This is a genomic window from Pseudomaricurvus alkylphenolicus (genome assembly GCF_011683955.1).
Taxonomy (GTDB): domain Bacteria; phylum Pseudomonadota; class Gammaproteobacteria; order Pseudomonadales; family Cellvibrionaceae; genus Pseudomaricurvus; species Pseudomaricurvus alkylphenolicus.
Window position 1 is genome coordinate 230687 of the sequence record NZ_JAAQPI010000009.1, and the last position, 57671, is coordinate 288357.

At 52.8% G+C, this 57671-nt stretch carries 50 protein-coding genes (2 of these 50 running past the window's edge); 12 read left to right on the top strand and 38 right to left on the bottom strand.

The genetic code is table 11. The features are described 5' to 3' along the window. Positions 1–1185 carry the 3' portion of an MFS transporter gene (locus HBA55_RS22020; RefSeq protein ID WP_166995900.1) on the top strand. 39 nt of this gene lie to the left of the window's left edge, so only the last 1185 of its 1224 coding nucleotides appear in the window; its start codon lies off the left edge, out of view; its stop codon occupies positions 1183–1185. A gap of 83 nt (positions 1186–1268) precedes the next feature. Next, on the top strand, positions 1269–1883 hold the full coding sequence (locus tag HBA55_RS22025; protein WP_166995902.1) for a flavin reductase family protein: 615 nt from the start codon (positions 1269–1271) through the stop codon (positions 1881–1883). A 140-nt stretch (positions 1884–2023) separates the two neighbouring features. On the opposite strand, the gene HBA55_RS22030 is transcribed toward HBA55_RS22025, so the two are convergent. From HBA55_RS22030 to HBA55_RS22045, 4 genes are all read right to left on the bottom strand, one after another. After that, positions 2024–2773 carry a maleate cis-trans isomerase family protein gene (locus HBA55_RS22030; protein ID WP_166995904.1) on the bottom strand — a complete coding sequence of 250 codons (750 nt, stop codon included), beginning with the start codon at positions 2771–2773 and terminating at the stop codon, positions 2024–2026. Positions 2774–2879: 106 nt separating this feature from the next. Then, positions 2880–4229 (bottom strand): amidohydrolase family protein, encoded by a 1350-nt coding sequence (locus tag HBA55_RS22035; protein ID WP_166995916.1) that lies wholly within the window; start codon positions 4227–4229, stop codon positions 2880–2882. A 101-nt stretch (positions 4230–4330) separates the two neighbouring features. After that, complete coding sequence (locus HBA55_RS22040) at positions 4331–5461, bottom strand: FAD-dependent monooxygenase (RefSeq protein ID WP_166995918.1); 1131 nt, start codon at positions 5459–5461, stop codon at positions 4331–4333. Between the two features lie 18 nt (positions 5462–5479). After that, positions 5480–7153, bottom strand: a complete 1674-nt coding sequence (locus HBA55_RS22045; RefSeq protein ID WP_166995920.1) for an AMP-binding protein — start codon at positions 7151–7153, stop codon at positions 5480–5482. A gap of 161 nt (positions 7154–7314) precedes the next feature. On the opposite strand from HBA55_RS22045, the gene HBA55_RS22050 reads away from it, so the two are divergent. Then, the gene (locus HBA55_RS22050) at positions 7315–7962 is read left to right on the top strand and encodes a VOC family protein (protein WP_166995922.1); all 648 of its coding nucleotides are present in this window, start codon (positions 7315–7317) and stop codon (positions 7960–7962) included. 20 nt (positions 7963–7982) lie between these two features. Continuing rightward, on the top strand, positions 7983–9449 hold the full coding sequence (locus tag HBA55_RS22055; RefSeq protein WP_166995923.1) for an arylsulfatase B: 1467 nt from the start codon (positions 7983–7985) through the stop codon (positions 9447–9449). A 656-nt stretch (positions 9450–10105) separates the two neighbouring features. On the opposite strand, the gene HBA55_RS22060 is transcribed toward HBA55_RS22055, so the two are convergent. From HBA55_RS22060 to HBA55_RS22140, 17 genes are all read right to left on the bottom strand, one after another. Continuing rightward, positions 10106–12595 (bottom strand): TonB-dependent receptor, encoded by a 2490-nt coding sequence (locus HBA55_RS22060; protein WP_166995925.1) that lies wholly within the window; start codon positions 12593–12595, stop codon positions 10106–10108. Positions 12596–12882: 287 nt separating this feature from the next. Continuing rightward, the gene (locus HBA55_RS22065) at positions 12883–13353 is read right to left on the bottom strand and encodes an acyl-CoA thioesterase (protein WP_166995927.1); all 471 of its coding nucleotides are present in this window, start codon (positions 13351–13353) and stop codon (positions 12883–12885) included. After that, positions 13353–14597 (bottom strand): alpha/beta hydrolase, encoded by a 1245-nt coding sequence (locus tag HBA55_RS22070; protein ID WP_166995929.1) that lies wholly within the window; start codon positions 14595–14597, stop codon positions 13353–13355. Before HBA55_RS22070 ends, HBA55_RS22065 begins: the two co-directional genes overlap by 1 nt. Positions 14598–14713: 116 nt before the next feature. Then, positions 14714–15589, bottom strand: a complete 876-nt coding sequence (locus HBA55_RS22075) for an alpha/beta fold hydrolase (RefSeq protein ID WP_166995931.1) — start codon at positions 15587–15589, stop codon at positions 14714–14716. A 215-nt stretch (positions 15590–15804) separates the two neighbouring features. Beyond that, the gene (locus tag HBA55_RS22080) at positions 15805–16443 is read right to left on the bottom strand and encodes a TetR/AcrR family transcriptional regulator (protein ID WP_166995933.1); all 639 of its coding nucleotides are present in this window, start codon (positions 16441–16443) and stop codon (positions 15805–15807) included. A 481-nt stretch (positions 16444–16924) separates the two neighbouring features. Beyond that, positions 16925–17710: a fumarylacetoacetate hydrolase family protein gene (locus HBA55_RS22085; protein ID WP_166996092.1), complete on the bottom strand. Its 786-nt coding sequence runs from the start codon at positions 17708–17710 to the stop codon at positions 16925–16927. Positions 17711–17729: 19 nt separating this feature from the next. Then, positions 17730–18581 carry an alpha/beta fold hydrolase gene (locus tag HBA55_RS22090; protein ID WP_206019920.1) on the bottom strand — a complete coding sequence of 284 codons (852 nt, stop codon included), beginning with the start codon at positions 18579–18581 and terminating at the stop codon, positions 17730–17732. Between the two features lie 13 nt (positions 18582–18594). Then, positions 18595–19485, bottom strand: coding sequence for a VOC family protein (locus tag HBA55_RS22095; RefSeq protein ID WP_166995935.1), 891 nt, complete (start codon positions 19483–19485; stop codon positions 18595–18597). A gap of 21 nt (positions 19486–19506) precedes the next feature. Next, entirely contained in the window at positions 19507–21990 is a 2484-nt protein-coding gene (locus HBA55_RS22100; RefSeq protein WP_166995937.1) for a TonB-dependent receptor, read from the bottom strand. A gap of 34 nt (positions 21991–22024) precedes the next feature. Next, positions 22025–22558: a flavin reductase family protein gene (locus HBA55_RS22105; RefSeq protein ID WP_166995938.1), complete on the bottom strand. Its 534-nt coding sequence runs from the start codon at positions 22556–22558 to the stop codon at positions 22025–22027. Positions 22559–22594: 36 nt separating this feature from the next. Then, positions 22595–23398 (bottom strand): glutathione S-transferase family protein, encoded by an 804-nt coding sequence (locus tag HBA55_RS22110; RefSeq protein ID WP_166995940.1) that lies wholly within the window; start codon positions 23396–23398, stop codon positions 22595–22597. A gap of 25 nt (positions 23399–23423) precedes the next feature. Next, positions 23424–24635, bottom strand: a complete 1212-nt coding sequence (locus tag HBA55_RS22115; RefSeq protein ID WP_166995942.1) for an acyl-CoA dehydrogenase family protein — start codon at positions 24633–24635, stop codon at positions 23424–23426. Between the two features lie 275 nt (positions 24636–24910). Further along, positions 24911–25801, bottom strand: coding sequence for a LysR family transcriptional regulator (locus tag HBA55_RS22120; RefSeq protein ID WP_166995944.1), 891 nt, complete (start codon positions 25799–25801; stop codon positions 24911–24913). A 281-nt stretch (positions 25802–26082) separates the two neighbouring features. Further along, positions 26083–26889 carry a crotonase/enoyl-CoA hydratase family protein gene (locus tag HBA55_RS22125; RefSeq protein ID WP_166995946.1) on the bottom strand — a complete coding sequence of 269 codons (807 nt, stop codon included), beginning with the start codon at positions 26887–26889 and terminating at the stop codon, positions 26083–26085. Positions 26890–27057: 168 nt separating this feature from the next. After that, entirely contained in the window at positions 27058–27822 is a 765-nt protein-coding gene (locus HBA55_RS22130; RefSeq protein ID WP_166995948.1) for a crotonase/enoyl-CoA hydratase family protein, read from the bottom strand. Positions 27823–27862: 40 nt separating this feature from the next. Next, the gene (locus HBA55_RS22135) at positions 27863–28549 is read right to left on the bottom strand and encodes an enoyl-CoA hydratase/isomerase family protein (RefSeq protein ID WP_166995949.1); all 687 of its coding nucleotides are present in this window, start codon (positions 28547–28549) and stop codon (positions 27863–27865) included. A 91-nt stretch (positions 28550–28640) separates the two neighbouring features. Beyond that, a complete protein-coding gene (locus tag HBA55_RS22140; protein WP_166995951.1) occupies positions 28641–30455 on the bottom strand; it encodes a sigma-54-dependent Fis family transcriptional regulator in 1815 nt (604 codons plus the stop codon). Positions 30456–30788: 333 nt separating this feature from the next. On the opposite strand from HBA55_RS22140, the gene HBA55_RS22145 reads away from it, so the two are divergent. The 6 genes from HBA55_RS22145 (at position 30789) to HBA55_RS22170 (ending at position 38125) form a co-directional block, all read left to right on the top strand. Then, complete coding sequence (locus tag HBA55_RS22145) at positions 30789–31328, top strand: flavin reductase family protein (RefSeq protein WP_166995953.1); 540 nt, start codon at positions 30789–30791, stop codon at positions 31326–31328. 28 nt (positions 31329–31356) lie between these two features. Beyond that, the gene (locus HBA55_RS22150) at positions 31357–32577 is read left to right on the top strand and encodes an acyl-CoA dehydrogenase family protein (RefSeq protein ID WP_166995955.1); all 1221 of its coding nucleotides are present in this window, start codon (positions 31357–31359) and stop codon (positions 32575–32577) included. Between the two features lie 194 nt (positions 32578–32771). After that, complete coding sequence (locus HBA55_RS22155; protein WP_166995957.1) at positions 32772–35258, top strand: TonB-dependent receptor; 2487 nt, start codon at positions 32772–32774, stop codon at positions 35256–35258. 151 nt (positions 35259–35409) lie between these two features. Beyond that, a complete protein-coding gene (locus HBA55_RS38055; RefSeq protein ID WP_166995959.1) occupies positions 35410–36345 on the top strand; it encodes a VOC family protein in 936 nt (311 codons plus the stop codon). A 127-nt stretch (positions 36346–36472) separates the two neighbouring features. Beyond that, complete coding sequence (locus HBA55_RS22165) at positions 36473–37330, top strand: alpha/beta fold hydrolase (protein ID WP_206019921.1); 858 nt, start codon at positions 36473–36475, stop codon at positions 37328–37330. Between the two features lie 9 nt (positions 37331–37339). After that, on the top strand, positions 37340–38125 hold the full coding sequence (locus HBA55_RS22170; protein ID WP_166995961.1) for a fumarylacetoacetate hydrolase family protein: 786 nt from the start codon (positions 37340–37342) through the stop codon (positions 38123–38125). A 26-nt stretch (positions 38126–38151) separates the two neighbouring features. Here the strand turns inward: HBA55_RS22170 and HBA55_RS22175 are convergent, their stop codons facing one another. The 5 genes from HBA55_RS22175 to HBA55_RS22195 form a co-directional block, all read right to left on the bottom strand. Further along, positions 38152–38769, bottom strand: coding sequence for a hypothetical protein (locus HBA55_RS22175; RefSeq protein ID WP_166995963.1), 618 nt, complete (start codon positions 38767–38769; stop codon positions 38152–38154). Between the two features lie 86 nt (positions 38770–38855). Beyond that, the gene (locus tag HBA55_RS22180) at positions 38856–40547 is read right to left on the bottom strand and encodes an L-lactate permease (protein WP_166995965.1); all 1692 of its coding nucleotides are present in this window, start codon (positions 40545–40547) and stop codon (positions 38856–38858) included. Positions 40548–40773: 226 nt separating this feature from the next. Next, positions 40774–41181, bottom strand: a complete 408-nt coding sequence (locus tag HBA55_RS22185; protein ID WP_166995966.1) for a GFA family protein — start codon at positions 41179–41181, stop codon at positions 40774–40776. Between the two features lie 11 nt (positions 41182–41192). Continuing rightward, positions 41193–41927: a glutathione S-transferase family protein gene (locus HBA55_RS22190; protein WP_166995968.1), complete on the bottom strand. Its 735-nt coding sequence runs from the start codon at positions 41925–41927 to the stop codon at positions 41193–41195. 12 nt (positions 41928–41939) lie between these two features. Further along, complete coding sequence (locus HBA55_RS22195; protein WP_166995970.1) at positions 41940–42617, bottom strand: crotonase/enoyl-CoA hydratase family protein; 678 nt, start codon at positions 42615–42617, stop codon at positions 41940–41942. Positions 42618–42852: 235 nt separating this feature from the next. On the opposite strand from HBA55_RS22195, the gene HBA55_RS22200 reads away from it, so the two are divergent. After that, positions 42853–43710, top strand: coding sequence for a LysR substrate-binding domain-containing protein (locus tag HBA55_RS22200; protein WP_166995972.1), 858 nt, complete (start codon positions 42853–42855; stop codon positions 43708–43710). Positions 43711–43772: 62 nt separating this feature from the next. Here the strand turns inward: HBA55_RS22200 and HBA55_RS22205 are convergent, their stop codons facing one another. Beyond that, complete coding sequence (locus HBA55_RS22205) at positions 43773–44051, bottom strand: transposase (RefSeq protein WP_420821508.1); 279 nt, start codon at positions 44049–44051, stop codon at positions 43773–43775. Between the two features lie 70 nt (positions 44052–44121). Here HBA55_RS22205 and HBA55_RS22210 point away from each other — a divergent pair, with 70 nt between their 5' ends. Then, on the top strand, positions 44122–44988 hold the full coding sequence (locus HBA55_RS22210) for a substrate-binding periplasmic protein (RefSeq protein WP_166995974.1): 867 nt from the start codon (positions 44122–44124) through the stop codon (positions 44986–44988). 55 nt (positions 44989–45043) lie between these two features. Here the strand turns inward: HBA55_RS22210 and HBA55_RS22215 are convergent, their stop codons facing one another. The 11 genes from HBA55_RS22215 to HBA55_RS22265 form a co-directional block, all read right to left on the bottom strand. Beyond that, positions 45044–46018 carry an NADPH:quinone oxidoreductase family protein gene (locus HBA55_RS22215; protein ID WP_166995976.1) on the bottom strand — a complete coding sequence of 325 codons (975 nt, stop codon included), beginning with the start codon at positions 46016–46018 and terminating at the stop codon, positions 45044–45046. 83 nt (positions 46019–46101) lie between these two features. After that, a complete protein-coding gene (locus HBA55_RS22220; protein ID WP_166995978.1) occupies positions 46102–47313 on the bottom strand; it encodes an acyl-CoA dehydrogenase family protein in 1212 nt (403 codons plus the stop codon). Between the two features lie 54 nt (positions 47314–47367). Next, positions 47368–48549 (bottom strand): acetyl-CoA C-acyltransferase, encoded by a 1182-nt coding sequence (locus HBA55_RS22225; RefSeq protein ID WP_166995980.1) that lies wholly within the window; start codon positions 48547–48549, stop codon positions 47368–47370. A 53-nt stretch (positions 48550–48602) separates the two neighbouring features. After that, positions 48603–49520: an SDR family NAD(P)-dependent oxidoreductase gene (locus tag HBA55_RS22230; RefSeq protein ID WP_166995982.1), complete on the bottom strand. Its 918-nt coding sequence runs from the start codon at positions 49518–49520 to the stop codon at positions 48603–48605. A gap of 55 nt (positions 49521–49575) precedes the next feature. After that, positions 49576–50037 carry a MaoC family dehydratase gene (locus HBA55_RS22235; RefSeq protein WP_166995984.1) on the bottom strand — a complete coding sequence of 154 codons (462 nt, stop codon included), beginning with the start codon at positions 50035–50037 and terminating at the stop codon, positions 49576–49578. A 138-nt stretch (positions 50038–50175) separates the two neighbouring features. Beyond that, positions 50176–51315, bottom strand: a complete 1140-nt coding sequence (locus tag HBA55_RS22240; protein ID WP_166995985.1) for an acyl-CoA dehydrogenase family protein — start codon at positions 51313–51315, stop codon at positions 50176–50178. 12 nt (positions 51316–51327) lie between these two features. After that, positions 51328–52503: an acyl-CoA dehydrogenase family protein gene (locus HBA55_RS22245; protein ID WP_166995987.1), complete on the bottom strand. Its 1176-nt coding sequence runs from the start codon at positions 52501–52503 to the stop codon at positions 51328–51330. Between the two features lie 29 nt (positions 52504–52532). Beyond that, positions 52533–53303, bottom strand: coding sequence for an SDR family NAD(P)-dependent oxidoreductase (locus tag HBA55_RS22250; protein WP_166995989.1), 771 nt, complete (start codon positions 53301–53303; stop codon positions 52533–52535). A gap of 42 nt (positions 53304–53345) precedes the next feature. Further along, positions 53346–55049, bottom strand: coding sequence for an AMP-binding protein (locus HBA55_RS22255; RefSeq protein ID WP_166995991.1), 1704 nt, complete (start codon positions 55047–55049; stop codon positions 53346–53348). 65 nt (positions 55050–55114) lie between these two features. Further along, positions 55115–56674, bottom strand: coding sequence for an MFS transporter (locus tag HBA55_RS22260; RefSeq protein WP_166995993.1), 1560 nt, complete (start codon positions 56672–56674; stop codon positions 55115–55117). A gap of 201 nt (positions 56675–56875) precedes the next feature. Continuing rightward, positions 56876–57671 carry the end of a TonB-dependent receptor gene (locus tag HBA55_RS22265; RefSeq protein WP_166995995.1) on the bottom strand. 1610 nt of this gene lie beyond the right edge of the window, so only the last 796 of its 2406 coding nucleotides appear in the window; its start codon lies beyond the right edge, outside the window; its stop codon occupies positions 56876–56878.

Sequence of the window (57671 nt, forward strand, 5' to 3'; positions counted from 1 at the left end):
ACAACCCCAAATGATCAAAGCCTGCCGATGGCTATCTCCCGCATCTGCATGTGGGTTTCGGGACAAGCCTGGGTACCCCTGCTGCCCCTGCTGATCGGCGCCATCACCACTAAGTTTGCTTTGGATTTGTCTACTGCTGGTTTTGTGGCGGCCGCGCAAATCCTCTGCGGTGCCTTTGGTGCATTTGCAATGTCAAGGCTGTTGGGGAAATTTAATGCCCGTTATATGGCGGTCATCGCCATTACCGTCGCAATGTTGGGTAACATCCTTGCCGCCCTGGCACCTGCTTTGAGCCTGTTTTTCCTGTCCCGCGTCATCAGTGGCTTGGCTGAGGGCTGTCTGATGGCGCTGGCATCCGGCGCGGCGGCGGTGAGTACCAGAACCGAGCACGTTTTCAGCACTTACAAAATCAGTTTTGGTCTGTACGCGGTGATTGGGTTATTGATAGCACCCGGTTTGATCACCGAGTTTGAGTTGCTGGGTGGTTATGGATTAATCTTTGGCGTAAATGTCGTCACTTTGGTATTCGCCTGGAGCGCCTTCCCCAAGACAATTGGGGCCCCTCAAACCGAAAACACCGAGACACCCAGGAAGAACAGCCAATATTCCCGCCTGTTTGTCTTCGCCCTCTGTTCCGCCATTGTTCTGTCGGTGGTTGGTGTTATGGGGCTGCAGGCCTTTATTGAACGAATAGGCGCAGAGGTTATTCATCTCGAAGCGCAAACCATCGGCAATATTCTGGCCGGTGCAGCCGCCGCCAGTATCCTGTCTCCGCTGCTGGTCATGTATCTGGTCAAAAAGGGTTTCGGGCGCGCCCTTCCGTTTACTATTGCCGCGACAATCAATATTGTGGCTGTTGCCCTGCTGGGCGTCAACGGAACCCCCCTCTTTTTTGTCATTGCCGCGCTGGCAATAATGCCTTTCGTGCTCTTTACCCAACCCTATCAAATTGGCCTGCTCGCGGACCTCGATCCTTCAGGAAAACTCGCCGCCGCGGCCCCGGGATTTTTTGGCCTCGGCGCTGCCATTGGCGCGCCACTGGCCGGGGCTTTTTCAGAACAATTCGGGTTGATCAATATCACCTTCCTGGCGGCAGCACTGACCTTTGTCTCCTATTTGATCATTGTTAACATTGCCCGGGTTGTTGACAGAAATACCTCTGGTGGTGCGGCTGAATCCAGCTGATCTTTCAGAGTTTACCGGCAACAAATGGTTTTGATTGGGTTATAATCGACCTGACCAAAACTTTATACTGCGGGTAGCACCTGATGTATTTCAACTTCCAAGAGATGTCCCCCAATCAACGTTATGTCACCATGACCAGCAGTGTGCTGCCAAGGCCCATTGCCTGGGTGTTGACCGACAACGGTGACGAGAGTTACAACCTTGCGCCCTTCTCGTTTTTTAATGCCATCTGCTCTGATCCTCCCCTATTGATGATTTCCATTGGCAAAAAACCCACTGGAGAGAATAAGGATACCGTTACCAATCTGATTGAGCGCAAACAATGCGTGATTCATATTGCCCACACGGAACAGGCTTCTTCTGTGAACGAGACTTCCCGAACGCTTGCACATGGCGAGTCGGAGCTGGAGTACGTGGATCTCGGCTTAGCCGAGTTTGAGGGATTCGACCTGCCGCGAATCAAAGAGTGCCGAGTGGCCTACGCCTGTGACTTGTATGATATTCAGGAGGTTGGCAACGCGCCACAATCGCTGGTTTTTGCGCAGATTCGATCTGTTTTCGTGAACGACGAGATCGTTGGTAAAGATGCCAAAGGCCGCGCCAAAATCGAAGCTGATAAGCTCAATCCGCTGGCGCGACTGGGGGGTTCCGAGTTCGTTGAAAACGGGCGGATTTTTAGTGTTCCGCGACCCAAATAATTTTTATTGGTTCAATGCTGCGATCCGTCGCCCTCGGGCTGCCACACAATTCTGTCAAACACTGTAGCAGCGCGCTCTGAGCGCGACCGGTGCAAGGTGCCAAAACCCGTCGCCCTCGGAGCGGGCTGCTACAGGGAAGGTTAGAAACCGCTGAGAATTGCGCCAGCTCCGGGAGCTACCGGCTCCAGGTCCATGGCCTCCAACAGTTTTCGAGTGGTACAGGCCGCAGCTGAAGTCACCGGCAATCCGAGCTTGTCCTGAACCGCTTCAATTGCGGGCAATGACGGCATCTGCACACAGGCGGAAATCACCACCGCATCGGCACCTTCGATATTAAGCGCGTCTACATCATTGACCAACAGCATGGGGTCACGACGCCCGACTTCCAGATTGTCCGGAATCTCCAGGGCGATACTGTCGATTACCTCTATGCCCTGATCCTGGATATAGTCAACCACCAGGTTGGTGAGAGGACGCATATAGGGAGTTACAATCGAAATACGCTTGGCGGAAAGATCCCGCAGCCCATCAACCAACGCACCTGCAGAGGTAACTACTGGCGCAGGATGGCCCGTTTCAATAGCAATATTGGATAAACGCTCTTCACTGGCCTTGTGGTAACCGAGCCCCATACTCATTATCGCTACCAGGCAAGCGTAACCCATGACATCAACATCGGCATCCGCGAGTTCCGCCGCGCAACGCAGAGAATCGGCATCCATAGCTTCCAACTGCTCCTTGGTCACTTTCTGCATACGCATGCGGCTTGAGTGAAAAGTAAAACGTTCATCTCGTATGGCTTCTCGAGCACGGAACATGGCAGGAATTTCGGTTTCCATGGTGGTGTTTGAGCTGGGCACGATTTGGCCGATACGGTAGGTCTTAGACATTAGCCTGGACTCCTGGTTGATTTCCTAAGTTCAGAGACAAATGTTCCCTTGCGGGCTGGCAAGAACCAGCCCGAGCCATTGTCTCAAGTGCAACGGGTAGCGGAAATTATTCCGCTGGTAAAGAAGGCATCAGATCTTGCTGGTCAAACGCCTTACCGTGTTTGACGACGGTCTCAAGTGCCTGCAAATTTTCAATTTTATTTAACGGGTTTTTCGAAAGTATGAGAAAGTCCGCAAACTTTCCGGCTTCAACGCTGCCATAGAGATCATCCTTTCCGGCAACCTTGGCAGAGTTCAGGGTTGCTGCTACGATCAGATCCCTGGCTGGAATACCGGCTTCGTTCATTCTTTTCAGTTCAAGATGCATGGATGCACCGTGGGACAGCCCCATCAGTCCGGCGTCGGTTCCCACCGCCAGCGAAACGCCGGCTTCGTACAGAGCCAGGGTATTGGACGCGACCATTTCCCGGCGTGAACCAAGATAGTCCGCGTCATCCTTGCTGGGAGGTAAAGGTTCATGCCACGACTGGATGACTCCCGGAATACTGCAGCTTTCCTCGATAGCAAGAAGCTCGAATTCCTTGGTATAAAGTTCCTCGAAAGTGCGTTTGTGCAGCGCCATGGTCGGTACAATAATAACGTCCTTTGCACGCGCCAAAGACAGGAATTTTTCATCGACCGGCTGGTCGGACGGCAGGTGCTGTAAACTGTCAACACCCAGTTCCATCAATCTGCGTCCATACTCCAAGGTATGCACATGGCTGGTTACCTTTAATCCGTATTTGGCGGCTTCGGCGATCAGTGCCTCGTGAATTTCCTCCCAGCCGAGCCAATCGAGTATCAGCCTGAACAGCATACTGCCCCGGTCATCCACTGCTGTCTTAACCATGCTGGCATTATTGGCCGCGGCCTCCCGAGCAAAGGCAATCGCGTCCTCCGGTGAGGTCAGTGATTTGAGCGTGAGCTCACCGTTCCATCTGGGGAAAAGACGTTCAGCCAAAAAATTGGGTACAGCCACTGCTGGCCCATGACTATTAAAGACACTGGGGGCATCTGTCATTTTTTCTGCCTGGTCCCTGGCGCTGTACTCGATACTGGGACCGCCCATGGACAGTGCTCCAGTGACCCCGGCGCAGAGAAAGCTCCTCAAAGTGTCAGGTACATGGCTCTCAACCCACTTGATCTCATCTTCATAGGGCACAATATGCCGAAGGTCCATCATTGCCGGGCGGGTATAGATACGCCCCGATGTCATAAAGTGGATATGTGCATCAATCAGACCGGGTACTACCCAACGGCCGGAAACATCAACGACACTGGCTCCCTCCGGCACTTCGATGTCAGCCCCCGCGGCAAGAATCTTACTGCCTTGCAACAGAACCGTTGCGTTCTGGACGGGATCCGCTCCCGTGCCATCGATCAATGTCGCGCCCTGATAGGCAACGATGGGTTTCATAGCTCCGGAGGCGCCTGCGAGTAAATCGCCGGACGACAAGAGTGCCAGTAATGAAAGGCTGCCTATCGCGCTTCGAAACTTGCCGAATATCCCGTGTCGCATCAGCTTGCCTGCTGTTCCTGAGCGGCGACAAAGTTGGGCACAAACATTTTCAATCGATCGGCGGGCATACGGCCGGTACGGTCCATATAGTCCTGGATAAAGTCCAAAACCGGCATACCCAGTTTCTCATGAACGTTCTCGTACCAGGTATAGCTTTGAACAGTGGCCGCCATCAACTTTTCTTTCTTTGGCTTGCCTTTTTCTTCGTAGGCCGCTAATGCAGCCGGGATATCATCCGGGGAAGCCGCCAGCGCATCTGCCAGCCCAAGCGCATCCTCCATGGCCAGGCGAGTACCGGAGCCGATCGAGAAATGAGCGCGATACAATGCGTCGCCGATCAACACCCGATTACCCACGGACCAGCGCTCGTTCTTGATCGCCTCGAACTGGTTCCAGTTTGACTTGTTTTCGATCATGGGACGCCCTTCGAATACATCATCGAACGCCTCTTCGAACATCGCCTTGCGCTCGGCGTTGGTCATCTTGTCCATACCCAGATCAAACCAGCATTGCTCCTCAACTTCTCCCACCACTGTCCACATCTCGGGTGTATAGGCATAGTAGTGGATCATGATACTGCTGTTTTTGTAACTTCTGAAACGCAAGCCCGACTCGTGCTTGGGATGGGCACAACCCCACCAGACAAAGTAGTTTCCACGAGTGTTGCGCTGAGTCCCGAATTCTGACTCGTTGGCCGACCGAACCACAGAGTTGGCACCATCAGCGCCGACGATGACATCATAGTCATCAAACTCGCTCAAATCGTCAATGCGCCGTTCATGTACGACCTCAATACCCAGGTCCCTGCAGCGTTGCTCCAACACAGTAAGGATATCCAGACGAGTAATGGCTCCACCCTGGGCCGCAAAATCCAGAGTAAAGGCACCCTGGTCGTTTTCGATAACCTGACTGGGAATGAAATACATCTTTTCCTGAAGAGCTTTCATCGACGTCGGTTCAGACTCATTCAATTTGTCAATAGCTGACTCCGCCAGAGCCACTCCAAAGCCATAGGTGGCGTCTTTGGGGTTTTGTTCCAAAACCAGAATTTCGTCCGCAGTGCCTCTGGATTTCAACAGAACAGCGAGAAATAACGCACTGGGACCACCACCGATAATGCATACTTTCATTTGTCTACTCCTCTTTCATTAGGCAATTGCGTTTTCTTTGGCTTCGCGCTCAAGAGTTTCTGTGATCTGAGCTCGCAGCAACGGTTTGCTCGGCTTGCCCGATGCGGTCAACGGGTAGGCTTCGATAACTTCGATACGTTCCGGGCACTTGTATTTGGCCAGACCTTCCTCGACCAGGAATTCCATCAACTCTTTCACATCCGGCACGGGCGCATTGCCGGCGGGGATGACAAAGGCACAAGCACGCTCCTCGTAATCGGGGTCTGGCATGGCCACGATCATAATGTCGCCCACGCCCGGGTGACGGGCGGCAACCCGCTCGACTTCTTCACAATTAATTTTCTCACCGCCACGACTAACGACATCTTTCAAACGCCCTTCGAAGGAATAATAGGTATCGCCATCGATTATCCGTGCCGCCATCAAGTCACCTGAACGATAGAAACCATCGCTGGTAAAGGCCTCGCGGTTACGTTCCTCAGAGTCGTAATAGCCGAAAAAGGTATAAGGGCCACGGGATATCATTTCTCCGGTTTCTCCAGGAGGCAGTTCCCTCTCGGTGCCCGGTTCAACGATACGCACCTCATCCCATTCGGACACAGGACGACCGATGGTGTTAAACCTGGCTTCCTCAGGATCCGTAGGCTTGGCAAAACAGATAAGGCCTTCCGTCATACCGAACAGGTGTATTCCTTTGGCCCCCAGAACCGCTTCCGACTGCCGTGCCGCAGCGGTACTGATTATCCCATCAACCTGGGCAAGTGGTAACATGTCCTTTGCCCCGCTCTTCTGAATACCCGATAGAGCGGCTGGCATCATGCCAAGGTAGGTCGGTTTACGCTGTTGAATCAACTGGAATACCGTCATCGGTTCCACAACAGCCGTTACCACAGCCTCACCGCCAAAAAGCAGTACAGGGAATACAACGCATGCCATGGCTGCATTGTGGATTGTCTGCAGCGGCATGAAAGTCACCGTATTTTCGTTGTAGTCCAGCCACTCCCCCGTCGCACGCATGTTGTAGATGTACTCGTTGCTCATGCGGGGAATAATCTTGGAAATACTGGTGGTGCCGCCGGACAACTGGAATGCGGCTACCTGAAAAGGATCACGTTCAATGGAATCGATACGGGCCCTTGCCGCTTCTCTGTCCTGAGAGGCAATCAGCTTGGCCATATTGGGAATATCTTCCGGCCCTTCTCCCCGCACTATCACCAAATGCTCCATTGATGGGGTTTTGGCGGCAATCTGTTTGGCGAAATCGACGAAATCAAAACGTTCCTCGATACCAACAAAGTGTGCCTTGGCGCCAGAATGATTGGCCAGGTATGAGATCTCCGAGTCACGATGCGCGGCAAGCGTACACAGGGGGATCAAGTCGGCTTTCCAGCAAGCAATGACCGCAACCACTATCTCAATGCTGTTAACCACCTGGAACACAACTCGGTCTTGAGGCTGCAGTCCCATATCCATCAGAGCGCCTGCAAAGCAGTCGGAGTCGTGATCCAGCTGTGCGTAAGTAATCTCACCCTCAGGAGAAGAAATTGCAGTGCGGTCAGGCCATTTGGCCATCGCTGCCATCATGCCCTCGGCCAACGTTTCCTCCTGCAGAGGACCATTGACGAAATAGCGCTCCAGCGCTTCCTGTGTCGGATACACCACACCTGGCAGTGGATTCTTAACCCCTAGCATAATCTCTCTCCGCAAAAGTACATGGCAACCATTGTAGACCAACACTTACCTAATGTGAACCATAATTCTTAATTGGATTAAGGCGAGAATTTGGGTATAGTGACTACATACACTACAGGCCGAATATGGTTGAAATAGACAGACAATAGAGGAAAAAGAGTATGGCGCTAAATCATCTGGCATTTTGCACTCACAACCCCGAACTGACGTACAAGTTCTACACAGAAGCTATGAACTTCAGCATCGTGGGTATCGAAGCGGACGACAGCAAAGGCAATAAATACAAGCACGTATTTTTTGATGCTGGAGACGGTTCCTACCTCGCCTACTATGACCTCGGTGCCTTTGGGGCCCGTGCCCACAGCGACGCAAATACCAATATCACTGAAGCCATGGGCATAGGCCCCGCCTATATGCACGTAGCCTGGGAAGCCAAGGATCGCGAAGGCCTGAACGCCATTCGTCAACGCTGGCTGGACCACGGCCTGGAGGTTATGGAATCCGATCACCACAAAGACTGGATGCACTCCATTTACACCTTCGATCCTAATGGACTGATGGTGGAGTGTGCCTATGTGGAAGGTGACCTGCCTGAAAACGACGCCAAGCACGCTTACGAGATTTTTGTGCAGAAGAAAGGCATTGATGAAGTGGGCTACGAGCGTGAGGGCATGAAACCTTCCATTATTCATCTCCCCAATCCTTCTGTTGAAAAACCGGAATATTATGTTTCGATAACCGAGAAGGTTATGAACATGGATCTGGAAACGGCCAAGACAATTCCGTTTATCAAGATCGAACAGCACTAATCCCTGGCCAGGGTTACAATATGAAGCTCCGATCTCTTATTTTCTCGATTGTAGCCCTATCGTCCAGTGCGAATATCGCACTGGCCTCCCCTGGCCCCGAACAACCCAATATCCTTGTTATTGTCGCGGACGACCTTGGCTGGAAGGATGTGGGCTATAACGGCAGCGAGATTGAAACTCCCAATCTCGACCGCCTGGCGAACAATGGTATCCGCCTGGACCGCTTCTACTCCCACCCCTACTGCACGGCAACCCGCGCCAGCTTGATGACCGGGCAAACGGCCATTCGCATGGGTATTGAACGTCCGATTACGGCATTGAGCGACGCACATCTTCCCCTCGACTTGAAATTGCTGCCCGAATTTCTTCAAGAAGCAGGCTACCAAACCGCCCTCAGCGGAAAGTGGCACCTGGGCCATACCAAGGAAGCGGCGAGACCGATGGCTAGGGGCTTTGACCAGGTCTATGGAGCCCTTACCGGAGGTATCGGCTATTGGGACCATGTAGCCACCGGAGGATATGACTGGCACCGCAATGAGATTACCCTGCGTGAAGAGGGTTACGCCACCCGCCTGATCGCCGACGAAGCCGTACGCGTGATCCAGGAAAGGGATAAGGAAAAGCCGCTGTTTCTCTATGCAGCGTTTACCGCTCCGCACCTGCCCAATGAAGCCCCGCAGGCAACAATTGATAAGTACGCCAGTATCGACAACGAGCACCGCCGTGTGCACGCGGCGATGGTTGACGAAATGGACGAGGAAATAGGCAGAATTACCGAGGCCTTGGAACAGGAAGGAATAGCCGATAACACGATTATCTGGTTCCTGAGTGATAACGGAGGCAGCAACGAAAAGTACAATCGCGGCTCCGTCGACTTCGCCCGTTTTGTTGAGAAGAACTTCGGAAACCCGGCTCCGACCCGATTTCTGGAGTTGATCCGAATGGTTATGCTAGACGGAGGCAGTGATAATGGCCCTTATAGAGGAGGAAAAGGCTCGACCTACGAAGGCGGTGTATTGGTGCCTTCGGTGATCAGCTGGCCGGCCGAATTTCCCTCGCGGCCACTTTCGGCGCGAGTGACGGTAAATGATATTATGCCCACCCTGCTCTCGGTCGCCGGTGTTGAACCGAAGGCCGAACAAGCCATCGACGGTGCCGATCAGTCTCGTCTGTTGCGGGGTGAAGTCATATCAGAGCCCGTAGACTTCCTGACGGACAGTGGCGGGACACAGGCTTACTATATGGACAACTGGAAGTTGCGCAGCAATAAGAAGGGTGAGCTGGAACTTTATAATCTGGAGCGGGATCCCTACGAAAGCGCTAATGTGCTCGATCAAGAACCCGATGTGGTGGCTACCATGCTGGACAGATTGGAGTCCTTTCCCCGAGGTGAAGGCATCAATATTTCCAGGCTGTGGATGCTGTTGCAACCGGAAAGCTGGGGCGGTGAAGAAACCCGCGAGCCCTGGGCGCCAAGTTCTGAATAAGCCACTAGTTCCTTCCTGGCGTTTTCTCGTCTGTTAGTGCAATGGTCCGGAAACGGGCCATTTGTCCTTCTGAATTCCGAACTCCTATTCAGCTGCTTATTTCAAGCAAGCTGGCCAATCTTCGGTAGAATTTGAGAATACCTAAGTTCATGGTGTCTGGGTGATTTCTTCTTTTTGCCATAACCGGAAGTTCATAATCCTGGTTCAGGGCACCATGGGCGTTCGATAATGTCTGCAACGACCGCACGGATGTAGGGCGGATTAGGCGAAGCCGTAATCCGCCGATCCGCCAAAGGTTTAAATTGGCGGCGGCCGTGTACAAATCACCTGTTACAGGCACATTCAAGGGTGTTAAAAACCGGGCCGAAGCCAACGAACATCTCCGGCAGAACCGGCAGAACCGGCGGATTACGGCGCAAGCGCCTAATCCGCCCTACGCATAAACAACGCCGTCAGAGTACCAATCCTGCGAATTTCTAAGACCGGTTATGGCACTTTGCTGAACTAAATAGTTTCAATATGATTCTGTATAAACCGCAAAAAACTATCGACTGATACCAATCGTCAATACCAATCCTACAGACACAAAAAAAACCGTTTTAGCCCACAACACCTTGAAAGGGGCTAAAACGGTATGCAGAGATCTTTAGAGAAGATCAGAAGTTGTAGGTTGCCTGAAGCTCGTAACTTCTGGGTGCATCAAGAAAATGGAAATAGCTGCCCGCGAAACCAAAACCACCCAGGGGAATATCATTGGGCGCATTGGAAACCGTTTCGTCAGTCAGGTTTTTACCCAGGATCGCAAGTGTCCAGGTATCTTCACCGGCGATCTGAACTCGCGCATTCACCTTGGTAAACGACTCCTGCATAATCACAGGATCATTATCACTGGTTGCGTGATAGTCTTCCATATATTGCAGATCAATGCCGGCTTTCAACTCGATACTGCTCGTCAGCTCAGTGTGATACTCCAGGCCAAGGTTACCCGACCACTCCGGTGAGAACTTGGTCGGCTCACCCTTGAGATCCTGAGTACAGGAACCAACACCGGTCCAGGTCGCAGATTGCGCAACGGTACAGGCAGCGCCATCGTACTTATCGTAGGTCGCATCCAGATAAGAGAACGCATAACGCATCAACAGGTTTTCAGCCAGCAGGACCTGACCATCCACCTCTAGGCCCTGAGAAGTCGTCTCACCGGCATTGGTTGTGAGAAAGTTGGCTACTCCATCAAAAACACTGACCTGCACATCTTCAAACTGGTTGTGAAACAGGGCAACATTCATGTCGGCACGGCCGTCCCACAACGACAGTTTGGCACCCAGTTCAAAGCTGACAACACTTTCGTCCTCAAACTCCTGGCCATCGATATTACCCTGCAGATTGCGAGCATCAAAACCACCTGCCTTGTAGCCCGTTCCATACTTGAAGTAGGTCATGGCATCCGGGGTAAGGTCGTATTGGAAAACGATATCTCCTGTCCAGTGTTTCTCACTGCGTACGTTTGAAATTCCAGTATCGTTGTTACAGGTTTCCGTGGCGGAAATGGGGGGATTGTTAAAGCTATAGCTGCATCGCTCAAAACCATGGCTACCAAAGTGATGCGCAGTACTGAATCTCTGCAGTTCCCAGAAGGCCTGATGTGTTGGGCTCAATGGCTCACTGTAGGGGGTATAGCCATTAGCATCATAGGCGGCCGCGTAACCCAATTTATCAAGCTCTTTCTCGTCATCTGAGTAGCGCAGACCGGCAATCACGCGGAAATCATCAGCCATGTGCCAGGTCACCTGCGCAAACGCGGAAAAGGTATCGCTGTCCTGCTCAAAATTGTTAACAAGGGTTACGTCGCCGTAGCCGAATGTATTTACGCCAGCATCTGCCAGTAATGCTCTTTGGTGCTGCGGTGAACCGACTCCAAACGCGGCTGCAGCCCCGGCAGCACCCTGGGTAAATAGTGGCCCGAGTGATGAAAGTCGAATTTCGACATCGCTGCCCAGCTCCAGTTCTTCACTTTGGTAGAATACCCCTGCCATAAATTCCAGAGTATCGCTCTGAGGTGACGTGATAATAAATTCCTGCGTGAATTGCTTGTGATCCTCAAAGGATTGACCACCGATCAGTTGCAGAGGACCGAAGTCTAGGTCGTTGTAGCCGTCTGAGAAACTGTCGGTGTAGCTGGTGATGGATTTGATACTGAAGTCATTTACATCCCAGTTGACCGTCACCACAGCCAGGTCCCATTCGTAGCTGTAGTTCACACCCGGGCGACCAGGCAGAGAGTTTGAGTATTTGTCGTAATCCAGGCTGGACTCAAAAGAGGGATCACCAAAGGTCTGATAAATAAAATCGGCCTGGGGCGTTGTAATACCAATGGTGTCCTGGCGGCCAACCGTATCGGTCTCACCATGCTCATACTTGAAGCGAACACTGAGGTCACTGCTCGGCATCCACTCCAGGGTAACCCGCGCGATGGTATCTTCTTCCTGGCGCTCATTGCGATCAAGCAAATGGTTGTCCAAATAACCGTCCGTTTCCTCCACGCGAGCCGCGAAGCGAGCATTGAGCGTATCGGTCAATGCGCCGGAGACTATCACTGATGTACCCCAACCTTCAAACTCAGGTTCATAGGAAGCGGAGATAGAGGCCTCAAATTCTTCTGTAGGCGCCGCAGTCGTTACATTGAGTGCGCCGGCAACGGTGTTTTTACCAAACAACGTACTCTGCGGCCCTTTCAGTACCTCTACACGCTCCAGGTCCAGAATCGCCGAACGGGAAGAGCGGCCACGGCCGGTATAAACACCATCAATAAAGGTGCCAACAGACTGCTCAAAACCGGCATTGTCTCCAGAGCCGATGCCGCGAATGAAAATGGAGTCGGAGCCGGAGGTTTCGGAAATGTTAACGTTTGGCATATGGGCGCTGATGTCTTCCAGGTTACCGGCGCCCTGTTCCTTGATCTTCGCAGAGTTCATGACAGAGAGTGCAATGGGTACATCCTGCATGCCCACTTCGCGCTTGGTGGCCGTGACGACTATTTCCTCGAGGGCGAAACTCTCTGCAATAGCCAGGTTGGCCTGTGCCACGGCTACTGTCAAAACGGCGAGCGTTGGGGCAATAAACGGTCTCTTGGCATCAGTTTTCAACATTATCAGTCTCTCCAATATCGAAATATTATTAGTGGAAGCGTTTTTATTCAGTGAATCAATATAAACAAGAATACTGGTTCTGAATACAATTCAAGCATACCCCTTAACGTGAGTCAACATTCTTGTTTCATGTTCTGAGTGTGTCGCCGCGGCTGCCAGTTGCAACAAAGGTATATTTTTAGCGGTATTATTGGGCCACGTTGATCCTGCAGAGCAAACTTGGTATTGGTCGCGCTCGGAGCGCGCTGCTAAACGGTAAAGACAATCTTGTAGGAGCCCGCTGCCGACTATGAGCGTTGGTATGGACTCAGCTTTTCGATCAGGTACTCAGGCAATGGACTGGCGCGAAACGGGTTGTGTTCAACCGAGAGCACGGTAATCCTGCAATCAAACCTCGGCTTGCCGTCCACTGAACGGGCCTCAATTGCCGTCTCAAAACTGGTAGTACCAATACGCGAGCAATAAACTTCAAGATCTAGCAGATCGCCATGGCGGGAGGGACTATGGAATACCATGTTCACCGCCTTGGCGGGCGTATCCAGCCCTTTTATTTCTTTGTCCCGGTTACCATAGGGCCCTATAAGCTCGGCTATAAACAGGTCCGCTGCGCTCGTGGCGATGGGATCGAGAAATCGGGGCGTGTAAACGATCCCCGCCGGATCGCAATCCCTGAACGCGATCCGGCGTCGCACAATAAATGGCTGCAGCGAAATGATCTGTTCAATGGGGATTGCACGACTCTCTACAGTGGCTTCCATTACGCGAAACGCTCCCTGACCCAGCGGGTGATAAGATCGCCTGCCAAATCCTGGCCATTGGGGTCACCTTCCCGCACAGGGCGGCCGTGATGATTGCCGGGCAGCACTTCGTAGGTCAGGTCTGTTGCCGGAATTCCGTCCACGATAGCTTGTGTTTCAGAGGGGAACAGGCTGTTGTCGCCATCAAAGCGTACTACCAGCGTTGGCTGGCTGATACCTTTGGCCGTTTCGGCCATCCTGGCATTGGAGCTGATGCCTGACCAAGTGCTGAGCCAGCTGTCTGGCGTGCAAGTACGTGCGAAACCGATACTGCCATAATTGGAGACAAAGGGGTTGGCCCCCCAGAGTGAGCCGTAGGCACGGTCAGTTGGCTCCAGCGACAGATCAAAACAGCGCAGATCCGCATCCGTACGCCACAGGGTGATGATGGGTGTATGGGCGGATATCCTCATATCATTAGGGTCTAATGACTCCTTAAACCGCTTGCGCGCCGCCACCCGTTGTTTGACGCTGGCTTTAGCCCATTCATCGATGCGTGCCACCCGCTCGTACTGGGCGGCCCGGTAGCGGCTGACGAACTCCTCGGAATAGTTGCTGGATTCCGGTGGACGCTTGAAACCGTTGGCGGGGCTGAAGGGATTAAGAGACTCATCCGTCTTCATCGGATCATTCTCATCGACAACAGAGGGATCCAATGAGTTCATCAACAGTATGCCCTGCCCCGGGTGCGGAGAGATAAACACCACGCCATCGGGCAGGGGCAATTCCACCTGCTGCAACTTGGTAGGCTTGCCTGCAGGCGTGTGCGCCACACGCTGTTCCGCCGCCAGATTGGCCTGCTGCAGGTAAAAGCTGAAAAGGCTGGCGCCGCCAGACATGCCAGTTAACACCACCTTCTCAAAGCCCTTATTGCGCAGGTAACGGATGCCAGCGGCCACTTCGAGCAACGCGGATTCATGTTCCAGGCGCAGGTCATTACCGATGCTTCTCGGTGCCTGGGTATACATGGCCAGACCCGCATTCAAAAATTCCGGCACCATATAATTGCCCGGCATGTATTCACGCGGATGCATGCCCATGGCCGCGACCTTCTCGCCACCGCAGAACGCCAGGGTACCCTGGCAAGTTGCTCCATCCGCACACGGAACCAGGGTAGATTCGAACTTTGTTGACTCCGGAAGCTTGGCGGGGTCCCAAAATGAGCCGCGCACGCCGGCTGTGGTGGTGGCTGTCGCCTTAGTCATCCTTCCTATCCTCTGCAGATATCATCGACCACAATAAGAACACAAATTCTTATTTTGGTCAATGATTGCAATTACCTGAAAGAGACAGCGGCTATCAAGCGATCGATGCCCCAGGCTTAGAGCTTGCCGAATCGCCGATTGAAGTCAGTAAGGTGGCGATTGAATTCATTCGGTTTCTCCAACATCAGGAAATGCCCGGCCCCCTCCAACACCACTGTAGTGGCATCGTCGTTAAGCGTGTTGATGGCATCAATGATGTCTTTGTTCCACAGTGGACCCTCCGCGATCAAAGCCAACAACGGGGCCTCAAGGCCATCGTTGATCGCCGTCTCCGGATGAAACATTTCTTTGAAAAAGCTCCGCACCACGATCTTGGGTGCGTTTTTCATGGCGTCACTGACCTTATCCCTTCCCCATTTCGGTGTGGCTTCCGAAGTCATATCGTCAACAATTGTTGGCCACAGGTAGTCGTATAGCCAAGTATCCAACAGCCCCGATGCCAGTTTTAGCCCCCAACCGATGGGTTCATAGATCAGAATACCGTCGACAGCCACAAATCCATTCACCTTTTCGGGGCGGGCACGGTAGAATTCTCTCAAGGCCGGCACCCCGAGACTGTGGCCAACCACAACTGCGCTTTTTACGTTAGCGGCCTCCATTACCTGGTTAATGGCCTCAGCGTAGAATTTCATGGAATAGCGTACATCGGTCGGAACATCAGACTGACCGTGACCCGGCAAGTCCAGCAGCAGGACACGCCCCTGCTCCAGCAAGGGTTGAGCCTGCAGCTCCCAGAATGTCATATCGCAGCCACCACCATGCACAAGCAGAGTGACTGGACCCTCTTCCCCGAGCATTTTGTAGTGAATGGATATACTGCCGAGTTGCGTAAATTGGCTGGGTGAACTGTTGATCAGCCCGGAACCCGGCCCGGCGGAAACAAACCCGGAAAGTACCAGCAGACAGCCCAGGATAATTCGGTGTATCAACACTAATCGGTGCACTCTTGCCCCCACTTAAAAGGATTGCATCAGTACAGATTACTCTATCAGCAAATGAATACCCAGGTGAAGATTAAATCGTTTGACTCACTTTTCACAAACAGTGAGATAACCTGCCGGAGAACTTACCAGAGGCGACATAGAGAACAGAAAGAGGGGGGAATGCGGGGGCAGCCCCGGCATTCGCAGAAAACGATGGCAGACCGCTATTGCACCGTCAGGTAGGCATGAAGCATCTTCACCAGTTCTTTATCCGAAGTGGTGTGACGCAGCATTTTTTCAGTTTCCGGGTTACCTTCATACAGCAGCACCTGGGTCAGGTAGGAGTAGATAATGCGATTTGTCATCGCCGCCGCCTGCTTGATATTTGGGAGCGTAATCTCATTGGCATGCCTGAGTAATGCCTGGGTATAAACGGCACCCATCTTGCGGCGAAGATGGGTGACATAGTTGCGAATATTAGGGTTTCGCTCTACTTCCATCAGCATCGCAACCAACACCGCCCTGTGGGCCCTGCTGGACGACAAGGCGATATTGACCACGCTTTTGAGGGTATCGCTGAGGGTTTGATTGGCGGGGCCTTCAAGATCTTCCGCCAGTGGGACAATTTCTTCCTCCAGCTGGTAAAAAATCGTGTGAATCATCGCCTCTTTATTTTCAAAGCGCTGATAAAATGCACCGACGGAAACACCCGCCTCACCGACGATATCCTGTACCGAGGTCTCCTGCACCCCCTGCTTGGCAAACAGTTTTTCCGCTGCTCTTACCATAGCCTCGTATTTTTCACGGCTACGCTTTTGCTGTGGAACCTTTACGCTGGGCAATTCAAGTGAGCTTGTGGTCATATTTTCCAGTACTTTTCCATCGATTATTAAACTAGTCACAGTTTGGATTTTGCGTAAGCTCGCGCTCAATTCGGAATTGGAACACATATTCGCATTTCAATCAACCATAGCACACATTTTGCTACAGATTCGTTCTAAGCCACCTGGCCATATTCCTAGACTGCAGCAAGACCAATAATTCACAAGATTTCCGCTGCGGGATCTGCTTGAAGCCACTTAACCCTATCCGCTATATCATTTTGTTATATGTAAACAGGATTACGCTTCTGGTAAGCGCTTTGTGTAATTCTAATCTGGCTCTGTCGACACAGCCTTGGCTCCGAGAGTACAAAAACCAGCCAATGCTGAAAATTATCAAAACAACCAAATTAACTGAGAACCGGAGAGGAAATGACGATAGGACATTGGTACCGTGCAGAGGACCACAGCGTATCAGAAATACATGAGTACCTGAGCACGGAGCTGACGCAGCAAAAATGCCCTATAAAAAACTACAACTGACTGACCCAACACCGTCCAATTCAAGGCGCATTTGATCTCCAGGCTTGACCGCTTCAAGTGGTACCATCGACCCGGAAAGAATCACATCCCCAGCCTTGAAGGGAATATTATACTGCCCCAGGGTATTAGCCAGCCAGGCAACCGCCGTGAGCGGGTTGCCCTGCACAGCAGATCCCAAACCCTCACTGATCAGCTGTTCATTCTTGAATACTTTCATAGCCAGATTTGGTAAATCCAGGTCTCTGGGGTCCGCTTGCCCATCACCCAGAACAAACACCCCGCAAGACGCATTATCTGCCACCGTATCCTCGATTTTGATCTCCCAGTTTCGAATACGGGAATCCACTATTTCAAAACAAGGCATAACGCATTCCGTTGCGTCCAGTACATCCTCTTCGGTGATACCGGGCCCGACCAAGTCCTTTTTTAGCTTGAAAGCAATTTCCCCTTCAGCCTTCGGAGCAATTAAATTGGCTGATACCGGGATCTCAGTACCATTGGAGTACTCCATTTTGTCGGTCAAAAAACCAAAGTCGGGCTGATCAACTTTAAACATATTTTGAACTACTTCGCTGGTGATTCCGATTTTCTTTCCAACGATTTTTTCGCCATCGTTCACCCGACGGTTAATCATATGAAGCGATATGTAGTAAGCGTCCTCAATAGAAATTTCGGGAAACTGCTCAGTCAAAGGTGGCATTGTCGTTTGGCTTCGAAGGGCTTCGTAGAGCCTGTCGCCCAATTCGCTGATGGTGTCTCTGTTCATCATTTTACGTAAGTTCTCTTCAACAATGTATTCCCATGAATGCAGTGGCCACCGCATTGAATTCTTCCGGCCTTTCCCACTGTACCCAATGCCCGGTTTTACTGAACAAATACACATCGCAATTTTGCATGCTCTCCTGCAAAGACCTGGCTCCACTGGGTCTGTTGACACTGTCTTCTGTCCCCCATAAAACCAGGCAAGGTGTCTGGCAGGCCTTTAGTCGAGGGTCCAGGACAAAATCTGACTTGTGGATCGCTTCTATCTTCATGCCCAGTGGCGGAGCCGCGATAACTTCAGGATCGATGCTTGACTGATAGCGCTGCTCTATGACTGAATCGGGCACTTGACTGGAGTCATACACCAGATGATTCTTTATAAAATCGGCGACTTTTTCCCTGCTGGGGCCAGCACCTTTGTAATAATTGAGAAGTTTCTCAAGGCCCTTTGTCGGAGGCTCACTGGAGATATTGATTCCGCCAGGTCCCATAAGGATGAGCGAAGCGATGCTTGCCGGCTGCTCCAACGCCATTCTTAAAGCCGCAGCACCACCCAGCGAGTTACCAATGACATGGGCTTTTTCGATATCCAGGAATTCCAGCAACCCCAACATAGTGGAGGCCAGATCGCCAAAGGGGTCGCTGGCGTCTACACCTTTTGTAGACTTTCCATATCCTTGCATATCGGGCACAATTACGCGGAATTTCTGCGCCAGGATTTCGATATTCCTTGAAAAGTTTGACAGACCCGAAGCTCCTGGACCTCCGCCATGTAGCATAAGTACTGGAAATCCCGATCCCAATTCGTTGACGAAAATACGACGGCCACGAAATTCTGCGAAATAGCTTTTAAAATTTTCGATTTTAATGTCCATGTTTCCTTCCCGGTTACAACTGAAATTCATGTCCCCAAAGGGACATGACGTCATATCTTTCAGGCACCCATGTGTCATCGTCAATATGAATAGCACCAGCACCCAATTCCAAAGCAAAGCCGGAAGGTGTCACGACATAAAAGGAAATGTCACGATCGTTGGGGTGTTCACCCAGCGTCAACGCCATGGGGTAATTCGCCTCTTTAAGTCTTGCCTGCGCTCTTAAAACATCGCTAAGATGTGGAAGCTCGCACATAAAGTGGTTTATTCTCTTGGAGAAATTGGCTTTAACAACTTCTGGAGGAATACCTTCGGCACTGGCGAAAGCAAAGGTGTGATGGCGTGGATTAAAATGAATGAATGAAAGTTCAACCGTTCCCCCAGCCATGCCTGTATTAATATGATCCGAAATTCTGGCGCCAAGAACTCGAATATAAAACTCCTCACTCTCTCTATTATTGGGAACAGCGAAAGCAATGTGGCCCATACCCAGCTCTCCGGTAACAAACCCCGCGGGAAGCGAGGGCGAAGCGAATTCGCTATCCGAGTTCTGAGAACCCAAGCAGATTTCAACGGTTAATCCAGCTGGATCTATAAAGCTTACATACTTTTCTACCGCTCTCAGTTTGGTTCCCTCAGGAGCACCTTGGCTTACCTCTATGCCTTCGGATTTGAGCTCGTCGACCAGGGTCCAAAAGTGATCTTCCGAGCTGGCTTCCAGCCCGCAAAACGCATAATCTTCGCTATCACCTTTTACCAGTAGTATCCGTCTTTCCTTTTCATCCATGCGCAGAAATGCAGCATCTTCGGATGTTTCGAATTGATAACCGATAACCCTGGAAAACTCTTTCCATTGTTCGAACTTGTTTGTTTCGATTGCGATGTAGCTGAGTTTTAAATTCATGTTCTCTACCTGCTGGTAAAATCAAAATTTCAACGAACCGGTCAGGGAAATGCTCCTGGGTGCGGCAAAGCTGGCAAACCTGGAGCCGCCGAACAGAGGAACATCCGCACCGAAGATCATATCGTCATCCACATCGGTCAGATTTTTGCCAATAATCCCGAGTTCCCAGGTTCCATCGGTCGATTTCAGTCGCAGGGATGCATTGATCTTTGTGGTAGCTGCGGTCAAGAGCTTTGGATCAAGATCCTCTTCGCGATAGGATTCGTCGGTGTAGATGGCGTCTGTAACAAGCTGTAACTCATACTGACTGCCAAGCTTCCAGACCTGTGTCGCGGATATTACCGCTGACAGCTCCGGAGTGAAAGCATTGCTTTGACCTTTCAAGTCATTGATGCCAGCTGCTGAACAAACCCCGTTATCAACGAAGGCGCCCAGTACATTTTCACCGTTGGACCAAATCGCTTCACGGAATTCTTCAAACTGCTGGTTGGTACATGCCTGATTCGGAAAACTCTCAAACTCGAAGTCGGTCCAACCAATACTGCCGCTCAGCAAAAGGCTGTCGGTAGCCTGCCAGCGTCCGTCTATCTCAATGCCTTGTGTTACAGCTTCGGCCGCGTTAAGCACTCTGAAGGTGGCCTGCCCGGTAAACACCGCTGCCTGAAGATCGTCGTACTCAGTTCTGAACACCGCCATGTTTAGCTCTGCGGCGCCATTAAGCAGGCTCATTTTACTGCCGACTTCAAAAGTGATGACTTCCTCTTCCTCAAAGCCGGCCTCTTCGGGATCGGGGCCAAGCGCGAGTGTGTTAAAGCCCCCGGCTTTGAAACCTGTTGATACTGCCCCATAGACCATAATGTCGTTGGTAACATCCCACTGCAGATTAGCTGACCACGTCAAGCTTTCCTCATCGCGAGAAAGGTCACTGAAGGTATGCGGCGTAAATTCACCAATAAGCTGTGCACTGAGAGCCGTCAACGGGTTAGACGTGACATTGGTGGTATCAGCGATAAAATCGGTTGCGTAGACGAATTGATCAACGGTTTTTTCTTCTTCGGTATAGCGCAGCCCCAGGGTGGCGGTCAGGCTGTCACTGATCTGCCACTCACCCTGCGCGAACACGGCCCATGTCTGAGTATCCTGCAGTGTCTGCGCATAACGACCGGCACCACCAACTCCAGCGGCGCTGATGGGGGCCAATAAGGTGGCGTCGGCACAAGCCCTCGCAACAGCCGCACTCTGGTTTGTATTCAAAGCAGCACCTGTCGCCGCTGCTGCCAATGGGTCATCGGTGGCTGGATTATAGGGAGCCAATACGCCACCGGCGCCAAGACAGTTGCCGCCGGTCAACATCGCTATGGTATCCACGTTAAACAAGATCAGGGATTCAGCATCCAGCTCTGTTTCCTGATAGTAAGCACCTGCAATATACTGGAACGAACCTTCAAGCGTTGAAGCAAATCTGATTTCAAGGCTGTTTTGGCTAAAATCTTCATCATCGTCATAGCGAACCACATCCAGTGGGTTGATATCGGCATCCAATCCCCGTTCGAACTCGTATTCGGAGTACGCCAAAATAGCGGTAAGGTTGCCGCTTTCAAATTCACTGTCAAATTGAAGGGAGAGTTCTTCAATATCCCCTTTCAGAAACTGAGATGTACCCGAATTCAGTGCCGTCGAACTGTTTCCAATGTTGGATTTGTCATCGATTCTGTCTTCTACTCCAAAAAGAGCAAGAACCCCGGCGTCAATGATTTGATAGGGACTCACTTCCTCATTATCAAACTGTCCCCATTCGTACTTGAAGTGAGCTGTAGTTCTGTCTGAAATATCCCATTCCAGTCTGATCCTCAGCGCCTGTTCGTCTTTACCAGGCATATCCTCGTTGTAGTAGACGTTTTCCACCCACCCCTCATGCATCTGACGATCCAGAACAGCGATACGTCCGCGCAAACTCTCGCTCAACGGTCCAGACAAATAACCAAGTATTTCGGTCTCGTCGAAATCGATATTGTGAGTCAGTGTAACCGAGCCTTCGACCTCATCCGTCGGCGCCGCTGAACTGATATTGAGTGCTCCGCCTACGGTATTCTTGCCAAACAGAGTGCCCTGGGGGCCCCTGAGTACCTCCACCATGCCCACGTCGAGAAAGGCAAACCGGGACTGAATGCCTCGTCCCCGGTAAACACCATCCACAAAGGTGCCTACCGACTGTTCAAATCCCGCCTGGGTGCCGGAAGTGATACCACGAATATTGATGGTGTCTGCGATTGGCTGCTCATTAATAAAGAAGTTGGGGATATAGTCGGCTACGCCGTCCAAGCGCTGCATGCCGGCTTCGGCAATTTTGTCACCGCTCATCGCGGATACTGAAATGGGGACGTCCTGCAGACTTTCCGCCCTTTTCTGAGCCGTAACTATCACCTCCTCCAGCTGCTGAGCCTGCAATTGCGTTGCTGTGGCGGCAATAATTACTGTTAGTGCTTGTTTACTTATTGTTTTCATAGCATGCTCCAGTTTTATCATTAATCTAGATTGTTTAAGCGACTTCAATATTTGAGAATCCGGTATCAAAGTAAACAAGCGCACGTTTCTTTGATTCCTGAGTGTATTGAACATCCAGTACGTCGCAGACGATCATCGAGTGCGAGTCCGCGGGGATAATTTCTCGTGCTTTACAATGCAGGTTGAGGAGCGCCCCATCCAGTGCCGGCGCCTTATCTGCAGAGTAGCTCCAGGATCCACTCCTAAAACGATCAGAGCCCGACATTTCTTTATACATTCCTGCAAAAACTTTCGCCTGCTCGATCTGGTCCGCGTCCAGTGTGTTAATACAGATACTGCTGCCAGCTTCAATGAGTGAGTGAGCATAGACATTTTTGTTTATGCAAATCATCACCCGTGCAGGTTCAGCTGAAATTGACATAACGGCGGTAGCCGTCAATCCCGCTGAATGATCACCATTAGCGGTAGTGATAATATTGACAGCGCCTGCAAGGTTACGCATTCCCTGCCGGAACCGATCGGCACTTACTTCCTTGTCGGTATGTGTATTTTTTGATAATTCATTCATAATATTCAGTCTCACATGAGAGCGTTTCAACCTGATTTATGAGTCTAATTGCGAAAACATCAGGTTCAGCTTCTGCTTGGATTTTTCAGCAAACGTTGAAATATGGTCCCATTGTTTTTGGGGAACATAAGGCATCAATGCAGGTTCAAACGAAGGCCGGTCGATGATTCGATTCATCCAATCGTTAAGCTTCGGAAACTGACGAAAGATTTCATCGACTTTCAGATATTTCATGGCATACACATATGGTGCTACAGCGCAATCCGCCAGGGTGTGCTCGTCACCAGCAAGCCACTCACTTTTTGCAAGCCTGTTTTCAAGCCCAGCAAAGGATCTGTGCCAGATTGCAACGGCGGGCTTGACATCCTCGGCATCGAGCCCCTGATCGATCATGCGTTCTTGTCGGGCTCTACGCAGCGGATCTGGAATTCTGGAGAGCAGTTCCTTACGCTCTTGTTCTGGTTTGGCCAACCAGATGTAACGCACCACCGCACCGAACACGATTGGCATCATATTTATGTGAAGCGATTCGTCGACGAGTTTGAGCATATATCGCACTTGTGCTCTCTTTATCGGGTCCTCTGGCATCAAAGGATTGTCTGGATAAGCATCTTCGAGATATTCACAAATTACGGTTGATTCAGTGACAACTGTGCCCTTATCTATCAAAGCGGGAACCAGCCCCTTGGGATTGATTTTCAGGTACTCCGGTTCCAGATTTTCTTTGCTCATCAGGTCGATATGCCGGCCTTCAAACGGTATTTTCCGTTCTACCAGCACAAGGCGAACCTTATGGGCACAGGGAGACAGTCCCGCATGGTAAAGGGTGATATCGCTCATAATCTCTATCCTCAGTTGCTGGCGCTCAGATCAAGACATCGGTTGGGCTGCCGCCCAGAAAGACACCACCAGCACTAATGCTGCCTTTATCAGCATTCAAGGCCGCATGATTCGAAGCCGCGTGAATATCCCGAAAGAACCGTTGCATAGGGCTTTCATTGCGAATACCACCGCCACCGGAAGCTTTGAAGACAAGATTGGTCGCCTCCATGGCTTGCTTCGCAATCCAGACAACGTCCCATTTCCATTCGCTTCTCAGTTCAAGATCAAAAGTCCCGCCCGCTTCCGCAATCTTTCGCATGGCGGAGTTTCTTTGTTTAAAGAAACTGTCTATAGACCGGATCATTGCGTTGGCATTCGCGGTACGCTGGCGCACAAACGGATCGTCTGTTACTTTGGCGCCATCATAAGCCGCCAACTTGTCTCGCATGCTGTTGACAAAACATTGATTGGCACCGATCGCCATGCCCAGCGTTACACTGACCAGGGCACTGACAAATGTACACCCGAAGGGATAGTTATAGGCAGAGCCGTTAAAGGTCTTTCGGCCATGCTCCTTCATCAGCAGCGCCTCCGTGAAAGAGTGTGTGCGATACTCAGGCACAAATGCCTTTTCAACCACGATGTCTTTACTGCCTGTACCGCAAAGACCAGCAACGTGCCAGGTATCTTCGATGATGTAATCGGTCCTAGGTATCAGGAACGCCAGCTGATCGGGAGCGCTCTCGGGGTCGTACTTGTCCACGGGCTTCATGCCCCCCAGGAAGACCCAGTTGCAGGGATCACAACCGCTGGACCAGGGCCAGCGGCCGGAAATTTCATAGCCACCTTCAACTTTTTTCACTTTACCGAAGGGAGCATAGGAAGAAGAGATCAGCGCATCAGGATCCTCCCCCCAGACGTCCTCTGCGCACTTGGGATCAAGCAGGGGAACTTCCCAGGAGTGCAAAGCGGTTAAACAGACGGTCCATGCAGTTGACGGGCAGGCTGTCGCCAGTATCTTGGAAACCTGATAGAGCACTTCGGGATGATGCTCCATGCCGCCGTACACTTTAGGCTTACAAATGTCGTAAAGACCCAGTTTTCTCACTTCTTCAACTGTTTCCGGAAGCGTCATTCTGGCCTTTTCAGTGGCCGCAGCCCGCTCCTGCAGCGTCGGCAGTAAGCTCCGGGCAATTGAGTAGAGTTCAGCCTCCGAAGGGCTTCGTGATTCTGGCTTTAGCATCGATACCGTCATCTGATTATCCGTCCGTTTGGGTTATCTTTCTGATAGTCAACATGTTAGGTACACCCCAAACATCTGTCTAATCGATATATTGCATATTGAACATCGGCAAGATCGATACCTTGATGTAATGAGCAAACTGCTTAAACTATCTGATATTCCAGTGGCTGCAGGATTGGAAGAGGTGTCGTCTGCTTCAGCTTTTTGCGATAGAACGCGCTATCTGGTCTGAATGGCAAGACAGTTAAGGCGGTAGGATAATCTCAGTATCTGGTTGGTTGCCAGCGCTATGGAGTGGAATTGATTTCTTGTCCTATGTTAGTAATTTGCTCTAACAGCCAAGCGAAAACCGGATCTCGATCCTGTACTGGATTGCGAAGCACTGCCAGCTTTATGCGTGGATAGCGAACGGGGCTTTCCAATATGCGGACGTTGTATTGCTCTACCATTTTGCTGGCAAGTCGTCGCTGAATCGTAGCTAGATAATTGGTGTTTTCAATAATTTCCGGCAATAGGTTAAATTGCGGCACCCGAAAAACAATTCTGGGAACCGCATCCAGATTTATCAGCGTCTGTATCTCAAAGCTTTGATCGATCTCGACAGACGGCTGTTGCACTACATGCCCTGACTCGATAAAGGTTTTGCGAGTCAGTTTATCACCAATATTTGGGTTATTCCTGGACGCGACCACAACAAGCTCGTCCTCCAAAACAGGTGTTACGTTCAATCGGTGTTCATCCAGAATGCCAATCGGCGCCAATACCAGATTGATTCTGCCGGTTTGTAGGCGCGACTGGATATCGGCCGGAAATTCGACAATCTGTATTTTTATGCCCGGCGCCTGGGCTTCCAGAATCGGCAAGAGCCGCGGAAAAATAAGTTGAGTCACATAATCGGCAGTAGCAATAACAAATGACCGATCAACCTGCGACATATCGGTTTCACTGCTGACAAAAATCCGCTCTATATCTGCGATAGCACCTTCCAGTTCCGGTAAGAGCTGTTCCGCAAAGGGGGTTATCGACATACCCTTACCAGCCCTGATCAGAAGCGGATCATCAAATAGATCTCGCAGTCTTCCCAAGGCGTCGCTGGTGGCCGACTGGCTGAGATTGAGCTTTTCCGATGCATGAGACACGTTTCTTTCCAGCAGCAACTCATGCAGAATCGGCAGCAAATTGAGGTTAATGCTGCGTAGCTTTTTCATGACAACATTCTCTTCGCGAGATTTACTTATACCCGACCATAATTATCAACCAGGGAAATAAAGTACTGTTATTTACTGCCGGTTTTTTCGATAAGAAATAGGAGCAATATCGATTCAGCAGAATTATAGACCAACGCTGGTTTGTAGAGAAGTTAAAGGTAACGAAGGTTTACGGGAGGGTTCCATTTTTTCAGAGGCACCAAAACCACGGAGGGCGAACTTCGCACCTCCACAAAGCACAACACCAAATCTTAAATTTCCTTAAAGTCTCCATGGCGGCCAGCACCGGCGCTGAATCTGCCGGCGCCTGCGATACCGTCCTTACGCAGGGTGTCTACGCCATTGTTCCATTCCAGCTTCATGCCATCACGAATGGTCATGCCATGCCCTTCGATCACCGACTTGCGGTCGGCGAGCATGGTTGACTGGGGAAATCTGGCGATCTCGTGGGCAATGGCTTCGGCGGCTTCCCGCGCGCTTCCGGTCGGCACGACTCGCTCGCACAGGCCAAACTGGTAGCACTCCCGGGCATCCACCTTGCGTCCGGTCAACACCAGGTCCATCGCCTTACCCTGGCCGATCAGACGAGGGATGCGAATAGTCCCACCGTCGATCAGAGGTACACCCCAGCGGCGGCAGTAAACACCCATATAGGCGTCTTCCGCCATGACACGCATATCGCACATCACAGCCAGCTCCATGCCACCGGCTACGGCCGGACCTTCAATCGCAGCGATCACGGGTTTATTGAACTCCATTCTCGACATGCCCATCAACGGTGGAGGTGGTGTACCGGAACCGACGGGGTAACCCATGGTTTCCACCACGTCTGTCTGGAACTCTTCGCTGCTGAGTTGGGAGCCATGCTTTAGATCCCAGCCAGCGCAAAAGCTGCCGCCTTCTCCACAGAAAACGGCGACCAGCGCGTCGCTTTTCTCGAATGCCTCGAACGCTTCGACCAGCTGAGCCGCTGATTCCGGATTAACCGCATTGCGTGCTTCGGGTCGGTCGTTAACGATGGTCCAGACGGGACCGTTTTTTTGTATAGTTACTGGCATACTCTATTTCTCGATCTTGTTTAAGTTCAGTAGCTGCGTAGGGTGGATTAGCGTCAGCGTAATCCACCAATGTCCACGGGTAACCAGGCAAGGCCGTATTCACGTTATCCAGACAGTGGATTACGCCATTGGCAAATCCACTTTACTCAGAATTGCACTTTTGGCCACTCAGGTCTCTTGACCATGGCGCCCCGCGCCGGCAGCAAAATTCGACGCACCGGATACGGACTCACCACTGTTGATAGTCTGCAGGCCGAGGCGCATTTCATTGACATGGGCCTGGGCTTCCGACATGTCCGGTCCTTCCAGCATCGCCTTGCGATCGTTAACCAGGCACAGCCAGGGGTAAGACGCCAGTTCCTGGGCCAGCTCATGCGCCGCTTTCAAACCCTCGCCCTGGGGAACCACGCGGTTAGCCAATCCCATTCGCAGCGCTTCATCGGCCTCGACCTGGCGGCCGGTCAATATCAGGTCAGAGGCGTGGGACAAACCGATCAGGCGGGGCAGATTAACAGTCACGGCGCCGATCATCGGCACACCAAAACGACGATCGAGCATGCCGAAGATGGCGGTTTCTTCCACCACGCGCAGATCGCACCACAGTGACAGCGCCATGCCGCCGGCGACGGCGTACCCGGCAACGGCCGCGATCACCGGTTTGCTGAGTTTCATGCGCACGGGTCCGATGGGCGAGTCGCCCTGCTCTTCCAGGCGCAGGGTTTCTCCTTTCGACCAGGCCTTCAGGTCCGCTCCGGAACTGAACTGTCCCTCGGCACCGGTAAGGATCGCCACTTTGGCCTGCGGATCCGCATCAAACTCACGAAAGGCGCGGGCCAGCAGCTCCGTGGTTTCCCGGTCCAGGGCGTTGCGGACTTCGGGGCGGTTAATTATGATCGTGGTGATATCACCACTTTTTTCAACAAGGACTTTCATCTGTCTACTGCCTCAATCTGCCACTCAGGTTGATATTCCATCAGAACTTGGAAAAGTCAGGCTGCCGTTTTTCCTTGAAGGCGGAGACACCCTCCTGGCAGGCGGGATGGTTCAACAGTTCGTTAAAGTTCTTGAGTTCATCGATATTGGCCTTCTTGAGCGGCTCGCGGTGATGATCCATCATTAACTTTTTGGTCGCCACCAGTGACACGGTTGGGAACTGTGCTAGTGTTTGCGCTTTGCGCATGGCTTCGGACAGCAACTCATCATCATTGATCACTTCCATGGCAAAACCGATTTCTCTCGCTCGACTGGCATCAACCCATTCGTTGGACAGCAGCGTCCAGAGCGCGTTTTGATTACCCATCAGGCGTGGAAAGGAATAGGTGCTGGCCGCCTCCGGCACGTTGGATAGAGACGCAAACGGGCATTTCAACCTCGCACCCTCCGCCATCAGCGTGATATCGGCCAGACCACAGACGGTTACACCCCAACCGACAGCGACACCGTTGACTGCAACGATAATCGGCTTGGGAAAATCAATCAGGGTCTCAAACATCTTGGGTACCGATTCAGCAAACATTGCTGCATTGACCGGTTCCTGGTGATTAAGGAAGCACTGCACGTTCATACCGGAGGAAAAGATCTTGTCCTTGCCGGTCAGGATAATCACCCGCACGCTGGAATCCTGCCCGGCCTCCTCGAGATGGGCGATGGTTCTTGGCATTTCGGACCGGTCGCGCTCGGAGCGCGCTGCTATGGGGGAAGAGTTCGGTAGCAGTCTGATGAAGAAGGTGTTGCAGTGAGATTCGCCCGCTTCACGCCGTGGATGTCAGGCCCATCTTCTTCACCCGGTAGGAAAACTGCGACCGTGTCACACCCAGTTTATCAGCGGCCTTGGAGAGGTTGCCGTCGGCCTGTTTAAAGGCCGCCAGGAACAGCGCATTTTCCACCTCTTCCAGCGACAGGTTTTCACGCTCGATAATACCCTCCGACCACACCGACAGGGTTTCCTTTTCAATCAGGAGTTCGTCGCTGGTGTCCGTGCCGGCAATATTCTGTGCCGACTCCGCCAGATCGCCCACCTCATTGAGTGACATCAGCGAACCCTTATCAATCGCCCCATCGATGGTAAACAAGTGATGACTGGACAGCGGCCGGTCGTCGTCTGCCAGGATAATGCCCCGTTCAATCACATTTTCCAGTTCGCGGATATTGCCGGGCCAGGAATAATTCAGAATGACTTGAAGAGCCCGCGCGCCGACCCCTGACAACCGTTTATCGTGGCGACTGGAATACTTGTTGATGATGTACTCCAACAACACCGGAATATCTTCCCGCCGTTGCCGCAGTGGCGGCACCACAATTGGAAAAACATTAAGGCGATAAAACAAATCCTCTCTGAATGTGCCTTCTTTGACCCGTTTCATCAGGTCTTCATTGGTCGCGGCGATGATACGAACATCAACGGTATGGGTTTGGGAAGAGCCCAGGGGTTCAAATTCACCGGTCTGAATAACCCGTAACAGTTTTCCCTGCGCAATCATGGACAGCGTGCCGATTTCATCCAGGAACAGAGTGCCGCCATCGGCAGCCTGAAAGCGACCCTCGCGGTTGGAGGTGGCTCCGGTATAGGCCCCCTTTTCAGCACCGAACAGCTCCGACTCAATCAGAGTTTCAGGGATGGCTGCGCAATTCAGCTCAAGAAACGGTTTGTCTGCGCGGCGACTGAGCCTGCAGGCCTCCTTGGCCAGGGCACTTTTCCCCACTCCGCTCTCGCCTAGCAGCAGTACTGTCGCACTGGTGGGCGCTACACGTTTGAGTTTGTGCATCAACACATTGAAGGCGGTGGAAGCACCAATTATCTGTGACTTTTGTTCGGTACGCGCAGGCGCTTTATCTTGGTTATGGGATTGCTTTGACTTCGCTTCACCAGGTAGTGTCGACTTCGCTGCAAGCGTTGGCGAGAAGCTGACCGGATTAAAATAGCTGAGTTCTTCTTCGACATCGCCCCAATCCTCGACAGGTTTTGCAATACAGCGACAGGCATCAAAACCCTGTGCGCAGCATTCCACTTCCCGTACCAAAATCCGCTTCCCCATGCAGGTACTCAGAAACCCGGATGAATAACCTGCTTCAGTCCAACAGGCGGGGCTCTCGCCAATACCATAAGCCTGACTGTGAATGCTGGCTTCAAAACAATTGCGCCAGATAAATTCAACGCTGCAGACTCCCTTGGCGGCATCCACCTCGCCATCGATCAGATCCACAACGGCGATGCCTTGCAGGGCGTGGAATTTGGGCCCGGTCATCATCAGCTCATTGATGGAGGCCTGGTCTTTATAGAGCTTCATGGCCAGTTCGGCGTCCTTGCAGCCCGCGGCGTAACCAAATCGGGTCAGCAATCCCCTGGCCGCATCGATGCCCAGACCCTCAATCAGCTCCTGCCTGAGCGCGCCCAGCACCTCCATATTCATCATCACCATGCGCCGGTCTTCCAGCCAGATCAGCCCCTCTTCGGTATTGAAGTGCAGGCGCTCGGGTATTTCCTGCAGGTTGATGCTGGTCGATGACAGCAGGGAAAGCGCCTCAGGAATGGTGCTATCCGTCGCGGAAGATTTGGATTTCGGCATCGATTGGGAACCTCTGTTGAGCGGGAAACCAGCTCGGCGTGAGCTTATTCGCTTAATAAAATTATCACGCTGGAGCGCATTGATACATGAGAAATGTAGAAATTTATTAAATTCCTCTTATCCGTGATTTTCCTGCAGGCACCGTGCAGGTATCGATGGCGAGCCGTATCTTATTGTTTTTTATAATATTTTCAGAAAATAGCATTTTCTCAATGCTCAAATCCATTAGCTGGCACAGCGGTTGCAATTCTCCTGTCACAACCTTGCAAAGTTGGTACTTCGCTGGACGCCCGGCGAGCAAAACCACAACCACAAGATGAGAACCAATACGTTATGAACGACCTTTCGATTCAGGCTCGCATTACCGAAGCCGTCAGCGCTGAACAGTTCCGCAACGGCATGCGCAACCTGGCCGGCGCCGTCAATATCATTACCACGGCCAAGGGCGATCACTCCGCCGGCCTGACCGCGACCGCCGTCATGTCCATTTCCGCTGAACCCGCAAGGGTCATGGTTTGTATCAACAAGGACGTCTATGCCCACTCGCTGATCGAGGAAGGTGGCTGCATCTGCATCAACACGCTCAGTGCCGACCAGATTGAACAGGCACAGGTGTTCGCAGGCATGCGCAAGGATATCGCAGCTGCTGATCGCTTTAACGTCGGCGCCTGGAATCATGCCGCCGACAAGGCGCCGGTACTGGAGGGCGCGCTGCTCAACCTGGAATGTAAAGTTTCGGAGATTATTCCCGCCTCCTCCCACTCCATGATTATCTGCGACGTGCTCGACATTCACTATTGCGAGCAAGCTGACAAAAGCGCCCTGATCTATTTCGACTGCAACTTTGCCAACCTACAGCCATCCATCAATTGATTTTTGCTCTGACGATACAGGTATAACAATGACTATTGCTGAAACCGCTCTTGAGATCCCTACTGCCGAGTCACTGATCGCCAAGGCCGCCGCCATGGTGCCAGCTCTGCGAGAAGGCGCTGACCAAACCGAGGAAGCGCGCAGCGTTTCACCCCAGCGCATCGATGAATTCAGGGCCGCTGGCTTTTTCAAAATTTTGCAGCCGCGCCAGTGGGGCGGCTATGGCATGAACCCGGAAGTGTTCTATCGCGTATTGATGGAACTGGGTCGCGGCTGCCCTTCCAGTGCATGGTGCCTGATGATCCTCGGCGTACACCAGTGGGAATTCGGCAAGATGGACGCCCGCGCCGGTGACGAGATCTGGGGTGAGGACAATGACATTCTGGTGGCCTCCTCCTACGCCCCGGTCGGCAAGGCCGAGAAGGTTGACGGTGGCTGGCAATTGTCCGGTACCTGGCCCACCTCCAGCGGCTCCGACCATGCCCGTGGCGGCGCCTTCCTGGGTGCCCACGTCATGGGGGATAACGGCTTTCCCGAGGACCTTAAGGTATTTCTGGTTCGCCGCGAGGACTTTGAACTCATTGATGACTGGCACGTGGTCGGTCTGGCCGGTACCGGCAGTAAGACACTAAAGCTCAAGGACAACACCTTTATCCCGGACTACCGTACCCACAGCGCCGTCCACTACACCCAGCCCGAGGGGGATCTCAGCTACAAACTGCCGTTTAACCAGATTTTTTACGGCGCCGTATCGGCGGTTATTGTCGGCATGGCCCAGGGCGTGTCCGATCTGTTTATCGAACACATGAAACCGCGCCAGAACGTTTTTGTCGGCGGTCCCGTCGCGGCCCAGAACCCGTTTGTGCAAGAGAAGCTGGGCAACGCCATACTGCTGATTCGTTCCGCCCGTGCCCGCCTGCTGCAATGTCTGCAGGAGTCTACCCGGGCGGTGGAGGAGCACGGCAAGGTGGCGCTGGAAGACCGCGTGCACTATTCCCTGGACATCCAGGCCGTGGCCAAAGACTGCTTTAGCGCCAGCCATATGTTGTTCAAGAAAACCAGCGCCCGCGGTATTTTCCTGTCCAACCCCATCCAACGTCAGCTGCGCTCGGTGATGGTGGCCGCCAACCATATTACCCAGAACGAAGACGACACTTCCGCCCAGCTTGGTGCCTACCTGCTTGGCCAGGGCCTGCCGCCCGGTGTCTATGAGCTTCCCGATGTGGCGGCACTGAGCCAGCAACAGTAGATATTCTGCCAGCCGGTATCGAACGGGCAAAATCCGTAGGGTGGATTAGCGTAGCGTAATCCACCACGGAGTGCGGCAACTAACCAATGAAATGGTGGATTACGCGTTGCTAATCCACCCTACGGGACCCTTCGTGGAAAAGTCGAAATAGATTGAAAATGACAAAAGAGCGATAAAAAAGACGGGAGATAATGATGAAAAAAATCAGTGAGAATACACTGGCACTTGTGATTGCCGCCGCCGTGACAACGCCCCTCCAGGCCCAACAGCTCGAGGAAATTGTGGTTACCGCACAAAAACGCAGCGAGAGCCTGCAGGATGTTCCCATCTCGGTATCTGCGATGAGCGGCGACAAAATTGCCGAAGCGGGTATGCAACGCCTGGACGGCGTCGCCAACTACATACCCAACTTCTTTGTCAACGAACAGCCCATCGCGGACACCATCAATATCCGTGGGATTACCTCCGGCACCCAGGCGGGCTTTGAACAGTCGGTAGGCACCTTTGTCGATGGCGTTTACCGGGGCCGTGGCATTCAATCCCGCTTTGCTTTTCTCGACGTCGGCATGGTGGAAGTACTCCGGGGCCCCCAGGGCACCCTGTTTGGCAAGAATACCGTGGGCGGTGCGCTGAATATCAGTTCGGCCGCACCAACCGAAGAGTTGGAAGCTTCGCTGACGGCCACCTATAACGTCGACTTTGATGAGACCGATATCAGCGGCTACCTTTCGGGTCCGCTGAACGACAGCCTGCGAGGCCGCGTTGCTTTTATGGACCGCCGCATGAAAGAGGGCTGGGTAGAAAACACCTACTACGATGAAGACATGCCGGGCAAGGACGAACAGGCCATCAGGCTGCGGCTGGAGTGGGATATCTCCGACAGTACCACGGCTCAGTTCAAAGTCGAGTCCGGCGAGTTTGATAACAAAGGCGTCAGCCCCTACCAGATCATCGACGCCGGACCGCTGGCGGCCTTTGGTGTGGAAGACACCATGGACGATCGCTCCAGTATTGGTAACCGCTCAGCGGCTCTCGATCCGGGCACTTCGCAATTCCTGCAGGGCGATATCGAAGAGATCGCCCTGCAGCTTGACAGTGAATTCAGCAAGGGTGAGTTTACCGCTATTGTTGCGCATTCAAACTATGAGTTTAAGCGCGGCATGGATGCCGATTTTAATCCGCTGGACGTCGCCCGTATTGACGATGCCGAGGACTTTTCGCAAAACAGCGTTGAACTCCGATTTGTCTCCAGCCTGGAGGGACCGATCCAGTATATTACCGGCATCTACTACCAGGAATCCGAACTCGAGGCCGAAGCCCTGATGCTGTTCAGCCTGGATTCTCTGGCCATGCTGTCCAGTGGCGGCTGCCTCGCCGCCGGCGGTGTTCTGGCCGCTTACAATCCCGCCACTGATAATCCCATGGTCGCCGCCGCAACCGCCGCAGCGATGAATACCGGTGGCCCCGCCGCCGTTGCCAGGGCCTGCGCCGATGCCACGGTGCTGGCGCCCATCAATGCCGCAGGCGTTTCCGGCTCCGGCCGCTACAACCGGACCGACCAGGAAACCGAAAGCTGGGCCATCTTCGGGCAACTGGACTGGGAGATCAGCGACACACTCACCGCCACCCTGGGCCTGCGTTATACCGAAGAGGAAAAAAACGTAGACCAGGTTGTATTTGCCACCGACTTTATCGCTGACACCACCACGGCCACAAGCAATCCCTTGGCGGCGTTGAGTTCGCAGATTATCGGTGAATTCGTGCCACATACGTTTAACGACCTGTCCCGGGACGAGGAAAGCCTGACCTGGTCCGCCAATCTGCAGTGGGACGTGAATGGCGATACGATGGTTTATGGCTCTGTGTCCACCGGATTTAAGGCCGGCGGTTTCAATACTCTGGCGATGGGACCGGATCCAGACGACGCGGACTTCGAAGAGGAACAGGTTATCACCTTCGAAGTGGGCAGCAAGATGAGCCTGATGGACGGTGCGGCGGAGCTGAACGTCGCGGTGTTCCGAACGGAATACGACGACCTGCAGGCTGCTGTGTTTACTGGCCAGGCGACCTTTAACGTGCTTAATGCGGCCGAAGCCATCACCCAGGGCATCGAGATTGATGGCCGCTGGCAAGTCACCGACAATCTGTTGCTGACCGGCAGTCTCGGCTGGACCGACTTCGAATTTGAAAGTTTCCCCAACCAGGCCTGTACCCACGACCAGTTCGAAGCCTTCCGTGAAGCCGTGTGGGCGGGCGGCAACAATATCCTGGGTGCCTTTGTGAACAATGGCGATTGCTCGCAGGCGGGCATCAACGACCTTGCCGGTCGCAGCAACGCCTTTACGCCGGAATTGTCAGCGGTGGTGTCAGCGGCCTATAGCTGGCAGCTAGGTAGCCAATACCAACTGCATCTGGTGACGGACGCCATCTATACCGATGAGACCTATCGCGAGGAAGACCTGGATCCCAAGCTGCTGACGGACGCCACCACCAAGATCAATGCGTCGCTGCGTTTAAAGTCGGTGGATGGTATCTGGGAAATCGGCCTGATCGGCAAGAACCTGACCGATGTGGATGACGACATGATCTTTGGTGCCGATACTCCGTTGTTTGCCGGTTCGCGCTTTGCCAGCATCAATGCGCCTAGAAGTATAGCGTTGACGGCATCGTTGAATTTCTAGCCGCCACAAGTGGCAGTGCCGCGCTTGCGCCCGCTTTTTGCGGGCCCGCGGTACCGAGCAAGTGGATAAGGCAAGGCCGTCGCCTACTGTTGGAAGCCACAAGGCTGCGGCGGCAACTCTATTTACATCCCCAGCTTAACAGGTGCAAAACGTGAACTTAAAACTTGCCTATATTGCGATTGAAACCAACAAATTTGACGAGTGGAGAGAATTTTCCAAAGTCATCGGTTATCAATATGAATCCGCAGGTGATGCGGCCTGCCTGCGCATGGACAGCCGTGCGCGGCGGGTCATTTTAGTAAAAGGTGACAGCGAGGACTACGCCTACAGCGGACTGGAAATGGACTCGAAAGACGAGTTCGAGGCCGTCATCGCGCGGCTGAGAGCGGCGGGCGTTATTGTCATGGACGGAACTCCCGAGGGTACGGCACTCAGGGCTGTGGAACAGTATGCCAGTTTCGTTGATCCGGGCGGTTTAACCGTTGAAATCGCCTACGGCTGCCAGGATGCCGACACCGTGTTTTCATCACCTGTGTTGCCTGAGGGTTTTGTCACCGGTGAGCTGGGTATGGGGCACATCGCCTTCGCCTCGCCCAATAACCGCGAAAGCGAAGCCTTCTATATTGATGTGCTGGGAGCCCGGCTGTCGGATCACATTAACCATAAGATGGCCGGCGGCGAGCTGGAAATTTCCTTTCTGCATTTCAATCCCCGCCATCACACCTATGCCTTCGCCAGCGCCAATGACATCAACCCCATTGTCGCCAAAAAAGCGCTGGCCAAGAAGATGATTCACTTTATGTGCGAATACCCGGATATCCGCAGTGTGTTGCAGGCCCAGGAGCGGATCAAGGCGGCCAAGATCCCGTTTGCGTTGACGCTGGGCGAGCACACCAACGACAAGGATGTCTCCTTCTATGTGGTGACGCCCTCGGGCTTTCACCTGGAGGTTGGCGCCGGTGCCTTGCAGATCGACGACAGCACCTGGGTGCCGCAAAAGCACAACGCCATTTCCATCTGGGGGCACGAGTACCAGCTGGGTGGCGGCCCCATTCTGGGTGCAGTGCAAAAATGGCTGCTGCGATAAACCCCGCTCTGTAGCAGCCCGCTCTGAGGGCGATGGTTTGGGACTCCGTACCGGTCGCGCTCGGAGCGCGCTGCTACGGTGTAATGCAGATCGAATTAAAATTGTTATTTCCAAAGAGGTTTAGAACATGGCCAATACCCCAGAGGGTGTGAATACCCATTTTGTAGAATTCGGCAACCGCCGTATCTTCGTCAGCGAATTGGGCAACGGTTTTCCCGTGGTGATGTTACACGGTGGCGGCCCCGGCGCTTCGGGCATGTCCAACTATTCCAAAAACGTCGAGGCCCTGGCACAACATTTCCGCGTCATCGTTCCGGACATGCAGGGCTACGGGCAATCCAGCAAAGGCGTCAGTAAAAATGATCCCTTTGGCGATCTGGCCGACGCCATGCTCGGCATGCTCGACACGCTGGATATTGAAAAGGCCCACATCATCGGCAACTCCCTGGGCGGCGGCACCGCACTGCGCATGGCCCTGGAGCAACCTCAACGAGTGGCTTCGCTGGTTCTGATGGGCCCCGGCGGCATCAACATCACCCGCGAACTGCCCACCGCCGGTTTGAAAAAGCTGCTGAAATACTACAAGGGCTCGGGGCCCAGCAAGGATAAACTCGAAGACTTTATTCTCAATCACCTGGTCTACGACGGCAGCCAGGTACCCGGCGAAGTGATTGAACAGCGTTACCAGTCCAGTATCGACCCCGAGGTAGTGGCGTCGCCGCCACTGGGCATGAGCCCCAAAGGCATGCTCAATTCGGACTTTACTCGCGACCCGAGACTGAAGCAGTGTCAGACCCCCTGCCTGGTGCTGTGGGGCGCCGATGACAGCGTTAACCGCCCCAGCGGCGCCAAGGCGCTGCAGAAAACCATGCCCAACTGCGACGTATATCTGTTTAGCAAAACCGGGCATTGGGTACAGTGGGAACGTGCCAACGAGTTTAATGCTGTTTCCACGGCGTTTATGCTCAACAACCAGGCTGCATAGAGAGAAGTCATGAACAAAAACATAATTGAACAACTGGGCGATGAGCTCTACCAGGCACTGCGCAGCCAGACTACCCTGCCGCCGTTTACTGAGCGCTATACCGACATCAGCATCGAGGACGCTTACCGGATTTCACTGCGCATGGTTAAGCGGCGGATCGAAGACGGTGAACGCATCATTGGCAAAAAAATTGGCATCACCAGCGAGGTGGTGCAAAAGATGTTCGACGTCGACCAGCCGGACTTTGGCTTTTTAACCGACAAGATGGCCTATGCCAACGGGGCCAAAATCCCCGTGGACGGTAACCTGATCGCACCCAAGGCGGAGGGTGAGATTGCCTTCAGGCTGAAAAGCGACCTGGTGGGTCCGAGCGTTACCGAAGCAGATGTGCTGGCGGCCACCGAAACCATCATGCCTTGTTTTGAGGTGGTTGACTCCCGCATCCGAAACTGGGAGATCAAAATCGAAGACACGGTCGCAGATAACGCCTCCTGCGGGGTGTTTGTCCTGGGCGATACGGAAGTGGATCCACAGGATGTTGATTTGCCGAACCTGAGCATGAAGGTATTCAAGAACGGTGAGCAGATCAGCACGGGACTGGGGTCAGCGGTGCAGGGCAATCCCCTGACCGCCGTGGCCTGGCTGGCCAATACCCTGGGCCAGTTTGATATCCCCTTTCAGGCGGGGGATATCATCCTGTCGGGTTCACTGGTGCCACTGGAAGTCGTGGCACCGGGCGACGAAATGCGTCTCGAGCTGGAGGGCATAGGCTCCGCCAGCTGTTCTTTTGTATAAACCAAGCGACTGAGGTTTGATATCGCTTACATGCTCATCATCAAAAAACCCGACAATGCGGCATAATTGGATGATATAGAGGGATGGACATTTTTCTTTACATCATCCAACGCCTTTTTGTAACCCCGATAGAACTCCCAGGTCGGAGTGGCTGTGTATTGCAGATGATCAAGTTCAAGATACTGAATAATCTTCTTCGCAGTAGTGGGCTTCAGGAAAGCCTCCTTGTTCGGAGTCAGATAGTATGGCACCGCTGAGAGAATGGGCCATTTCGCCACTTTATGGGGTGCCAGCATGGCCTGAATCTCTTCGAACCCCGCCCGTTTTTGACGCCCATAGAGACGCTTTTCAAAAGCCTGGGCCAGAAACTCCTTGTCGTGACTGTTTAACAGTTTAACAAAGTCCCGGAACTTAACCTTTTCAAAAACCGACACCATCGAAGAACGAGTGATGACCTTTACAATGTCGTCACAGACCCGCTGGGGTTGATTAAACTGCTCTCTATTCAGATTCTCTTTTGCGTATTTGGTCAAGTTTCCCACGTTGTGTTTCTTTCTGACTGAATCCAGACCTGGGTCGGAAAATCCCTCGGGGAATTGAGCCAGGAATATGGCCTCTGCCTGTTTCAGTTTCTTGAGATTCATTTTGAGCCTACCCTGCGTGAATGCCGATACAACCACCATGTTCTACTGCATTCTAACAATCAGCCCCTTATTCTGGCGAGCCCTCTTTATACCGTTAACGCATCTGCCATCTGAATACCATAGATCGCCACTAAACCGATAATACCGGTAGCAACAAGGTAATAACAGGTGGGAATCACCGTCTTACGCAGTGTAGCCCCTTCGCGCCCGAGAAGGCCCACCGTTGCCGAAGCAGCGACCACATTGTGAATAGCGATCATATTGCCTGCGGCAGCACCCACCGCCTGAAGTGCAACCACCGTGGCACTGGAGATAGAGAGCGTCTGCGCCACTTCAAACTGGAACTGACTGAACATCATATTGGAAACCGTATTTGAGCCGGCGATAAAGGCGCCCAATGCTCCCACCATCGCGCTCACCATGGGGTAGGCTTGTCCCACGAGATCGGCGACAACGTTGGCGGCGGTAACGGGCATACTCGACAATTCAGCGCCGTTGACGCTGGAATTGATAAAAATGCGCACCATCGGAATCGTGAAAATCAACACAAAACCCGCTCCGATCAAGGTTTTACTCGACTCCCCGAAAGCGTTGACTAACGGTGTCGTAGAGCGGGATTGCAGCAGCACTGCGATCAGAGCGACAAAGACCAGGATACCGCCCGGCAGATATAGCGGCTGAATCGCGGTGCTGATGCCAGACTCCCCCAGTATGTTGACGAAAGAAAGATTCACATTGGTGAGCAGCGCTTTGAAATCGTTGCTTACGCGACTGGCAACCAGCAGCACAGCCAGCAGTAGGTACGGCAACCAGGCCAGGAACATGCCAATGGGTTTGCTTTTGGTATCCGTTGCATCGATTTTTATTGCCCCCAACCACTCCGCTGGCCAGTTCTTCTCATCGTCAAAATCCCATGTTGACTTTGGCACCAGAAAGCCTTTCTTGGCCGCGAGCACGACAATCGCCAAACCACACATACCACCGATCAATGACGGAAATTCCGCACCGAGAAAAACACCGGTCAAGGCATAGGGAACCGTGAAAGACAGACCGGCAAGCACAGCAAACGGAAGAATATCCAAGCCTTCGGTCCAGCTTTTATTGTTACCGAAAAAACGTGTCAGCATCATCGCCATAAGCACCGGCATCAGGATGCCTACCGTTGCGTGGATAATGGCAACACTGGAAGTGATCTGCTGCAGGTAGGCTTCCCAGCTGGCGCCCTTGGTGATCAACGCCTGAGTGATATTGTGAGTATCAAGCCCGTTGCTGACCCCAACGATGATGGGTGTTCCCACCGCGCCGAATGAAACCGGCGTCGACTGAATCATCATGCCCATCAAAACGGCGGCCATCGCCGGAAATCCGATGGCGACCAACAGCGGAGCGGCGATAGCCGCAGGCGTACCGAAGCCGGAGGCGCCTTCAATAAAGGAACCAAAACACCAGGCAATGATGATAGCTTGCACACGACGGTCGGGTGAGATATTCGTAAAACCGTTACGGATAGTTGTAATGGCCCCCGTATGCTTTAAGGCGTTCAGCAGAAAGATGGCACCGAAGATGATCCAGAGCACTGAGGCGGTAATACCAACTCCCTGCAGAGTCGAAGCGAGCACTCTCCGAACGGACATGTCCCAGACCAAGAGCGCGATAATAACCGTCATACCAAAGGCAACCGGCATGGCGCGTCTGGCGGGCCAGTTCAGACCAACAAGCAAAATGGCGGCGACCAGGATAGGGGAAAAAGCCACCAGGGCCAGTACAGGTTCACTCATAGGTCAGTCCTCGTTCAGAATGACCCAATCTACCCCTTTCTTTTTTCTTGATATACGGAAATAATGAAAATAATTAGTTCCAAAACTAGCATAATTGGACGCTGGTGGATGACTTGATCCTGTTTTCACAGGTTGTGGTTCTGTTCCCGGAACAGGAGGGCAAAACGTTGGGGGTGAACGCCGTTTACCCCTTAACCCGGCGATTTCTTATTATTTTGATGGGTCGTTATTTGGAACCCGGCATCTTTTCGTAGCATTTTAACGTATCCGAAACTTGCGTCCACGGCATGGCCGAAGATGTGTAGATGGCCATGGTGGGCTCCAGGCCGGAAATGTCATCTAGCAGGGGAATCGGTACGATCGCGACACGGGTCTTTGGCGCCAGGCCGTAGACCCGATTGAGACAGTTTTTACAGAAGTAATTTTCCACCGTATTGCCGGACTCGCCCACGCGAACCACTTTTAACAATTCTCCGGTCACCGTCAGCTGATCCTGCTTGACCCACAGCGCCTGTAAGTGATCGGACCCCGTCAATTTCTGGCACTCCGTACAGTAACACTTCAATGAGCGGATCGGGTCGCCCTCAAGTCGAAGAGACACGCTGCCGCAGAGACAACTACCGGATCTAGACATAGTTCGCTTTCCTAGTTGGCGGATTGAATACTGGCATTGGAAGCCATGGATGAGCCCATGCGAGCGTACTGCCGCTTGCGCTCTTCGGACCACTGGTCGATTTCAGTATCGGGCACACCGTAGGACAGGCCCCGCTCCACCGCCGGTCTTGCACGTACCCGCTCGACCCAGGCCACCACGTTGGCGTGCCCGGTAATATCAATCTTGCTCCACTTCCAGCCACGCACCCACGGGTAACAGGCGATATCTGCGAGGGTAAAGTTGGCGCCGCAGATATAGGGTTGTCCCTGCAGCTGCTTGTCCAGCACTCGCAAAAGACGCTGCGCCTCACTGCCAAATCGTTCCAGCGGGTGACTGCGTTTTTCCTCTTCAATATCGGTCAAGTACCGCGTGTAGCTCAGCTTGTTGCCGAACACCGGTCCCAGGTTGGCCGCCTGCCAGTAGACCCAGGGCAGCACCCGCCAGCGCGCTTCACCTTGCGGCAAGAGACTGGAAGGATACTTGTCCGCCAGATACTGCAGAATGGCGCAGCTCTCCATCAGTTTGAGATCGCCGTCGACAAACCCCGGAATCTTCTGGTTCGGATTGACGTCAGTGAACTCATCGGAAAATTGCTCGCCATTACTGAGACTGATGGTATGAACCTCGATCTCCGGCAGCACTATGCCCGCCTCTTTCAGTTCCTCCAGCAGGATACTGACCTTCCAGCCGTTTGGGGTTGGGGCTGTCCAGAGCTGCATCGTCATAGTCTTACTCCCCTAAAATCGAATCGGTTGATGTTCAGCAATGCGAGCCTTGATAACACCGCGCAGGCGCAGCTTCGCATCCGCAAAGGCGTCACCATCCAATGAGCCGAAATACTGCAGCAGCCCATTGAGCGTGGCATCAACCATCGACACGGGCACCACCTCGTCGAGATATCCGGCCTCCCGCGCACCCGCCGGTTGAAAGGGATAGGAACACAGCAACGCCTGGGTAATGGCCCTGGCGGCCAGACGATCACGCGCCAGCTCCACAGCGAATCCCGGCAGTGGGAACCCGGCGCTGACCTCGTTGAGCACCACCTTGTACGGCTGGTCGACGGCCAGGCGATAGTCCGCCGCCAACAGCAGCAAGGCTCCGGCACCAATTGCGTGGCCTGTGCATAGGGTCAGCACGGGGATAGGAAAATGATACAGCCGCAACAACAGCTCGCCTCCGGAAGCCACCATCGCTTCAGCGGCCACCGCATCCGACTCGATGATGCGCAGATCAAACCCGGCACTGAAGAAACCGTCGCGACCACCAATGACCAGAATAGCGGCTTCGGACTCGGCCCGATCCAACCCCTGGTGAATGGCATCGATCATCGCAGGGCTCAAGGCATTGGCCTTGCCGTCGTCAAGAGTCAGGCGGGCAACCTTGCCCTCTAGGCTGAATTGGATGAGTTCGCTCATGGATGCCCCCTTGTTCATGGATTAACTCACTGGTTACCCACAGTGTACGGCCGTCAGGGGCCATTGATAATCCATCATCCAATAACAGATTGTTCAGTATTTTAGACAATGGCAAAAATACGGTGTACGGTTTGTGGTTTCGATACGTTAAAATTAGAGCGAACAGGCACTTCACCTGCCGTCAGGCCAGTGCATAATGATAACTGTCGAACCGGATTATCCATGGAGTCAGACAGTGCTACTTTACAACCATATGGCCGTATTCTCGGCGGTGATCCAGGCCGGCAACTTTACCCGCGCCGCCGAGCAGCTCAAATTGCCCAAGTCCACCGTTAGCCTCAAGGTCGCACAGCTGGAAGAGGAACTGGGTATCAAGCTGCTGCAGCGCACCACCCGGCAACTGACCCTCACCGAGCAAGGCAAGCAGTTTTACCAGCACTGCCGGCGCATGCAGCAGCTACAGGATGAACCCCATGGGATGCTGCGCGTATCGGGCCCTTTTGGCATGACCTGCTCTCCCCTGCCCGAGATTCTGAGCACCTATTCGCAGCGCTATCCCGGCGTCAAGCTCGAACTGCTTTGCAGCAACGACTGGATCGACCTGATTGCCGGCGGCTTTGATGTCGCCCTGCGCGCCGGCCCGCTGCAAGATTCCTCCTTGATTGTGCGGGAGCTGGGTCCCGTGCGGCGTCTGTTGCGGGCCAGTCCCGAATACGTGCGCGACAACAAACCCCTGCGGGTTCCGGATGATGTGCGCCAGCATCCCTGTATCGTCTCTGCCTACACCACCAAGTGGACGTTTGTCGGCACCGAAGGTGCCCAGACCATCACGCCGGAACCCCATGTCCTCAGCAACGACCTGGACATGATACGCGAGCTGCTGGTCAAAGGCGTGGGCATTGGCACACTGCCGGCCTCCAGTCTGGGGACGGAGGTGGAAGACGGCCTGCTGGTGCCCCTGCTGGAAAACTTCCCGCTGGAGCAGCGCACGTTTAATCTGGTTTACCCCAGCCGTAAACTGCAGAGTGTCAACCTGAAGCGCTTTATTGAGATTGCGGTGGCATTGTACGAGCGGTCGGATTTCATTAGGTAATTATCCCCCGGTAAAGCCGGGGGCTTTAATTGTGAACCGCTCAAAGGGGGCTATGTTCATCTTTAAACCAGCAGTAGCTGGTCTACTCGAATATCTTCTGTTTCCTGATGGCGAATGTATTCCCTTGTCACCTTTTCATCCCTGCCTACTTTAGAAGCGAAGTAACCTATGACGTTCGATACCGAGTATTTAGGCGGTATCGAGATCATCATATGCACATGGTCCGGCATCAGATGCCCTTCCTTGATCAGGCATTCTTTCTGTCTGGCCAACCGATGAAAAACGGCCGGCAGTTCCCCTTTAGTTTGGCCGAAAAGGGCCTTTCTATGAGACTCCCGGATCTGTCAAACTACGCGTGCCTCCCCGGCAGAGCCGGGGGGGGCTCCTGTTTGGACTAGAGAGGTTAAGACTATGAGTAGTCCTAGGTCAGGTAATACGAAGGTCATTCAAGAGCTATCTGACTCAACCAAGCCGGGAATTAAGGATTCATTCTGCGTGGCTTGCACCAAATTGGGATATTTATTATTCGCTCTACTCGCGTTTTCAGGCCCGCAATACGAAGTAAACGCGGCTCCAGGAAACCGGAGTTCAATTCTCTTTGCCACCTCAAATTTTCCACCCTGGATCTACGAAGAAGATGGGGAAATTAAAGGGGCAGTGCACGAAATTGTCAGTGGCGCTGCCAACGAAATAGATCTTGGTGTAACAACGGTATTTTATCCGCTGAAAAGACTCATGGGAGTCCTTGCGAAAGGAGAGGCTGACGCCATCATCTTAATGTCGGTCTCTCAATTGCCGGAACCACAATACCCGGAGTCGGTTACACGCGGTCGAGAGATCTTGTTTGATATGGAAATTTCCGCAGCTTCGCTTTCCGAAAGGAATATCCGGATTGACTCAATATCCGATTTCAGAAAGCATAAAATCGGCTATCTCCGACTGTCGCGCAAAATGTTGGTGGGGTACGACAGCTTTCCTCAAAAGTTCACTTTCACGAACGCCAGTGCACTCCAGAAGGCGCTGTATGCAAACCGCATAGACATCTCAGTTCTGGCGCTGCCAACGCTCATGTATTCGGCCAAACAAATTGGCATAGAAAACGAAATAGATATTGTATATACCTTTGAGAATCGAACCTCATTGAGGATGGGATGGCACCGGAATTCTGACCTGGCGAAACGATTCGATAATGCACTTCGGAAAATAAAAGCGAACCGGGACGTAGAACGAATATTGTCCAGCCACATGAATATAGAGTTCTTTGGCGGATATCAATAAATCACTCGTAACGGCAAACCCGGCCTTAACCGGGTCCAAAGCCGCCTTGAAACGATTACGGCTTGAGAATGACCTTGCCGGTAACCTCTCTGTTCATAACCTTGTTCAGCGCATCAACGCTGCCATCCAGTGGATAGATCCCATCGACAACCACTTTGACCTTACCGCTCCGATACCACTGTAGAAGCTCCTGCATATTGTCAGCATAATCACTCGGTTGTTTCTGGGCAAATGTACCCCAGAACACACCGATAACGGCGTAGCCTTTAACCAGTGCCAAATTGACGGGTAATCGCGGGATGCGACCAGAGGCGAACCCGATCACCAACAGACGGCCATTCCATGCCATACAGCGCGACAAGGCATCGAAGATGTCGCCGCCCACCACGTCGTAGACAACATCAACACCCCGACCATCGGTAACTGTCTTGAGTTCGGTTTTCAGGTCTTTTTCGCTGTAGTTGATCAGGATATCGGCACCGTTGGCTTTGGCGACTGCCAGCTTTTCATCCGTGGAGCAGGCAGCGATCACTCTGGCCCCCATGGCCTTGCCGATTTGAACCGCCGCCAGCCCGGTACCACCAGCGGCGCCGGTGACCAACAGGGTTTCTCCGGGTTGTATGCTGGCCCGCTGCTTTAGCGCATGATGCGCTGTGGCGTGCGCCGTGATCAGGCCTGCGGCCTCTTCGTCGGCAATGTCATCGGGCAAGGACATCAGGCTGGAGGCCGACGTGACCACTTTCTCCGCGTAACCGCCGAGAAAACAGAAACCGAGCACTCGGTCTCCCAGCACGACACTGGTTACTCCCTCACCAACGGCGCTCACCGTACCCGCCACTTCAGTACCTGGAGTAAAAGGAAACTCCGGTTTCATCTGATACAGCCCTTTTACCAACAGCCCATCGGGATAGTTAACACCGGCGGCGCAGACATCCACCACCACCTGGCCTGGACCGGCCTCCGGGTCAGGGACCTCTTTCACCACCAGTTGATCCAGTGGTGCGAACTTTTCACACAGAACTGCTTTCATGTCTTGTCCTTTATATCGTCAGGGGCTTGCAAACAAGCGCCGGCTAGATCGGCGCCCAGCGTATCTACCAACTGCGGCATCAATTACTCTCCATAGTGCCTGGCCAGGTTACGTCCCAGCTGCATCATGTGAACCTGATCCGGCCCATCGGCCAAACGAAGGCAGCGGGCAGTGGCGTAGCCCGCAGCCAGGCAAAAATCCTGGCTCACACCGGCGGCTCCGTGAATCTGTATGGCGCGATCAATCACGGTGCAGGCCAGGCTCGGCGCAACGATCTTGATCATGGCAATCAGGTCCCTGGCGGCCTTATAGCCTCCCTGGTCCATCTTGTCGGCGGCTTTCTGAGTCAACAGGCGCGCCTGTTCGATCTCACAGGCGGACTTGGCGATGTCTTCACGCACTGACTGCAGTTTGCTCATAGGCTGGCCAAATACGATGCGGTCGCAGGCGCGGGCGGCCATCATTTCCAGTGCCCGCTGGGCCTGACCAATCGCACGCATGCAAAGGTGGATACGACCCGGTCCCAACCGCCCCTGTGCTATTTCAAAACCGCGGCCTTCGCCGAGGATCAAATTGCTGGTCGGTACGCGCACATTGTCAAACACAATCTCCGCGTGACCTTCCGGGGCGTGGTCGCTGCCAAACACCTGCATGGGACGAATCACTTTCACCCCCGGCGTGTCCATGGGTACCAGCACCTGGGATTGTTGCAAATGGCGATTGCAGTTTTCCGGATCGGTTTTACCCATCACAATCATGATCTTGCAGTGCTGGTTCATGGCACCGCTAATATAGAACTTGTGGCCATTGATCACATATTCATCGCCGTCACGGACAATGGAGGTTTCGATATTGGTGGCATCGGATGAGCCGACCTTGGGTTCAGTCATGGCGAAGGCTGAGCGAATCTCACCGGCCAGCAATGGCTCCAGCCACCGTTTTTTCTGTTCGGCGTTGCCGTACTTGGCCAGGACTTCCATATTCCCGGTGTCCGGCGCACTGCAGTTAAAACATTCAGCGCCGATCAGGGAACGGCCCATGATTTCCGCCAGCGGAGCGTACTCCAGATTGCTGAGCCCGGCGCTGTATTCGCCGTACTCCTTCGGCAGGAACAGATTCCAGAGCCCCTGGGCTTTGGCTTTGGCCTTTAGCTCTTCCATAATCGGCGGCGTATTCCAGGGGTCCCGGGTAATCTGATCATGGTAGGTGGCTTCGGCCGGATACACGTATTCGTCCATAAACCGGGTGACACGATCGACCAGTTCCTGAACTTTTGGAGAGTAATCAAACTGCATGAATCTTTGTCTCTTGGCTTTTAATAGGGGTGTAGTCGCTCTGGATATAGGCAATCAACAGACTTCAAACAGACCGGCGGCCCCCATACCGCCACCAACGCACATGGTAACGACTACGTACCTAACGCCACGACGACGCCCCTCGAGCAGAGCGTGCATTACCATTCGAGCGCCACTCATGCCATAGGGATGCCCCACGGAGATGGCTCCGCCATTGACGTTGAGGTTTTCGTTGGGAATCCCGAGCCGGTCACGACAGTAAATGACCTGCACGGCAAACGCTTCGTTTAACTCCCACAGTCCAATGTCTTCCATTTTCAAGCCAGTGCGATGTAACAACTTCGGAATTGCAAACACCGGACCGATCCCCATCTCATCGGGCTCACAGCCTGCGACTGCCATGCCTCGGTAGATTCCCAAAGGAGACATATTACGTTGCTGCGCTAACCTGCCATCCATCATGACCACCGCAGCGGCGCCATCGGACAATTGCGAAGCGTTGCCGCCGGTTATCGTGCCACCATCGCGAACCGCCGACAGCCCCGACAGCGCTTCATAGGTCGTTGCCGGACGATTACCTTCATCTGTTGCCAGCGTAACCTCCTTCTCGCTCACCTCCTTGGTATCCAGATCAACAACCAGCTTAGTGGCTTTCACCGGAACGATCTCATCATCCAGCAACCCCCGCTCCTGTGCCGCGGCCGTACGCATCTGGGACTGAAGCGCGTATTCATCCTGAGCCTCGCGGGATATATTGTAACGATTGGCGACCACCTCTGCGGTATCCAGCATTGGCATATAGATATCGGGCGCATGGCCCCTGGCCAACGGATCCACTATTTTATGGCTGTTCATGTGCTCATTCTGAACCAGACTGATGGATTCACAGCCACCCGCGATGAGCATGGGTGCACCGTCACAGACAATTTGCTTGGCGCCGGTCGCAATCGCCATCAAACCCGATGAGCACTGGCGATCCAGCGTCATGCCGGATACAGTTACCGGCAAGTCGGACGCCATGGCAGCAATACGGCCGAAATTCAAACCCTGGGTTCCCTGCTGCATGGCTGCGCCGAAAATGCAGTCGTCAATTTCCGCCGGGTCAATGCCTGCACGCTCAACGGCAGCACCAATCGCGTGAGAGGCCAGAGAGGGAGCCTCCAGGTTATTGAAGGCGCCCTTATAAGCCTTGCCAATGGGAGTGCGGGCCGCGGATACAATAACAGCTTCTTTCATATGGATTACCTGTAGATTTTCTGAACTTGGTCAATGCGATGCGTTACAACGCCCTACCCTTGGATTTCCAGGTGTTCAATGGCATTGGTTAAGAATTTTTCCGTTTGCTGGCCACCGGTCTGCAATTCTGATTGCTGCTTGATGTCATTGATCTCGTTCATCCTCTCGATGACCATCTCCGGAGTTTGTTCTTCCTCTGCCAGGAATATTCCCTCGGTTTCAAACAGTCGAGTACTCGCATAACTGCCTGCCCCGGCGCAGAGAATGTAGCGATTTGGGGCGTCCTTATGACACAGCGTCAGCGCACCCGCGGTAACCGATTCGGGGCTGAGCAGAGCCGACACCTCCGCCGGAATCAGCTCCTCCGTCATTCTCGTCGTAGCAGAAGGGGCAAGAGCGTTGACACGAATACCTTTGGACTCGCCCTCCAACACCAGGGTGTTCATCAAACCAATGACCGCCATCTTGGCAGCGCCATAATTTGATTGCCCGAAATTCCCGTACATACCGCTAGAAGAGGTGGTCATCACGATACGGCCATACTTCTGCTCACACATGGTTCCCCAAACCGCTTTGGTACAGTTAACGGTGCCCATCAAGTGAACATCCATCACCAGACGAAAATCATCCAAATCCATTTTGGCGAATGTTTTGTCGCGCAAAATACCGGCATTGTTGATGAGGATGTCGACTCGGCCCCACTTATCCAGAGTTTGGTTGACCATGTCATTGACTTCGTCAAAGTTGGCAACATTCGCTCCGTGAGCAATGGCCTCTCCCCCCTGCTCTTCAATGTCACGAACCACCTCCCTGGCTGCCTCAGAAGAGGCTCCGCTGCCATCACGTGCCCCACCCAGGTCATTCACCACAACTTTGGCACCATACTTCGCCAATGCCAATGCGTGGGATCGTCCAAGGCCGTTGCCGGCACCGGTCACTATCGCGACCTGGCCACTAAGATCAAATTTCATTTTTGTACCTCTATAATGTTAATAACAGCGCATCATACGGCCGTCAGAGCTGTCCTCAGGAAACCACCTGCAAAGTCAACCAGTCGGCGATCAAGGCTGGCTTAACTTCCCCTTCGATCTCGACGGTCACCTCCGTTCTCACTTGATACTGTCCCGGGTTTTTCAGATGTATTTCAATAATCTTTGCGCGCGCCCTGATGCGGCTGTTGACCTTGACCGGGGCGATAAAACGCACCTTGTCAAAACCGTAATTAATTCCCATAGAGAAGCCCTCAATGAGTACGCTGTATGCGTCCGCAAAATGTGAGAGCATGGACAGGGTCAGGAATCCATGAGCAATGGTGGAGCCGAAAGGGGTTGCTCGCGCCCTGTCCGGATCAACGTGGATGTACTGCAGGTCGTGAGTACAGTCCGCAAACTGGTTGATTTGCGCCTGGGTTACACTAAACCACTCGGTGGGTTCAGTTTCAAATCCAGCGTACTCCGCAGTTTTTTCCTGGCTAATAATGATCGTCATTGACTTTTATCTCAGAGAGTTAAACATATAGATGCCGTGCACTTACGATTCACGAAGAGCTTAGGTCGTCCGGCTCAGTCCATCCGGGAATCTCGTACACGACGGAAATAGAATTTCTCCAGCAGCAATGCCGGACGATCAATAACCGTTCAATCGGGCAAAACGATCCAGGTGATAGTTATAATCACCGCAAGTCTGCTGGGCGACCCGGGCTCTTTTTATGTAGAACCCAAGATCGAACTCATCGGTCATGCCTATACCACCATGTAACTGTATCGCCTCATTGGTCAGTCGCCTGACGGTTTCACACAGCTTTGCCTTGGCTGCGCTGGCCACGATCGAGACATTGTCATGACCCGCGTCGAGATCGTTCAAAGCCCTCCTGACGATGGATTTACATAGTTCAATCTGACAGAACATCTGTGCCATTCGATGCTGCAACGCCTGAAAGCTGCCGATATGCACCCCGAATTGTTTTCGTTCTTTCAGGTAAGACAGTGTCATCTCGAATACCTGTTGAGAAATACCCAACAGCTCTGCCGACAACCCGATCTGCGCGACATCCAGTACGGATTGCAGCAACTCCTGCCCCTCGTCAATCTCGCCAACAACGCTTTCAGAGGAGACCGTAACGTCATTGAACACAACCGCGCCGGCGTTTCGGGAATCCAACATATGAGCTCGCTCTACCGTTACACCCTGCGTGTCAGAATCCACCAGAAAAAGAGATAATCCGGTACAATTGGCGTTTTTTTCAGAGGTTCTGGCAAGGACAATAAAGGTGTCCGCCACATGGGCGTCGAGCACGAATACCTTGCGGCCGTTCAGACAATAACCTTTGTCGACGGGGGTTGCCCGCAGTGAGGTTTGCTCAGGATTGTGGTGCCGGGTCTCTTCCAGTGCCAATGGAATGATCAGCTCGCCCGTGGCAATCTTCGGCAGCAGCGCTGTCTTTTGCGCTGGTGATCCTCCAAGGTTCAGTGCAGTGGCGCCCATCAACACAGTCGACACCATAGGCGATACCGTCAGCGTTCTCCCCATTTCCTCAAGGATCAGCCCCAGGCCGGTGTATCCAAAGTCCACTCCACCGAACTGCTCTGGAATGGTAATGCCCGCCCATCCCTGAGCCGCCATATCCGCCCACAGTTGTCGATTGAATCCGTCTTTATCAGGATGGTCACGCAGCTCCCTAAAAGCGGATACCGGAGCTTTTGTCTGCAGAAACCCCCTTGCGGAGTCCTGCAGCATCATCTGTTCTTCGTTTAGCGATAACGACATCTCTATTACACCTTACTCACTGGGTAGACCAAGAACGCGCTTGGCAATGATGTTTAGTTGAATCTCAGAGGTGCCGCCCTCAATGGCGTTACCCTTACTCCGTAGCCAGGCACGGGGCAAATTGCCTTCGTCAAACTCCTCACCTTCCCAGCCCAAACTGTAGTTACCCGTTACCGAGAGCATCAACTCGAAACGGCTCATATTGAGCTCGGTACCGAAGTACTTGAACATTGAGGACACCGCTCCCATTTCCTGACCGGCTTTCGCCTCGTCCGCAGCCCTCTTCAGGGTGTCGGAAAAGGCCATTTCATCGATGGTGAAACGTGAGATATCAGTACGCAGTATCGGGTCGACCAGCATGTCATTGCGCAAGCCAATGTGCTCCTTGGCAAGCTCACTCAAACTGACACTCTGCGTTCCCATATCGCCGATCATTTCCCGTTCGTGGGTCAGCAGGTATTTGGCGATTTCCCAACCTCTGTTGATCTCACCGACCAGATTCTCCTTGGGGACCCGGACATCATCAAAAAAAAGCTGCGAAAAGGGGGATTTTCCACTGATCAGCGTAATGGGCTTTGTGGTGACTCCTGGGGATTTCATATCAAACAACAGAAAGCTGATTCCCTCGTGCTTGGGAGCAGCGTTATCTGTCCGCACCAGGCAAAATACCCAGTCCGCCTTGTCTCCGTAGCTGGTCCAGATCTTGGAACCGTTGACCAGGTAGTGATCACCACGGTCTTCCGCCCTGGTCTGTAGACTGGCGAGGTCAGAGCCGGAACCGGGTTCACTATAGCCCTGACACCAGCGCACCTTTCCTCGCACAATATCCGGTAGGAAACGTGCCTTTTGGGCTTCACTGCCGTACTTCAACAGAACGGGACCCAGCATCCAGATGCCGAAGCTGAGAAGCGCCGGCCGGGCTTTGATGCGAACCAATTCCTGGTGCAGAATCTCGCTTTGCTCCTTGCTCAATCCACCTCCTCCAATACTTCTCGGCCAGGCTGGTGTCGTCCAGCCTCGCTCACTCATACGATCCAGCCAGAGTTCCTGAGCCTCATTTTTGAACGTCGGGTACATTCCTCCCCAACAGTCATCGTCTTCTTCGCGTATTGGAAGTCGCATTTCAGCAGGACAATTCTGTTCCAGCCAATGGCGAGTTTCTCGTCTAAATTCGTCTAATTCCAACATTCAAATGTCTCCGACAATAAGGTGTGTCTCTATCTGGGCTGCATTCTGATGCCAGCGTCCAGGCGGACACATTCAGCGTTGATGTATTCGTTCTCGACCATAAATACGGCCAGACTGGCGATCTCTTCGGGTCGGCCGAAGCGCTTCGGGTGCAGCGTTCCTTGCAGCAACGATGCTTTAACCGGTTCCGAGGCAGCCTGCATTAACGGTGTTTCAATCATTCCCGGCACAATGGTGTTCACCCGAATCCCGACACTGGCAAGATCCCGAGCCGCCGGCAACGTCAATGCCACCACCCCACCTTTTGAAGCGCTGTACGCCGCCTGCCCCATTTGCCCTTCGTAGGCGGCAACGGAGGCCGTATTGATGATCACGCCGCGGCTACCATCCTCGTTATAGGGTTCAGTCTTTGACATCGCCAGCGCCACCAGCCGCAACATATTGAAAGATCCGCTCAGATTCACATCCAACACCTTCTGAAAATCATTGAGGTTGTGGGCCCCATCCCTGCCGACCACTTTGTGCGCATAGCCGATTCCAGCGAAATTGCAGCAGATGTGAATGGCCCCAAATTCGCGTAAGGTAGATTCCAGACCGGCTTTTACCGATGCCTCCGACGCGACGTCTATATGCTGGTATATCACGCTGCCCCCGAGTTCCTTAACCAACGCCTCTCCTGCTTCATCGTTCATATCAAAGATTGAAACCATGGCGCCCATGCTGTGAAACTTTCGCACCGTCGCCTCACCCAAGCCGGATGCGCCACCGGTTATCACTGCCACACTGTTTTCTAATTGCATTGTTTAGTTCCCGTGTTTCCTGAAAGGACGATTCGAATGTGTTCACACTAGAGATACCAGGTACTTTTCCTTCACATCGCGTTTTGAAATCTTTCCTGAGGCAATTCGGGGCAACTTTTTCTGCTGAAACCAGATGTGCGCTGGAACCTTAAAGGCGGCCAATGTCATCGCCAGGAAATCCTCAAGCGACTCGCGGGCGAGTTGCTTTTCAGGCCGCAACACAACAACCGCGCCAACCACCTCGCCCAATCGCTCATCCGGCATGCCAAAGACAACGGCCTCTTCAACACTAGGGTGTTCATAGATCGCAGCCTCGACCTCCAGGCAGCTGATGTTTTCGCCGCCGCGAATAATAATGTCCTTGATCCGGTCTACGATAAAGAGAAAGCCTTCCTTGTCGAGGTAGCCCACATCACCGGTATGAAACCAGCCGTCAATAAATGCTTCTGACGTGGCCTCCGGACTGTTCCAATACCCCCTGACATTGGCAGGTGTTTTCACGCAGATTTCTCCCGCTTCGCCGGCGTCAAGTGACCTTCCCGTTGAGTCGATCACTTTGATTTCTGTGACTGCCGGAACAACACGACCCACGCTACGGGATCTCTGCTCGTAGTCCTCACCCCAAATAACGCAACCCAGCGCATTGGTCTCAGTAAGTCCATAGCCTGTGGTGGCCAGCGAGTATCCAAAGGTCTCGATTATCTTTTTGACTTGCTCCGGCGGGCGAGCGGCGCCTCCCGATGAGATATTCGAAATACTGGATACATCGTATTGCCCACTATCGACAACAACCTGAAGTTCGGCTGACATTGTGGGCACACCATTAAAGAATGTGATTCGTTCTCGCTCAATCAACTGAGCCGCGACTTTTGCATCCCACCTGGTCATCATCACCAGTTTTTGTCCGACCAACATTGACTGCAAGAACAGGGAGTGACTTCCGGTGACATGAAAGAGTGGTACCGTTAACAAGGCTGCTGGCGGATAAGGTGTCTCGGCGCTCTTCTGATTTTCGGCCAGTTCTCGCGCGCTTCCCATCAAACACCAGCTCATAATTGCCGAAAGAACAGCACGGTGAGTTGAAACTGCGCCCTTGGGATGCCCTGTAGAACCCGAGGTATACATGATGGTTGCGTCGTCCTCTGGATCAACGAGAATCGAGGGAATAGACGCGTCAAAGTGAACTGCCAACAGGTCATCGAAACGAACCGTCTCTTCCGTCAACTCCTGGTCTGCTACCACTACCAGGGATAACTCCATTTCATCGGCATAGGGCAATATGCGCGTAGCTCGCTGCAGGTCGCAAACAACCACCTTCGCATCGCTGTCCTCTAGTCCATACTTCAACTCGTCTCCAGTCCACCAGGCGTTCATGGGAACGACGACTGCGCCGACCAGCAGGGCTCCCATGTAGGCAACTATCCACTCCGGATTATTTCGCATTGCAATAGCGACGCGATCACCCTTCGCCACAAAATAATCACTCAATAAAGAGGCCGCAAATTGTCTCGCCAGTTGCATGATCTCTGCGTAGGTGTATCGCCTGTTTTCGAAAACGATAAATGTCTTGTCAGAGTTGTCACTATTCCCTGCTGTCAGCTCAAAGTATTCCTTCAAGTTTTTTGGGGCATTTTTATAAACCAGGCTGTTTACGCCGTTAATGACACAGTATTCAGTCTCAAACTGCTGACCTTCTCCTGTTAGAAAGTCGATGGCTTTTCGGTATTCAACACGTGATTCAACCACGAACCTACATCTCCTGTGTGATTTTCTCGAATTTCTTTATTTGCCACCGCGCCGGATGGCACAGCTCAAACCTGAGTCAAACCCGGTTCAGCTTTTATATGAGGTGGAACATTCGAAGATGAGGAGGCTTCTCCCTTTGAGAGACGCTGGCGTTTCGTTTCAAGTTGTTTACCAACGGATGCATGATCAGCTCGGCTTAACCTGTATCGACCGTAGGCAAAGGTCGCAAACGCGGCTCCAACTACCGCTAGGAAGCCCGACACAACCGCCAGCCGGAACAATACATCGTCTGCAACCTCGCCGGGATTTGATCCGACGGGAAACAGGATGTAGTGCTGCAACAACATGCCTCCAACAAAATAGGTGAACGATGAACTCAGCTTGGAGAAAAACAGTCGAGAAGAATACAGAATACCCTCTTGTCTCAGGCCCGTTTCCAGCTCAAATTGATCAGCAAGGTCTGCCAACATCGACATCACACAAACATTCAGCCCAGAGACACATGAGGCACAGAGGCCTGCTTGAATCAACAGCAACGGAAGAAGCAGGCTGGAACCATTGGCCGGCAATATGTCCATAAAGCGGCCAATGACGGGCAATGGAACCAGGAAAGCAAATGTCGCCACCAGAAATACCGCAACGTCGCGCTTTTCAAAGTGCCGTATTGCTACTGGTGCAGCACTTGACCCAACCATCACTCCTACGAAGGAGGCTACAGCGAACCAGGCGATCTGTTCGCCGCTCAGACGCCAAAAAAACACTCCCATTAAAGGGTTTACGGCTTCCCCGATTCCCGTCGTGAACAACAACAAAAACAGTCCAATCAGCGTCCAGCGGTAGGAGTGGTTCTTCAGGGTGCCAATGACATCCTTCCAGGTACTCCATAGACTGAGGGAACGCCCCTTGATACCTGACTGGTGCAAATAGGGAATTCGGTCTTTGGTAAACCAGGCCGTCAGCAGCCCGCTGACCAAAATCATGATAGCGGCGAACAGCACCAGTGGTTGATAATTCGCGGGATTCAATTGACCGGGAACCCAGGCGTTATCAATTTCTCTGAGCGATTCGCCATTCAGGAATATCCTCCACGCAAGAAAACCAAAGATTGAGGCGGAGATCCCGGCGAAAATCGCATTTAAACTGAAAATACTGGCTCGCTCGCAATAGTCATTGCTAAGTTCAGCACCTAGTGACAGATGAGGAATATTCTGCATGGTGAGAAACAGTCGGCCCGCGATCATCCAGACGGTCATCCAGGCAAACATCATCAACTGACCGGACGTCCCACTATTACCCCCTTCTACTATTAAGTCGGGGGGAGAAAACAGGAAATAGATGGATATTGCCAGCGGCAACGGTGCGAAAAACAGGAACGGGTGCCGGCGACCCCAGCGGGAACGCCACCCATCCGACAAGGACCCGATGATCGGATCGGAAACCGCATCGGCTATGGTTGCAATCAGCAAGCCCAAACCGACCAGGTCACCTCGAAGCATCAAACCCTGATTATAAAATATCAGGGTGAAGCCGGCTACCATCGCCGTGTAGAGGCTATCCGGGCCGGCCCCAACGGCAAAAAACACTTTACTTCGCAATGGCAGTTTTTGGCCTTTCTTTAACCCCATAAATCCTCTCACCACAAAATTTTCGCAATCACTTAATTTTAAAAACTACTGCTAGTTGATAGATCACTCGAACCAGATTGTTCTACCGACCGACGTCGATAAGAATCAATCCTTTTGGTACAAGCGTTCTTCGAACACATTCCGACTGCAATCTCAAAAAGATGAGACGCCACATGACGCCTCCCAATCAGGACGTAACGACTACAGTGAATAATTAACCTCTAAGCTATAGGTTCTCGGGGCATTGATGCTGGCTTCCAATATATCCGGGCCATCGTGTGCGAGCTTGCCATAGCTGACTTTGTCTTCGATATTCTTGCCCCTGAAGACCATATTCCATTTCTCGTCAACACTGATCCATCGCAACGAAAGATCTATCCGATCGTATTCATCGGCACGAGTGGTGTCAGTGTCGAAGAGGGAGTACTGAATTTCATCAACCCAGGAATAGGTTGCTCCCGCGATGACCTCTCCCCAGCTTGTATCCCAGGAATAGGAAGCATTGAGCGTAAGCTTGTTTTTAGGTGAATAGGGCGTTGGATTTCCCTCCAGGCTGTTAAAGCCTGGCCCAAGATCGGCACACTTTGCATCCTCCTTGTGCGGGAACACTTCATCAAAAAGACAGCCGGACTTGGTAAATTTACTGTCAATATGACTGAAACCTCCAGTCAGCCGAAGGTTCTCATTAACATGCCACAGAACCTCCAATTCCACCCCGTAGGAATCTACTTCAGGGATGTTGATCAACGCCTCTGTGGTGACGCCAAGAACCGACTCAAAGGAGACAGTTTGCATGTCATCATACTGGTAGTAGAAAACCGCACCATTTAGCCTCAAGACATCATTGATCAGTGTTTTAACGCCAACTTCATAGCTGATCACTTGTTCCGAATCAAATGAGCTTCCCGCCAGCGAATCCCCCTGCAGAGATCCCAGCTGATATCCGCCAGCCTTGTAACCGGTAGCAAGGGAGGCATAAATCAGTGAATCTTCATTC

Bases quoted from the DNA above. Each gene is read 5' to 3' on its own strand.
- HBA55_RS22215 (WP_166995976.1), bottom strand. From the start codon at position 46,018: ATGAAAGCAGTTCTGTGTGAAAAGTTCGCACCACTGGATCAACTGGTG.
- HBA55_RS22105 (WP_166995938.1), bottom strand. From the start codon at position 22,558: ATGAATGAATTATCAAAAAATACACATACCGACAAGGAAGTAAGTGCC.
- HBA55_RS22175 (WP_166995963.1), bottom strand. From the start codon at position 38,769: ATGAATCTCAAGAAACTGAAACAGGCAGAGGCCATATTCCTGGCTCAA.
- HBA55_RS22085 (WP_166996092.1), bottom strand. From the start codon at position 17,710: ATGAACAGAGACACCATCAGCGAATTGGGCGACAGGCTCTACGAAGCC.
- HBA55_RS22185 (WP_166995966.1), bottom strand. From the start codon at position 41,181: ATGTCTAGATCCGGTAGTTGTCTCTGCGGCAGCGTGTCTCTTCGACTT.
- HBA55_RS22150 (WP_166995955.1), top strand. From the start codon at position 31,357: ATGACTATTGCTGAAACCGCTCTTGAGATCCCTACTGCCGAGTCACTG.
- HBA55_RS22125 (WP_166995946.1), bottom strand. From the start codon at position 26,889: ATGCCAGTAACTATACAAAAAAACGGTCCCGTCTGGACCATCGTTAAC.
- HBA55_RS22130 (WP_166995948.1), bottom strand. From the start codon at position 27,822: ATGAAAGTCCTTGTTGAAAAAAGTGGTGATATCACCACGATCATAATT.
- HBA55_RS22060 (WP_166995925.1), bottom strand. From the start codon at position 12,595: ATGTTGAAAACTGATGCCAAGAGACCGTTTATTGCCCCAACGCTCGCC.
- HBA55_RS22225 (WP_166995980.1), bottom strand. From the start codon at position 48,549: ATGAAAGAAGCTGTTATTGTATCCGCGGCCCGCACTCCCATTGGCAAG.
- HBA55_RS22180 (WP_166995965.1), bottom strand. From the start codon at position 40,547: ATGAGTGAACCTGTACTGGCCCTGGTGGCTTTTTCCCCTATCCTGGTC.
- HBA55_RS22190 (WP_166995968.1), bottom strand. From the start codon at position 41,927: ATGACGATGCAGCTCTGGACAGCCCCAACCCCAAACGGCTGGAAGGTC.
- HBA55_RS22165 (WP_206019921.1), top strand. From the start codon at position 36,473: ATGGCCAATACCCCAGAGGGTGTGAATACCCATTTTGTAGAATTCGGC.
- HBA55_RS22030 (WP_166995904.1), bottom strand. From the start codon at position 2,773: ATGTCTAAGACCTACCGTATCGGCCAAATCGTGCCCAGCTCAAACACC.
- HBA55_RS22065 (WP_166995927.1), bottom strand. From the start codon at position 13,353: ATGGAAGCCACTGTAGAGAGTCGTGCAATCCCCATTGAACAGATCATT.
- HBA55_RS22250 (WP_166995989.1), bottom strand. From the start codon at position 53,303: ATGCAATTAGAAAACAGTGTGGCAGTGATAACCGGTGGCGCATCCGGC.
- HBA55_RS22220 (WP_166995978.1), bottom strand. From the start codon at position 47,313: ATGCAGTTTGATTACTCTCCAAAAGTTCAGGAACTGGTCGATCGTGTC.
- HBA55_RS22045 (WP_166995920.1), bottom strand. From the start codon at position 7,153: ATGCTAGGGGTTAAGAATCCACTGCCAGGTGTGGTGTATCCGACACAG.
- HBA55_RS22040 (WP_166995918.1), bottom strand. From the start codon at position 5,461: ATGAAAGTATGCATTATCGGTGGTGGTCCCAGTGCGTTATTTCTCGCT.
- HBA55_RS22170 (WP_166995961.1), top strand. From the start codon at position 37,340: ATGAACAAAAACATAATTGAACAACTGGGCGATGAGCTCTACCAGGCA.
- HBA55_RS22080 (WP_166995933.1), bottom strand. From the start codon at position 16,443: ATGACCACAAGCTCACTTGAATTGCCCAGCGTAAAGGTTCCACAGCAA.
- HBA55_RS22210 (WP_166995974.1), top strand. From the start codon at position 44,122: ATGAGTAGTCCTAGGTCAGGTAATACGAAGGTCATTCAAGAGCTATCT.
- HBA55_RS22245 (WP_166995987.1), bottom strand. From the start codon at position 52,503: ATGTTGGAATTAGACGAATTTAGACGAGAAACTCGCCATTGGCTGGAA.
- HBA55_RS22035 (WP_166995916.1), bottom strand. From the start codon at position 4,229: ATGAAACCCATCGTTGCCTATCAGGGCGCGACATTGATCGATGGCACG.
- HBA55_RS22095 (WP_166995935.1), bottom strand. From the start codon at position 19,485: ATGAATTTAAAACTCAGCTACATCGCAATCGAAACAAACAAGTTCGAA.
- HBA55_RS22235 (WP_166995984.1), bottom strand. From the start codon at position 50,037: ATGACGATCATTATTAGCCAGGAAAAAACTGCGGAGTACGCTGGATTT.
- HBA55_RS22135 (WP_166995949.1), bottom strand. From the start codon at position 28,549: ATGCCAAGAACCATCGCCCATCTCGAGGAGGCCGGGCAGGATTCCAGC.
- HBA55_RS22145 (WP_166995953.1), top strand. From the start codon at position 30,789: ATGAACGACCTTTCGATTCAGGCTCGCATTACCGAAGCCGTCAGCGCT.
- HBA55_RS22155 (WP_166995957.1), top strand. From the start codon at position 32,772: ATGAAAAAAATCAGTGAGAATACACTGGCACTTGTGATTGCCGCCGCC.
- HBA55_RS22055 (WP_166995923.1), top strand. From the start codon at position 7,983: ATGAAGCTCCGATCTCTTATTTTCTCGATTGTAGCCCTATCGTCCAGT.
- HBA55_RS22195 (WP_166995970.1), bottom strand. From the start codon at position 42,617: ATGAGCGAACTCATCCAATTCAGCCTAGAGGGCAAGGTTGCCCGCCTG.
- HBA55_RS22100 (WP_166995937.1), bottom strand. From the start codon at position 21,990: ATGAAAACAATAAGTAAACAAGCACTAACAGTAATTATTGCCGCCACA.
- HBA55_RS22050 (WP_166995922.1), top strand. From the start codon at position 7,315: ATGGCGCTAAATCATCTGGCATTTTGCACTCACAACCCCGAACTGACG.
- HBA55_RS22230 (WP_166995982.1), bottom strand. From the start codon at position 49,520: ATGAAATTTGATCTTAGTGGCCAGGTCGCGATAGTGACCGGTGCCGGC.
- HBA55_RS22070 (WP_166995929.1), bottom strand. From the start codon at position 14,597: ATGACTAAGGCGACAGCCACCACCACAGCCGGCGTGCGCGGCTCATTT.
- HBA55_RS22090 (WP_206019920.1), bottom strand. From the start codon at position 18,581: ATGGACATTAAAATCGAAAATTTTAAAAGCTATTTCGCAGAATTTCGT.
- HBA55_RS22115 (WP_166995942.1), bottom strand. From the start codon at position 24,635: ATGACGGTATCGATGCTAAAGCCAGAATCACGAAGCCCTTCGGAGGCT.
- HBA55_RS22240 (WP_166995985.1), bottom strand. From the start codon at position 51,315: ATGTCGTTATCGCTAAACGAAGAACAGATGATGCTGCAGGACTCCGCA.
- HBA55_RS22110 (WP_166995940.1), bottom strand. From the start codon at position 23,398: ATGAGCGATATCACCCTTTACCATGCGGGACTGTCTCCCTGTGCCCAT.
- HBA55_RS22140 (WP_166995951.1), bottom strand. From the start codon at position 30,455: ATGCCGAAATCCAAATCTTCCGCGACGGATAGCACCATTCCTGAGGCG.
- HBA55_RS22260 (WP_166995993.1), bottom strand. From the start codon at position 56,674: ATGGGGTTAAAGAAAGGCCAAAAACTGCCATTGCGAAGTAAAGTGTTT.
- HBA55_RS22025 (WP_166995902.1), top strand. From the start codon at position 1,269: ATGTATTTCAACTTCCAAGAGATGTCCCCCAATCAACGTTATGTCACC.